The 54776-nt window shown below is 67.4% G+C and carries 54 protein-coding genes, 1 tRNA gene, 1 pseudogene and 1 riboswitch (2 of these 57 cut by a window edge); of the genes and pseudogenes, 28 read left to right on the top strand and 28 right to left on the bottom strand.

The window, feature by feature from the left end; all coding sequences use genetic code 11:
- From cobN to AC3ANX_RS06935, 3 genes are all read right to left on the bottom strand, one after another.
- Positions 1–2495, bottom strand: partial view of a cobaltochelatase subunit CobN gene (gene cobN, locus AC3ANX_RS06945; RefSeq protein ID WP_488336264.1) — the 5' portion only. 748 nt of this gene lie to the left of the window's left edge; the window shows 2495 of its 3243 coding nt (coding positions 1–2495); the start codon lies at positions 2493–2495; the stop codon falls past the left edge of the window.
- Positions 2496–2499: 4 nt separating this feature from the next.
- On the bottom strand, positions 2500–3537 hold the full coding sequence (gene cobW / locus AC3ANX_RS06940) for a cobalamin biosynthesis protein CobW (protein WP_488336263.1): 1038 nt from the start codon (positions 3535–3537) through the stop codon (positions 2500–2502).
- A gap of 178 nt (positions 3538–3715) precedes the next feature.
- A riboswitch (cobalamin riboswitch) is annotated at positions 3716–3932 on the bottom strand.
- Positions 3933–4078: 146 nt separating this feature from the next.
- Positions 4079–4164: transfer RNA gene (locus AC3ANX_RS06935), tRNA-Tyr, on the bottom strand.
- Positions 4165–4363: 199 nt separating this feature from the next.
- Between AC3ANX_RS06935 and rlmB the strand changes: the two genes are divergently transcribed.
- A complete protein-coding gene (gene rlmB, locus AC3ANX_RS06930) occupies positions 4364–5116 on the top strand; it encodes a 23S rRNA (guanosine(2251)-2'-O)-methyltransferase RlmB (RefSeq protein WP_488336262.1) in 753 nt (250 codons plus the stop codon).
- Between the two features lie 292 nt (positions 5117–5408).
- On the opposite strand, the gene dnaA is transcribed toward rlmB, so the two are convergent.
- The 3 genes from dnaA to mutM all read right to left on the bottom strand — a co-directional run bounded on the left by dnaA (position 5409) and on the right by mutM (position 8493).
- The gene (dnaA, locus tag AC3ANX_RS06925; RefSeq protein ID WP_488336901.1) at positions 5409–6845 is read right to left on the bottom strand and encodes a chromosomal replication initiator protein DnaA; all 1437 of its coding nucleotides are present in this window, start codon (positions 6843–6845) and stop codon (positions 5409–5411) included.
- A 453-nt stretch (positions 6846–7298) separates the two neighbouring features.
- The gene (gene rpsT / locus AC3ANX_RS06920) at positions 7299–7562 is read right to left on the bottom strand and encodes a 30S ribosomal protein S20 (RefSeq protein ID WP_488336261.1); all 264 of its coding nucleotides are present in this window, start codon (positions 7560–7562) and stop codon (positions 7299–7301) included.
- 118 nt (positions 7563–7680) lie between these two features.
- Entirely contained in the window at positions 7681–8493 is an 813-nt protein-coding gene (gene mutM, locus AC3ANX_RS06915) for a bifunctional DNA-formamidopyrimidine glycosylase/DNA-(apurinic or apyrimidinic site) lyase (RefSeq protein WP_488336260.1), read from the bottom strand.
- A gap of 116 nt (positions 8494–8609) precedes the next feature.
- Here mutM and AC3ANX_RS06910 point away from each other — a divergent pair, with 116 nt between their 5' ends.
- From AC3ANX_RS06910 to AC3ANX_RS06880, 7 genes and pseudogenes are all read left to right on the top strand, one after another.
- Positions 8610–9341, top strand: a complete 732-nt coding sequence (locus tag AC3ANX_RS06910) for a class I SAM-dependent methyltransferase (RefSeq protein WP_488336259.1) — start codon at positions 8610–8612, stop codon at positions 9339–9341.
- Positions 9342–9486: 145 nt separating this feature from the next.
- Positions 9487–11055, top strand: a complete 1569-nt coding sequence (gene ubiB / locus AC3ANX_RS06905) for a 2-polyprenylphenol 6-hydroxylase (protein ID WP_488336258.1) — start codon at positions 9487–9489, stop codon at positions 11053–11055.
- Between the two features lie 4 nt (positions 11056–11059).
- Positions 11060–12163 carry a hypothetical protein gene (locus AC3ANX_RS06900; RefSeq protein WP_488336257.1) on the top strand — a complete coding sequence of 368 codons (1104 nt, stop codon included), beginning with the start codon at positions 11060–11062 and terminating at the stop codon, positions 12161–12163.
- Positions 12160–13405, top strand: a pseudogene (locus AC3ANX_RS06895) (bifunctional phosphopantothenoylcysteine decarboxylase/phosphopantothenate synthase). The gene AC3ANX_RS06900 and the pseudogene AC3ANX_RS06895 overlap by 4 nt, the downstream one beginning before the upstream one ends.
- 32 nt (positions 13406–13437) lie before the next feature.
- The gene (dut, locus tag AC3ANX_RS06890; protein WP_488336256.1) at positions 13438–13884 is read left to right on the top strand and encodes a dUTP diphosphatase; all 447 of its coding nucleotides are present in this window, start codon (positions 13438–13440) and stop codon (positions 13882–13884) included.
- Positions 13884–14273: a hypothetical protein gene (locus AC3ANX_RS06885; RefSeq protein ID WP_488336255.1), complete on the top strand. Its 390-nt coding sequence runs from the start codon at positions 13884–13886 to the stop codon at positions 14271–14273. Before dut ends, AC3ANX_RS06885 begins: the two co-directional genes overlap by 1 nt.
- On the top strand, positions 14270–15034 hold the full coding sequence (locus tag AC3ANX_RS06880; RefSeq protein WP_488336254.1) for a HesA/MoeB/ThiF family protein: 765 nt from the start codon (positions 14270–14272) through the stop codon (positions 15032–15034). The genes AC3ANX_RS06885 and AC3ANX_RS06880 overlap by 4 nt, the downstream gene beginning before the upstream one ends.
- 61 nt (positions 15035–15095) lie before the next feature.
- On the opposite strand, the gene AC3ANX_RS06875 is transcribed toward AC3ANX_RS06880, so the two are convergent.
- A complete protein-coding gene (locus tag AC3ANX_RS06875; protein ID WP_488336253.1) occupies positions 15096–15281 on the bottom strand; it encodes a hypothetical protein in 186 nt (61 codons plus the stop codon).
- A gap of 166 nt (positions 15282–15447) precedes the next feature.
- Here AC3ANX_RS06875 and wecB point away from each other — a divergent pair, with 166 nt between their 5' ends.
- From wecB to AC3ANX_RS06830, 9 genes are all read left to right on the top strand, one after another.
- On the top strand, positions 15448–16584 hold the full coding sequence (gene wecB / locus AC3ANX_RS06870) for a non-hydrolyzing UDP-N-acetylglucosamine 2-epimerase (RefSeq protein ID WP_488336252.1): 1137 nt from the start codon (positions 15448–15450) through the stop codon (positions 16582–16584).
- Positions 16568–17866, top strand: coding sequence for a UDP-N-acetyl-D-mannosamine dehydrogenase (wecC, locus tag AC3ANX_RS06865; protein WP_488336251.1), 1299 nt, complete (start codon positions 16568–16570; stop codon positions 17864–17866). The genes wecB and wecC overlap by 17 nt, the downstream gene beginning before the upstream one ends.
- A gap of 575 nt (positions 17867–18441) precedes the next feature.
- Entirely contained in the window at positions 18442–19860 is a 1419-nt protein-coding gene (locus tag AC3ANX_RS06860; RefSeq protein ID WP_488336250.1) for a sugar transferase, read from the top strand.
- 74 nt (positions 19861–19934) lie between these two features.
- Positions 19935–20177 (top strand): acyl carrier protein, encoded by a 243-nt coding sequence (locus AC3ANX_RS06855; protein ID WP_488336249.1) that lies wholly within the window; start codon positions 19935–19937, stop codon positions 20175–20177.
- Positions 20178–20187: 10 nt separating this feature from the next.
- A complete protein-coding gene (locus AC3ANX_RS06850) occupies positions 20188–22083 on the top strand; it encodes an HAD-IIIC family phosphatase (protein WP_488336248.1) in 1896 nt (631 codons plus the stop codon).
- 743 nt (positions 22084–22826) lie between these two features.
- Positions 22827–23900 (top strand): glycosyltransferase family 2 protein, encoded by a 1074-nt coding sequence (locus AC3ANX_RS06845; RefSeq protein ID WP_488336247.1) that lies wholly within the window; start codon positions 22827–22829, stop codon positions 23898–23900.
- A gap of 156 nt (positions 23901–24056) precedes the next feature.
- Entirely contained in the window at positions 24057–25100 is a 1044-nt protein-coding gene (gene hppD / locus AC3ANX_RS06840) for a 4-hydroxyphenylpyruvate dioxygenase (RefSeq protein WP_488336900.1), read from the top strand.
- A gap of 115 nt (positions 25101–25215) precedes the next feature.
- Positions 25216–26499, top strand: coding sequence for a homogentisate 1,2-dioxygenase (gene hmgA / locus AC3ANX_RS06835; RefSeq protein WP_488336246.1), 1284 nt, complete (start codon positions 25216–25218; stop codon positions 26497–26499).
- A gap of 31 nt (positions 26500–26530) precedes the next feature.
- The gene (locus tag AC3ANX_RS06830; protein ID WP_488336245.1) at positions 26531–26992 is read left to right on the top strand and encodes a MarR family winged helix-turn-helix transcriptional regulator; all 462 of its coding nucleotides are present in this window, start codon (positions 26531–26533) and stop codon (positions 26990–26992) included.
- 29 nt (positions 26993–27021) lie between these two features.
- Here AC3ANX_RS06830 and AC3ANX_RS06825 read toward each other — a convergent pair whose 3' ends face one another.
- Together AC3ANX_RS06825 and ykgO are read right to left on the bottom strand one after the other, a co-directional pair.
- Entirely contained in the window at positions 27022–27627 is a 606-nt protein-coding gene (locus AC3ANX_RS06825; RefSeq protein ID WP_488336244.1) for an HAD-IA family hydrolase, read from the bottom strand.
- Positions 27628–27638: 11 nt separating this feature from the next.
- Positions 27639–27764, bottom strand: coding sequence for a type B 50S ribosomal protein L36 (gene ykgO / locus AC3ANX_RS06820; protein WP_069205031.1), 126 nt, complete (start codon positions 27762–27764; stop codon positions 27639–27641).
- Positions 27765–27970: 206 nt separating this feature from the next.
- Here ykgO and AC3ANX_RS06815 point away from each other — a divergent pair, with 206 nt between their 5' ends.
- On the top strand, positions 27971–28594 hold the full coding sequence (locus tag AC3ANX_RS06815; RefSeq protein ID WP_488336243.1) for a DUF4136 domain-containing protein: 624 nt from the start codon (positions 27971–27973) through the stop codon (positions 28592–28594).
- Complete coding sequence (locus AC3ANX_RS06810; protein ID WP_488336242.1) at positions 28591–29709, top strand: M14 family metallopeptidase; 1119 nt, start codon at positions 28591–28593, stop codon at positions 29707–29709. Before AC3ANX_RS06815 ends, AC3ANX_RS06810 begins: the two co-directional genes overlap by 4 nt.
- A gap of 3 nt (positions 29710–29712) precedes the next feature.
- Here the strand turns inward: AC3ANX_RS06810 and AC3ANX_RS06805 are convergent, their stop codons facing one another.
- Positions 29713–30651, bottom strand: a complete 939-nt coding sequence (locus AC3ANX_RS06805; RefSeq protein WP_488336241.1) for a class I SAM-dependent methyltransferase — start codon at positions 30649–30651, stop codon at positions 29713–29715.
- 205 nt (positions 30652–30856) lie between these two features.
- Between AC3ANX_RS06805 and AC3ANX_RS06800 the strand changes: the two genes are divergently transcribed.
- From AC3ANX_RS06800 to AC3ANX_RS06790, 3 genes are read left to right on the top strand one after another with little or no spacing between them, the layout of a single operon-like run.
- A complete protein-coding gene (locus tag AC3ANX_RS06800; RefSeq protein ID WP_488336240.1) occupies positions 30857–32407 on the top strand; it encodes an MBOAT family O-acyltransferase in 1551 nt (516 codons plus the stop codon).
- An 11-nt stretch (positions 32408–32418) separates the two neighbouring features.
- On the top strand, positions 32419–33510 hold the full coding sequence (locus AC3ANX_RS06795; RefSeq protein ID WP_488336239.1) for a hypothetical protein: 1092 nt from the start codon (positions 32419–32421) through the stop codon (positions 33508–33510).
- A 2-nt stretch (positions 33511–33512) separates the two neighbouring features.
- A complete protein-coding gene (locus AC3ANX_RS06790; RefSeq protein WP_488336238.1) occupies positions 33513–33914 on the top strand; it encodes a VOC family protein in 402 nt (133 codons plus the stop codon).
- A 21-nt stretch (positions 33915–33935) separates the two neighbouring features.
- Here the strand turns inward: AC3ANX_RS06790 and AC3ANX_RS06785 are convergent, their stop codons facing one another.
- Both AC3ANX_RS06785 and AC3ANX_RS06780 read right to left on the bottom strand, forming a co-directional pair.
- Positions 33936–34073 carry a hypothetical protein gene (locus tag AC3ANX_RS06785; protein WP_488336237.1) on the bottom strand — a complete coding sequence of 46 codons (138 nt, stop codon included), beginning with the start codon at positions 34071–34073 and terminating at the stop codon, positions 33936–33938.
- Between the two features lie 187 nt (positions 34074–34260).
- Positions 34261–34482, bottom strand: coding sequence for a hypothetical protein (locus AC3ANX_RS06780; RefSeq protein ID WP_488336236.1), 222 nt, complete (start codon positions 34480–34482; stop codon positions 34261–34263).
- A 253-nt stretch (positions 34483–34735) separates the two neighbouring features.
- Here AC3ANX_RS06780 and AC3ANX_RS06775 point away from each other — a divergent pair, with 253 nt between their 5' ends.
- The 4 genes from AC3ANX_RS06775 to AC3ANX_RS06760 all read left to right on the top strand — a co-directional run bounded on the left by AC3ANX_RS06775 (position 34736) and on the right by AC3ANX_RS06760 (position 38612).
- Positions 34736–35521, top strand: a complete 786-nt coding sequence (locus AC3ANX_RS06775) for a sulfite exporter TauE/SafE family protein (RefSeq protein WP_488336235.1) — start codon at positions 34736–34738, stop codon at positions 35519–35521.
- A gap of 55 nt (positions 35522–35576) precedes the next feature.
- Positions 35577–36794, top strand: coding sequence for an MFS transporter (locus tag AC3ANX_RS06770; RefSeq protein WP_488336234.1), 1218 nt, complete (start codon positions 35577–35579; stop codon positions 36792–36794).
- Between the two features lie 97 nt (positions 36795–36891).
- Complete coding sequence (locus AC3ANX_RS06765; RefSeq protein WP_488336233.1) at positions 36892–37833, top strand: glycosyltransferase family 2 protein; 942 nt, start codon at positions 36892–36894, stop codon at positions 37831–37833.
- The gene (locus AC3ANX_RS06760; protein ID WP_488336232.1) at positions 37830–38612 is read left to right on the top strand and encodes a glycosyltransferase family A protein; all 783 of its coding nucleotides are present in this window, start codon (positions 37830–37832) and stop codon (positions 38610–38612) included. Before AC3ANX_RS06765 ends, AC3ANX_RS06760 begins: the two co-directional genes overlap by 4 nt.
- Before the next feature lie 9 nt (positions 38613–38621).
- On the opposite strand, the gene guaA is transcribed toward AC3ANX_RS06760, so the two are convergent.
- Positions 38622–40178 carry a glutamine-hydrolyzing GMP synthase gene (gene guaA / locus AC3ANX_RS06755; RefSeq protein WP_488336231.1) on the bottom strand — a complete coding sequence of 519 codons (1557 nt, stop codon included), beginning with the start codon at positions 40176–40178 and terminating at the stop codon, positions 38622–38624.
- A 146-nt stretch (positions 40179–40324) separates the two neighbouring features.
- Between guaA and AC3ANX_RS06750 the strand changes: the two genes are divergently transcribed.
- Positions 40325–40639 carry a hypothetical protein gene (locus AC3ANX_RS06750; protein WP_488336230.1) on the top strand — a complete coding sequence of 105 codons (315 nt, stop codon included), beginning with the start codon at positions 40325–40327 and terminating at the stop codon, positions 40637–40639.
- A 37-nt stretch (positions 40640–40676) separates the two neighbouring features.
- On the opposite strand, the gene AC3ANX_RS06745 is transcribed toward AC3ANX_RS06750, so the two are convergent.
- The 7 genes from AC3ANX_RS06745 to AC3ANX_RS06715 all read right to left on the bottom strand — a co-directional run bounded on the left by AC3ANX_RS06745 (position 40677) and on the right by AC3ANX_RS06715 (position 48000).
- The gene (locus AC3ANX_RS06745) at positions 40677–42821 is read right to left on the bottom strand and encodes a prolyl oligopeptidase family serine peptidase (protein WP_488336229.1); all 2145 of its coding nucleotides are present in this window, start codon (positions 42819–42821) and stop codon (positions 40677–40679) included.
- Positions 42822–43023: 202 nt separating this feature from the next.
- Entirely contained in the window at positions 43024–43443 is a 420-nt protein-coding gene (rplQ, locus tag AC3ANX_RS06740; protein ID WP_488336228.1) for a 50S ribosomal protein L17, read from the bottom strand.
- 239 nt (positions 43444–43682) lie between these two features.
- Positions 43683–44747 carry a DNA-directed RNA polymerase subunit alpha gene (locus AC3ANX_RS06735; RefSeq protein ID WP_488336227.1) on the bottom strand — a complete coding sequence of 355 codons (1065 nt, stop codon included), beginning with the start codon at positions 44745–44747 and terminating at the stop codon, positions 43683–43685.
- Between the two features lie 97 nt (positions 44748–44844).
- Entirely contained in the window at positions 44845–45234 is a 390-nt protein-coding gene (rpsK, locus tag AC3ANX_RS06730) for a 30S ribosomal protein S11 (RefSeq protein WP_034161671.1), read from the bottom strand.
- Between the two features lie 107 nt (positions 45235–45341).
- Complete coding sequence (gene rpsM / locus AC3ANX_RS06725) at positions 45342–45710, bottom strand: 30S ribosomal protein S13 (protein WP_488336226.1); 369 nt, start codon at positions 45708–45710, stop codon at positions 45342–45344.
- Between the two features lie 225 nt (positions 45711–45935).
- Positions 45936–47339 (bottom strand): sensor histidine kinase, encoded by a 1404-nt coding sequence (locus AC3ANX_RS06720; protein WP_488336225.1) that lies wholly within the window; start codon positions 47337–47339, stop codon positions 45936–45938.
- Positions 47308–48000, bottom strand: coding sequence for a winged helix-turn-helix domain-containing protein (locus tag AC3ANX_RS06715; RefSeq protein WP_488336224.1), 693 nt, complete (start codon positions 47998–48000; stop codon positions 47308–47310). Before AC3ANX_RS06715 ends, AC3ANX_RS06720 begins: the two co-directional genes overlap by 32 nt.
- 290 nt (positions 48001–48290) lie before the next feature.
- On the opposite strand from AC3ANX_RS06715, the gene AC3ANX_RS06710 reads away from it, so the two are divergent.
- Positions 48291–49349 carry a CAP domain-containing protein gene (locus AC3ANX_RS06710; protein WP_488336223.1) on the top strand — a complete coding sequence of 353 codons (1059 nt, stop codon included), beginning with the start codon at positions 48291–48293 and terminating at the stop codon, positions 49347–49349.
- Positions 49350–49352: 3 nt separating this feature from the next.
- Here AC3ANX_RS06710 and AC3ANX_RS06705 read toward each other — a convergent pair whose 3' ends face one another.
- The 8 genes from AC3ANX_RS06705 to rplF form a co-directional block, all read right to left on the bottom strand.
- On the bottom strand, positions 49353–50000 hold the full coding sequence (locus AC3ANX_RS06705) for an adenylate kinase (protein ID WP_488336222.1): 648 nt from the start codon (positions 49998–50000) through the stop codon (positions 49353–49355).
- A 32-nt stretch (positions 50001–50032) separates the two neighbouring features.
- Positions 50033–51397: a preprotein translocase subunit SecY gene (gene secY / locus AC3ANX_RS06700; RefSeq protein ID WP_488336221.1), complete on the bottom strand. Its 1365-nt coding sequence runs from the start codon at positions 51395–51397 to the stop codon at positions 50033–50035.
- 171 nt (positions 51398–51568) lie between these two features.
- A complete protein-coding gene (gene rplO, locus AC3ANX_RS06695) occupies positions 51569–52120 on the bottom strand; it encodes a 50S ribosomal protein L15 (protein ID WP_488336220.1) in 552 nt (183 codons plus the stop codon).
- A 72-nt stretch (positions 52121–52192) separates the two neighbouring features.
- Positions 52193–53296 (bottom strand): acyltransferase family protein, encoded by a 1104-nt coding sequence (locus tag AC3ANX_RS06690; protein WP_488336219.1) that lies wholly within the window; start codon positions 53294–53296, stop codon positions 52193–52195.
- An 80-nt stretch (positions 53297–53376) separates the two neighbouring features.
- A complete protein-coding gene (rpmD, locus tag AC3ANX_RS06685; RefSeq protein ID WP_488336218.1) occupies positions 53377–53556 on the bottom strand; it encodes a 50S ribosomal protein L30 in 180 nt (59 codons plus the stop codon).
- Positions 53557–53561: 5 nt separating this feature from the next.
- Complete coding sequence (gene rpsE / locus AC3ANX_RS06680; RefSeq protein ID WP_488336217.1) at positions 53562–54302, bottom strand: 30S ribosomal protein S5; 741 nt, start codon at positions 54300–54302, stop codon at positions 53562–53564.
- Positions 54303–54304: 2 nt separating this feature from the next.
- Positions 54305–54664, bottom strand: coding sequence for a 50S ribosomal protein L18 (rplR, locus tag AC3ANX_RS06675; RefSeq protein WP_488336216.1), 360 nt, complete (start codon positions 54662–54664; stop codon positions 54305–54307).
- Positions 54664–54776, bottom strand: the final stretch of a protein-coding gene (rplF, locus tag AC3ANX_RS06670; RefSeq protein WP_242150051.1) for a 50S ribosomal protein L6. Its footprint extends 421 nt past the window's final position; only the last 113 of its 534 coding nucleotides appear in the window; its start codon lies beyond the right edge, outside the window; its stop codon occupies positions 54664–54666. Before rplF ends, rplR begins: the two co-directional genes overlap by 1 nt.

Genomic DNA, 54776 nt, shown 5'->3' with positions numbered 1-54776 from the left:
AACATCGCGCACAGCGTCGGGAAGGCGTCGCGAAACAGCCCGGACACGCGCAACGTCACGTCGATGCGCGGGCGATCGAAGCGGGCGAGCGGCAGGATCTCGATGCCCGTCACCCGGTCCGACTGCATGTCCCACACCGGCTCGACGCCGAGCAGGTGGAGCGCCATCGCGAACGTCTCGCCTGCCGTGCGCATCGTCGCGGACGCCCACAGATCGACCACCAGCGCATGGGGGTAATCGCCATGATCCTGCAAGTGGCGGCGGATCAGCTCGTCGGCGAGCAATACGCCCTGCGCATGCGCCGAGCGCGACGGCACCGCGCGCGGATCGGTGGTGTAGAGGTTGCGCCCGGTCGGCAACACGTCCGCGCGGCCCCGCCACGGCGAACCCGACGGCCCGGGCGCGACCCGCCGCCCCTGCAAGGCCGCCAGCAGCCCGGCGCGCTCGCCCGCGCCGTGATTGCCACGCCCGAAGATGTGGAGCCCGTCGCCGAACTGGCTGTCCTTCACGTCGCACACGAACGTGTCGATCCGCGTGATCGCCGCCGCATCCGATAGCGCACGATCGAGGCCGAGCGTCTCCTCCAGCCCGGCCGCGCGTGCCTCGTCGCGGATGTCGGCCTGCAACCGCCCGCGCCGTGCCGGGTCGAGCCCATCGGCGTTGGAGAACTCGTCGAGCAGCGCTTCGAGCCCGCCCAGGCCCGCACCCGCACCGCTGCGCGCGAGTGGCGGCGGCGCGTGGCCGAGCGTGACAGCGCCGATCCGCCGCTTGGCCTGTGCCGCCTCGCCGGGATCGTTGACGATGAACGGATAGACCACCGGCAGCGCGCCCGTCAGCGCCTCGGGCCAGCACGCCTCGGACAGCGCGACCGCCTTGCCCGGCAGCCATTCGAGCGTGCCGTGCGCGCCGACATGGATCAGCGCGTCTATGCCCCGCGCGCGCAGCCACAGATAGAAAGCGACGTAAGCGTGGCGCGGACAGGCGGAGAGATCGTGATAGTCGCCTGCGCGCGTGGTGGTGTCGCCGCGCTCGGGCTGCAACGCGACGATCGCGCCACCGCGCTCCACCACGGCGAAGTGGAACGCGCCGTCATGCACCGCCGGATCGTCCTCGATCGCGCCCCAGCGTGCGGCGAGATCGTCGCGCAACACGTCGGGCAGGTGCAGCAGCGCCGCGCGATACGCCGCCACCGGCCATGCGAGTCGCGCGGTGCCGAGCGCGTCGGCAAGCCCCTCCCCACGCACGACCGCATAGCCCGCCTGCGCCAAATCGGCGAGGATCGCCTCGGCCGAGGCCAGCGCGTCGAGCCCGACCGCATGCGCCATCTGATACGCCTTGCCCGGATAGGTCGAGACCACCACCGCCAGCCGCTGCGCTGCGACCGGCGTGTGCGCGAGCCGCGTCCACGCCGCGACTCGATCGGCGATCGCGGCGATGCGGGCTGGCTCGGCGCGATGCTCACGCCGGGCGAACTGGAGATCGGCGTCGGGCGCGGACTCGGCCTTGAAGCTCGCCACGCCTGCGAACAGCCGTCCGTCGACCTCGGGCAGGACGACGTGCATCGCGAGATCGGCCGGCGACAGCCCGCGCGCGGCTTCAGCCCACGCCGCCCGATCCGAGGTGGCGAGCGCGACCTGGAACACCAGCACGCCCGCGACGTCGAGCGGGGTGGCATCCTCCTCGCCGCGCGCGGAGAAGGCGGTGGCGTTGACGATCGCGGCGGGGCTGAGCGCCGCCGCCCAGCGCCGCAGCCAGCCGCGCGCGCTCTCCGCCTTGAGCGACGGCGCGAACAGCCCGATCACGTCGAACCCGCGCGCGTCAAAGGCGGCATAAAGCGCCTCGATCGGGTGCAGATCGGCGGCCGTCAGATACGACCGGTAGAACACCAGCAGGATCACCGGCCGCGGCGCCCCCAGCAGGAACGCCGCCGGGCACGTCACGCCCTCCTCCGGCCGCCACGCGCCGACTTCGGCGATCGCTCCTGCCCCCGCGACAGGCGCGACATCGAACCCCGCCGCGCGCGCGAGGTCTGCCAGCGCCGCCTGCGCCGCCACCGCGCCGCCGGTATCGCACAGTTCGGCAAGCCGGCGCAGCGTCTCCACCGGCAGCGTCGACACCGCGTCGAGCCGCGTATCGGCGCGCCCGTCCGCCGGCAGCACCGCCAGAGCGATGCCCCGCGCGCGCGCCAGTGCGCCGAGCTGCTGCAACCCATAGGTCCAGTAGCTTTGCCCGCCGATCAGCCGCACCAACACGCCCTTCGCCCCCGACAGCGTGCGATCGAGGTAAGTATCGACCGACAGCGGGTGCGTCAGCCGGGCGAGGTTGGCGAGCCGCAGCCCCGGCAGCGTCGCGCGCCCACGTCGCCACCCGGCCGCGAACGCGCCGAGATCGCTGTCGGAAAAGGACAGCATCACGAGATCGGCCGGGCTCTGCGCGAGATCCTGCGGCGTGGCCGTCTCGTCCAGCCCGTGAGTCTCGCGAAAGACGACGTGCATGGCGTCAGCCCGCCAGCGCCGCCGTGATCTTGGGTAGGTCGATCCGCCCCTGTTCGGCGATCACCACCAGCCGCGTCGCGCGCGGCTCGCCCACGCGCCACGGCCGGTCGTATTGCGTGCGCACCCGCGCGCCGACCGCCTGGACGAGCAGCCGCATCGGCTTGCCCGCCACGCTGGCATAGCCCTTCACGCGCAGGATGGCGTGCGCGTTCGCCAGCGCCTCGACGCGCGCGGCGAGATCCTCGGGCGCGGCGATCTCGCCCAGTTCAATCACGACGCTGTCGAAATCGTCATGCTCGTGATCGTCCTCGCCGTCGTGGTGCGAGGGGCGTGCGGCGATATCGTCCTCGGCCGCCGCGTTGAGGCCGAGGATCACCGCCGGATCGATCACGCCCTCGATCAGTTCGACCACCGGCAGCGGGCGCGGCGCTTCGGCGGCGATGACCGCGCGCGCCGCCGCCACGCCGTCCGCGCCGGCGAGATCGGCCTTGGTCAGCAGCACCATGTCGGCGCAGGCGAGCTGATCCTCGAACACCTCGGACAGCGGCGTCTCGTGATCGACGCTCGGATCGGCGGCGCGCTGCGCGTCGAGTGCCGCCACATCGGGCGCGAACCGACCGGCGGCGACCGCCTCGGCGTCCGCAAGCGCGATCACCCCGTCGACCGTGATGCGCGAGCGGATCGCCGGCCAGTCGAACGCCTTGAGCAGCGGCTTGGGCAGCGCGAGCCCCGACGTTTCGATCAGGATATGGTCGGGCCGGGGGTCGAGCGCGAGCAAAGTCTCGACCGTGGGGATGAAATCGTCCGCGACGGTGCAGCAGATGCAGCCGTTGGCGAGTTCGATCACGTTCTCGGCCGGGCAATCGGGGATCGCGCAGCCCTTGAGGATATCGCCATCGACGCCGAGTGTGCCGAATTCGTTGACGATCACCGCGAGCCGCCGTCCGCCCGCGCTCCGGATCAGGTGGCTTATCAGCGTGGTCTTGCCCGCCCCCAGAAAGCCGGTGACGATGGTGACGGGTATCTTGAGCAGGTCGGACACGGTTTCTTCCCCTTCGCGCCACAGCGACGACAGGCGGGGGCCGACAGTTCGGCTCGGCACGCGACGACGGGCGGGCGCGGGAGGGCGCTCGTTGCCGCGAACCGATGCAGCCCCAGCCGCACGGTTTCGTCGCTCAGACGGAGAATTACCGTGCCGTGACCATCCCCTGGACCAAGGCAAGAGCGACCAGACGTCGGCAGGTCTCCTGGCTCGCGGGTCGAAGCTCGATGCGCGCCTTCCCAGGCGCGGCGGCCCAGTGGATGCCCGTCGTGCGACGGGCGTTGCGCATCTCGCTCACCGCTTACAGTTGCAGGGACAGCCGCGGCATTGGGGGCGAACCCCCGCACCGCATTCCCATTGAAGCCCCTCGCGGGGCACCGGCGCGATCAGCGAAGGCCGGTCGAACCGGCCTTCGCTGCACGGCTTAGCCCGAAAACACGCGGCTGCCAATTCGCTTCGAAAAGCGGCGATGATCGATGATGTCGGGGTGCGCGAGACGGCGATCAGCCGGCGCGGAGCCGCCGGTGGTTCGGCGGGAGGATGGTGGACAGGGCTGGATTCGAACCAGCGTACGCTTGCACGGGCAGATTTACAGTCTGCTGCCTTTAACCACTCGGCCACCTGTCCAGTTGGGCCGCCAAAAAGCGAGGCGTGCCAATGCCGATCCGAAGCCCTGCTGTCAACGCCCAAGCGCGCGGAAAAACGGCGGAGACTTGCATGCGGGCACCGCGACGCATACCGGACGGCGTGTATTCCGGCTCCGGCCCCTTCCGAGTGGACCCAATATGATCGTCTCCCCCCTCTCCCCCATGCGGGCGCAACGCTGATGGCGCGGCGCGGACATCGCCCCTCGCAGGCGCCCGCCGGCCGCCCGCGCTTCTGGGGCCGCCATGCGGTTACGGCGGCGCTCGCCAATCCCGACCGCGTCGTGCGCAAGATCTGGGCGACGCGCGAGGCGATCGCCAGCCTCGACATCCCGCCGGTGATCCCGATCGTCTATGCCGAGGTCACCGATCTCGCGCGGCTGGTGCCGTCGGACGCGCCGCACCAGGGGCTGGTGGCGGAGGTCGATCCGCTCGAGGACATGTGGCTCGCCGATCTGCTCGAACAGGGCGCGGACGATCGCCGCCCGCTGCTGGTGCTCGATCAGGTGACCGATCCGCACAACGTCGGCGCGATCCTGCGCTCGGCCGCCGCGTTCGACGCGCTCGGCATCGTCACGCCCGATCGCAACGCGCCGCCCGAATCGGGCACGATCGCGCGCGCGGCCTCGGGCGCGCTGGAGCTGGTGCCGTGGGTGCGCGTGGTGAACCTCGCCCGCGCGCTCGACGAGATCGCCGAGGCCGGCTTCTGGCGCGTGGGGCTGGCGGGCGAAGCGACGCAGACGCTCGATCAGGCGATGGGCTTGCAGCGCGTGGCGCTGGTGCTCGGCGCGGAGGGCGAAGGCATGCGGCAGAACACCGCCTCGCATTGCGACGAACTCGGCCGCCTGCCGATCTCGCCGCGGATGGAGAGCCTCAACGTCTCCAACGCCGCCGCGATCGCGCTCTATGCGGCGACGACGCGGGTTATGCCGTGAATTAGGATGCGGAGGGGCCGGCCCCCTCCCCGTTCGTGCCGAGCGCAGTCGAGGCACCTGCGCAGGTGCCTCGACTTCGCTCGGCACGAACGGTGAGGTTCGCGCAGAGGTAACCGGCCAGCGCTCGGCACGAACGGTTCGGGTTGGGCACGAAGGCCTGCGGGCACCGAGCCCAGCGCCGTTCCCCGGCCAAGGCGGGGGTGCAGTTACGCAGCCGTGGCAAACTGGCGCTGCGCTCCTCTACAAGAGTCTTGCCGACTGAACCCGGCCTTCGCCGGGGATTAGCAGGCGCTCAGTTCTCCAGCGTGTGCAGCAGCGTGCGTACGGCGGTGTCGATCTCGCGATCCTTGTCGCGCAGTTCCTCGATACGGCGCACCGCATGGATCACGGTCGAATGATCGCGGCCGCCGAACTTGCGGCCGATCTCGGGCAGCGAGCGCGTCGTCAGCCGCTTGGCGAGGTACATGGCGATCTGGCGCGGGCGCGCGATCACCACCGCGCGCCGCGCGGAGACGAGATCGACCGGCTTGAGGTCGAAATGCGCCGACACCGCCTTCTGGATCTCGTCGATCGTCACGCGGCGTTCGGCACCGCGCAGCACTTCGCCGAGCGTCGACACCGCGAACTCGAGATCGATCGCATCGCCGGTGAGCTGCGAATAGGCGACGACGCGGTTGAGCGCGCCTTCCAGATCGCGGATGCTCGCGGTGATGCGGTTGGCGAGCAGGTCGAACACTTCGGCCGGCACGGTCACGCCGGGCATGTCGGCGAGTTTGCGCGTCAGCACCGCGCGGCGCAGCGCCAGATCGGGCGACTTGATATCGGCGACGAGGCCGCACGACAGCCGCGAGGTGATCCGCGCCTCAACCCCGTCGAGATCCTGCGGGCAGCGATCCGCGCTGATGACGAGCCGCTTGCCCGCGCCCATCACCTCGTTGATCGTGTGGAAGAACTCTTCCTGCGTCGAATCCTTGCCGGCGATGAACTGGAGGTCGTCGATCAGCAGCAGATCGGCCGAACGCAGCCGCGCCTTGAAGCTGTGCGTGTCGCGCGCACGCAGCGCCTGGACGAACTCGAACATGAATCGCTCGGCCGACATCAGGATCACGCGTGCGCCCGGCACCGCCTCGAGATAGGCCGCGCCGATCGCGTGCATCAGGTGCGACTTGCCCTGTCCGGTGCCGCCGTGAAGGAACAACGGGCTGAAGCGCGGCACGCCCGGCTCGGCCAAAGCGCGGGCGGCGTTGAAGGCGACACGGTTCGAGGCATCAACCACGAAGCGATCGAAGGTGAAGCGCTGGTCGAGCGGCGGGCGCTCTGCCGTCGCCACCGCTGCCGCCGGGGTGGCGACGGCGGCCGGAAGCGCGCGGAGAACCGGCACTTCGGCTACCGTCGCCGAATCGGCACGCAGCGTCTGCAGCTGCGGCGTCGCCGAACGGGTCTCGATGGATACGCTGCGCACGCCCGGAATCTGCGCACGGAATTCCTGCAACAGCCGGTCGGCATAATGATTGCTGACCCAGTTCGCCATGAACGCCGAGGGCAGCGCGAGCCGCACCGCGTCCACGCCGTTCTCGTCGTCCTCGATCAGCTCGATCGGCTTGAGCCATTTGTCGAACAGCCGGACGCCAGCCGATTCGCGCAGATGCGACCGAACGACCATCCAGGCGCGCGCGATCTCGCCCTGCTCGCCCCGATCGTCCGCGCGTAACGCTGCCCTGGCCCCCATTCCGTTCACGCAAAACCTTTCTTTCGGCCACGACCGCGCAGCGACCGCAAATCAGACAAACGCTCCCTCAAACGGAATCACATCCCGTTCGTCCGGCGACGCTCTCAATTGGAGTGCGCGAACGATCGTCCGCGCTTCGAGGGGTGATTATGAAGATCGGGATGATTCGATCAATGGCCGCAGCCGTCAGATTTCTGAAATAATCCCATTGACTCGAAATTGGCCAAGGTTTCCCGTCAAAAATCTTATAAGTGGCTGCAATCGCGATATTTATCGTGCAGACCGTTACGCAGGCGTCGCGCGAATCGCGGAGAATCCTAGCTTTGTGCGATAGGCCCGCGAACGGCCATATCGGTGGTGCCAGAGGGGGTCGGGTAGCGATCTCGCGCAGACGCAAGAAAAGCCCGCCCGGGCGTTCCCGGGCGGGCTATTTCGTCCCCGATCTCGAAAAAATCAGGCGAGCGCAGCGAGGCGCTTCGTCAGTCGCGAGAATTTGCGCGACGCGGTGTTCTTGTGGAGCACGCCCTTGGCGACGCCCCGCGCGAGTTCGGGCTGCACGGCCAACATCGCAGCGGTGGCTGCGGTCTTGTCGCCCGCTGCCAGAGCGGCTTCCGCCTTCTTCACGAAGGTGCGGATGCGACCGACACGGTTGCCGTTCACAATGGCGCGGTTCGCGTTGCGCCGGATTCGCTTTTTCGCCTGTGGCGTATTGGCCATGAAGCCCTCTGGGTCTGAAATCGGTGACGCGCCGGGATCAGTCCCCGCGCTGGAAGGCAGGCCCCTTAGACAGTCCCCCGGATTCGGTCAAGAGTTTAGCTGTCGAACCGTCGCCACCTCACGTCTGGCAACGCGGGCACCAGAAGGTCGATCGGCCCCCGTCGGCATAGCGTTCCACCACGCCGCCGCACGCGCACGGCTCGCCTTCGCGGCCATAGACCGCGAATTGCTTGGAGAAATAGCCGAGTTCGCCATCGGGGCGGGCATAGTCGCGCAAGGTCGAGCCCCCCGCCTCGATCGCGGCGAGCAGCACCACGCGAATCGCCTCGACCAGCCGCTTGAGCCTGGCGCGCGAAAGCGTGCCCGCCGCGCGTTTCGGGCTGATCCGCGCGAGGAACAAAGCCTCGCACACATAGATGTTGCCCAAGCCAGCGACGATCCGCTGGTCGAGCAGCATCGCCTTGATCGGCGCGACTCGCCCGGCGAGCGCGGTGGCGAGATAGGTGGCGGTGAGGTCCGCCCCGAGCGGCTCCGGCCCCAGCCCCAGGAACGGCGGATAGGCGGCGAGCCCTTCGGTCGCCACCAGATCGACCGAGCCGAACCGCCGCGCATCGTTCAGAGCGAGCCGCCGCCCCGCTTCGGTTTCGAGAATGAGGTGGTCATGCGGCAGAAGCTCGCCCGGATCGACTCGCCATCGCCCCGACATGCCGAGGTGGAAGACCATGGTGTCCCCGCGATCGGTGTCGATCAGCCCGTATTTGGCGCGCCGCCCGAGCGCCGTCACCCGCGCGCCGGTGAGGCGCTGGCGCAGATCGGGCGGGAACGGACGGCGCAGATCGGCGCGGCGCGTCTCGACCAGCGTCAGCCGCTGCCCCTCCAGCACCGGCGTCAGCCCGCGCACGGTCGTCTCGACTTCGGGAAGCTCTGGCATGCGCAGTTCGACTCCGCCGTTCGTCCCGAGCGAAGTCGATGGTCGAACGGATGTGGGTGTGGCCGAACAGCTAGGTTGCGTTTGCCCGCGCCACAAGGCGTCGCTAGAGCGGGGGCATGAGCGACACAGTATCCTTCGGCTACCAAGACATTCCCGCCAACGAGAAGACCGCCCGGGTGGGCGGCGTCTTCTCCAACGTGGCGGCAAAATACGATCTGATGAACGATGCCATGTCGGGCGGCATGCATCGCATCTGGAAGGACCGTTTCGTGCGCCGCGTGAAGCCGCGTGGCGGTGAGGCGATCCTCGACATGGCGGGCGGCACCGGCGACATCGCGTTCCGCATGGAGCCTTCGGGCGCGTCGATCACCGTCGCCGACATCAATGCGGAGATGCTCAAGGTCGGCATGGAACGCGCCGCCAAGCGCGGGATCGACGGTCTGGTGTGGACCGAGGCCAATGCCGAGACGCTGCAATTCCCCGATCGCTTCTTCGACGCCTATACGATCGCGTTCGGCATTCGCAACGTGACCGACATTCCCGCCGCTCTCCGCGAGGCGCACCGCGTGCTGCGGCGCGGCGGGCGGTTCTTCTGCCTCGAATTCTCGACCACGCTGTGGCCGGGCTTTGCCGAGGTGTACGATGCCTATTCGCACAAGATCGTGCCGCCGCTCGGCAAGCTGCTCGCGAACGATGCCGACAGCTACCGCTATCTGATCGAATCGATTCGCCGCTTCCCCGACATGCCGACCTTCGAAGGCATGATCCGTGACGCGGGTTTCGTGCAGACCAAGGTCGAGCCGATGCTGGGCGGGCTCGTGGCGATCCACAGCGGCTGGAAGATTTGAGCGTGGCGACGGTGAATCCCTCTCCCTGTGGGGGAGGGTGGCCGAGCGTAGCGAGGTCGGGTGAGGGTCAGCGTGGGCTCGTGGTCGCCCTCACCCTTCCGGCGCTTCGCGCCTCCCTCCCTCTCCCGATGGGAGAGGGAGTGCGATGACCGCCCCCGCCGTCCACCTCTGGCGGCTCCTCAAATGGGGCCGTATCCTCGCACGCCACGGCGCGCTTCAGGGCATCGAGCGCGATCCCAACACGCCGACGCCGGTCAAGCGGCTGGTGCGGCTGGCGCGGTTGGGCGCACGCGTGCCGGCGGTGCCGCGCTATGCCGATGCGTTGCAGGCGATCGGCCCCGCCGCGATCAAGCTCGGCCAGACGCTGGCGACCCGCCCCGACATCGTCGGTGACGAGGCCGCGAACGATCTGCTGCGCTTGCAGGACGCGCTGCCGCCGCTGCCGTTCGAGACGATCCACGCGGCGATGGCCAAGGCGTTCCAGCGCGACCCCGCGACGTTGTTCGCCTCGATCGACCCGGTGCCGGTCGGCGCCGCCTCGATCGCGCAGGTCCACCGCGCGGTCACGACCGACGGGCGGCAGGTCGCGGTCAAGGTGCTACGCCCCGGTGTCGAGGACGATTTCACCCGCGCCATCGACACCTATGAATGGGCGGCGGCGCAGGTGGAAGCCCTAAGTAGCAAAGAGGGGGGCGGCGAACTCGCCCGGCTGCGCCCGCGCCTCGTCATCGCCACCTTCAAGCGCTGGACCGCGCGCGAGCTCGATTTCCGGCGCGAGGCGGCCTCCGCCTCCGAACTTGCCGATGCGATGACGGCGGAACCCGATTTCGTCGTGCCCAAGATCGACTGGCAGCGCACCACCGGCAAGGTGCTGACGCTCGAATGGATCGACGGCATCAAGCTCTCCAACCGCGCCGCGCTGGTCGCGGCGGGTTATGATCTGCCCAGACTGGCCGACACGCTGGTCCACGCCTTTCTGCGCCAGGCGATCGCGGAAGGGTTCTTCCACGCCGACATGCACCAGGGCAATCTGTTCGCGCTGCCCGGCGCCAACGGGCAAGGGCAGATCGCGGCGATCGACTTCGGCATCATGGGCCGGATCGACCGGCGCGCGCGGGTATGGCTGGCGGAGATCCTCTACGGGCTCATCACCGGCAACTACAAACGCGTGGCGGAGATCCATTTCGAGGCGGGCTATGTGCCGGCGCACCACAATGTCGCGGAGTTCGCGACGGCGTTGCGCGCGGTCGGCGAGCCGATGCGGGGCCTTGCGGTCAAGGACATGTCGATCGGCATGATGCTCGACAGCCTGTTCAACATCACGCGCGATTTCGACATGCGCACCCAGCCGCACCTGCTGCTGCTGCAAAAGACGATGGTGATGGTCGAGGGCGTCGCCACCAGCCTCAACCCCGACATCAACCTGTGGGACACCGCCGCGCCGTTCGTGCGCGAGTGGATCCGGACCGAACTCGGCCCGGAGGCGGCGGTGGCGGATCGGCTCATCACCGATCTGCGCACGCTCGCGCGCATCCCCGAGCTGGTGCGCAATATCGAACGGCACTTCCCCTCGCCCGGCGGCGCCCCGCCCGAGCCGCCGATGCGGCCGATCGCGGTGCTGGGGTCGAGCCGGCGCAGCGCGATGCGCTACGTACTGGTCGCGGTGGTGAGCGCGGGCGTGAGCTTCGCCGCCGCGTGGCTGGCGCTGCACTGATCCGGTGGCGCGCACGGCCGCCCCGCTGTGGCTCGCCCGCCCCAGCCGCTTCGCGCGCGCCACGCGCACGCAGGCGCGGCTTGCGCTCGCGGGCCTCGCGCTGCTGATCGCGGCGAGCTTCCTCGCGCTGACGCTGCCCGTCCCCGCCGATGCTCCGGTCCATCCGGGGCAGACCGACCTCAACCTCTACCAGTCTATCGTCGAGGGCGTGCGCGCCGGCGGCGACTATTACAGCGTCACCGCGCGATCGCTGCGTTCGGGCGATTATCCGCTCAAGCCGTTCGTCACCTTCCGCCTGCCGACGCTGGCGGTGATCGAGGCGGCGGTGTCGCACGGCACGATGCTGGTGTTGCTCGACCTGCTCGCGCTCGGCACGTTCGCGGCGTGGTGGCTGCGGCTGCGCGCGGCGTTCACGCGGCGGCCGCCGCTGGTGGCGGCGCTGGTGCTGCTGGCCGGCGGGATGGCGGCGTTCGTCCAGGGTGATCTCGCCGCGTTTCACGAAATCTGGGGCGGCTTGCTGATCGCGCTGTCGCTGGCGCTGCGCCGGCCGGGGCGCTGGGTCGAGGCGGCGGCGTTCGGGATGATGGCGATGCTGATCCGCGAGACCGCCGCGCTCTACGTCGCGATCATGGCGGTGCTGGCGTTCGCGCAAGGGCAGCGGCGCGAGGGTGCAGGCTGGGTGGCGACGCTCGGCGTGCTGGCGGTGGTGGTGGCGCTGCATGCGCATGCGGTGGCGCAGGTGGTGCATGTCACCGACCCCGCCTCGCCCGGCTGGAGCGGGATGATGGGCTTTGGTTTCTTTGCCAAGGCGATGGCGGAGTCGACCGCGCTCACGCTGCTGCCGCTGGTGCTGGCGCCGCCGCTGGGCGCGCTGGCGCTGGCGGGCTGGGCGGCGTGGGACAGCGCGCTTGGCCTGCGCACCTTCGCCACGCTCGCCGCCTATGCGGTGCTGATCGCGCTGTTCGCGCGCGCCGACACCTTCTATTGGGGGCTGATGATCGCGCCCATGCTCCTCATCGGCCTCGCCTTCGCGCCCGATGGGGTACGCGACCTCGTGCGCGCATCGGCCGGGGGGCGGCGCATCACCGTCACGCGGGTGGTGCGGTGAAGATCCTGCTCGTCATCGGCGGCGGCATCGCCGCGTACAAGGCGTGCGAGCTGATCCGGCTGTGCCGCAAGGCGGGCATTTCGGTGCGCTGCGTGCCGACCGCCGCCGCGCAGCAGTTCGTCACGCCGATGACGCTGGCGGCGCTGTCCGAGAACCAGGTGTTCACCTCGCTGTGGGATCTCAAGGACGAGGCCGAGATGGGGCATATCCAATTGAGCCGCGAGGCCGATCTGATCGTCGTCGCGCCCGCCACCGCCGATCTGATGGCGAAAATGGCGGCGGGGATGGCCGACGATCTCGCGACGACGGTGCTGCTCGCCACCGACAAGCCGGTGCTGGTCGCGCCCGCCATGAACGTGCGGATGTGGCAGCACCCCGCCACCCGCCGCAACGTCGCAACTCTGCGTGGCGACGGGCTGACGGTGCTGGAGCCCGACGAAGGGCCGATGGCCTGCGGCGAGTTCGGCGCGGGGCGGCTGCCCGAGCCGGCAGCGATTTTGATGGCGATCCAGCAGGCGCTGGCGTGACGGCGCAGAATCCGTCGCCCCGGCGCAGGTCGGGGCCGCTGCGTAACTTGGCGCGCGACCCGAACAACACACAGCGGCCCCGGCGCGCGTGACGCACATCCTCATAACCGCCGGGCCGACGCATGAGCCGATCGACCCGGTGCGCTACATCGCCAACCGCTCCTCGGGCAAACAGGGCTTCGCGATCGCCGCCGCGCTGGCCGCACTCGGCGCGCGCGTGACGCTGGTGGCAGGGCCGGTGACGCTCCCCACCCCGCCGGGCGTCGACCGGATCGATGTGGAGACCGCGCGCGAGATGGCGGCGGCGGTCGAGGCGGCGCTCCCCGCCGATGCCGCCGTGCTGGTCGCCGCGGTCGCCGACTGGCGAGTCGAGGCGAGCGGGCAGAAGATCAAGAAAGGCGCGGGCACGCCGACGCTGCGGCTGGTCGAGAACCCCGACATCCTCGCCGGGCTCGCCGCCAATCCGCGCCGCCCGCGCCTGCTGATCGGTTTCGCCGCCGAGACCGAGCGGGTGATCGAACACGCCACCGCCAAACGCGCACGCAAGACCGTGGACTGGATCGTCGCCAACGACGTGTCGGGCGACGTGATGGGCGGAAGTGACAACACCGTCCACCTCATCACCGCGACCGGCGTGGAAAGCTGGGCGCGCATGTCGAAGGATGCGGTCGCGCGCGCGCTCGCCGAACGGATCCTCGCCACGCTCGGCGATTAGACAAATGCCCGTGGCTTGCTAAGATACGCGCCATGCAGCCGCCGGTCGCCATCAGCATCAAGCGCCTCGATCATGGCGAGGGACTCCCCCTGCCCGGCTATGCGACCGCCGGCGCGGCGGGGATGGACGTGGTGGCGGCGGAAACGCTGACGCTCGCGCCCGGCGCGCGCGCGGCGGTGGCGACCGGCTTTGCGATGGCGATCCCGCCGGGGTTCGAGGTGCAGGTGCGCCCGCGCTCCGGCCTCGCGCTCAAACACGGTATCACCTGTCTCAACACGCCCGGCACGATCGACAGCGATTATCGTGGCGAGGTAAAGGTGATCCTCGCCAATCTCGGCGACGCGCCGTTCGAGATCGCGCGCGGCGACCGTATCGCCCAGCTCGTCCCTGCGGCCGTCCAGCGCGCGGTGCTGGACGAGGTCGATGAACTTGACGAGACGGTGCGCGGGGTTGGTGGTTTCGGATCGACGGGGTCGTGATGGTTGCTCTCGCCTTGCTGCTGGCGGCGTTCGTGCAGGCCGCCGATGCGCCGCCGTTGCCGACCGACTGGTCCGCGCTGGCGCCGCTGCCCTATGTCGCCCCGCCCGCGATCACCGCGCCGCTCGACAAGTTCGTCGCGGACGAGATCACCGCCGGGCGCTGCGCAGTGCCGAAACCGGCGGACGGCCACTACGTCGTCAAGGTCGATGTCGCGGCGCTGGTCGATGGCGACGGTGCGATCCGCCGCGCTGTGCCGCGTGCGATCGATTGCCCGACGGTCGAGCAATATAGCGCCGGGCTCGTCACCAGCTTCGCGCGCGCCAACCTTCAGGCGCGTGCGGGCATGATGTGGTATCGCACGACGCTCGTCTATGATTGGCGTGGATGACGCTGAGCGACGCTGAGCTTGAGCGTTATGCCCGTCATATCGTGCTGCGCGAGGTCGGCGGCGCGGGTCAGGCGCGGCTGCGCGCCGCCTCGGTCGCGGTGGTGGGTGCCGGCGGCATCGGCTCGCCCGCTATCCAGTATCTCGCCGCCGCAGGTATCGGCACGCTGATCCTGATCGACGACGACCGGGTCGATCTCTCCAACCTGCAACGCCAGACCCTCTTCGGCGGCGACGATGTCGGCGCGCCCAAGGTCGCGGCAGCGGCGGCGGCGGTGGCGCGGCTCAACCCGCACGTCCACGTCGAGCAGCGCAGCGCCCGGCTTGATGCCGGCAACGCCGCCACGCTGATCGCGGGCGCGGAGGTGGTGCTCGACGGCACCGACAGCTTCGTGACGCGGCTGGCGGTGGCGGACGCGGCGCTCGCCGCGCGCGTGCCGCTGGTGTCGGCGGCGGTCGCGCAGTTCGAGGGGCAGCTCGGCGTGTTTCGCGGGTGGGAGGCGGACAAGCCCTGCTACCGCTGCTTCGTCGGGCAGGATCCCGACCGGCCCGAGACGAGTTGCGCGGAGGCCGGCGTGCTCGGCGCGATGGCAGGGGTGATGGGAAGCCTCGCCGCGCTGGAGGTGCTGCGCGCGATCACCGGTTTTGGGGACGACAGCGCGGGCAAGCTGCTGCTGGTCGATGCGCTCGCCTTTCGCTTCCGCACGATCGCGCTGCCGAAGGATCCGGGGTGTCCGGGGTGTGGGAGGCATCCCCTACCCTGATCTACTCTCCGTTCGTCCCGAGCGAAGGCGAGGGATATGACCGGCACGCAAACACCGCGCTTTACTTCCCCGCCGTCTGCCGCTCCGGCCGCACCTCGCCGACCATGTGCCAGCCGTGGTAATCGCGCATCATCGGCTCGCGGCAGCCTTTGCAGACGCTGCGGAACGTGTCGCCGTCATGCCAGACGCTATGGCGATCGCGCCGGTGCTTGCCGAACGCGCAGGAGATGCGTTGCAACAGGTTCATGCCGTGCCAATCCTTGCCGACCAGCCCGTCGCCCCCGCTGCACGGCCTGATGATGAGTCGCTACGCTGGCAACAGATACGCCCGTCGCGGCCGGATTCGTCATGAAAACTTCGTCACGCGCGGTCAGTTAGCCGGACCTTAACACCAGTTTGGGCAGGGATACGTCATGCACACCGCGCCTCGCACCGTCCTCGTCATTTTCGGCACCCGGCCGGAGGCGATCAAACTGTTCCCCGTCGTCGCCGCGCTGAAGGGGGTGCCCGGCCTCAGCGTGCGCACTTGCGTCACCGCGCAGCATCGCGGGCTGCTCGATCAGGTGCTGGAGATCGCCGGACTGACCCCGGATATCGACCTCGACCTGATGGAGCCGGGCCAGTCGCTCGATCGGCTGACGGCGCGGTTGCTCACCGGCCTTGGCGACGTGATGGACACCAAGAAGCCCGACCGCGTGATCGTGCAGGGCGATACCGCCACCGCAATGGTCGGCGCGCTCGCCGCCTATTATCGCAAGGTGCCGGTCAGCCATGTCGAGGCGGGCCTGCGCTCGGGCGACATCTACCAGCCCTGGCCCGAGGAGGTGAACCGCCGCATCGTCGCGCCGATCGCCGATCAGCATTTCGCGCCGACCGAGACCGCGGCGGACGCCCTGCGCCGCGAGAACATCGCAGCCGCCACGATCCACGTCACCGGCAACACCGTGATCGACGCGCTTCACGCGACCCGCGCCAAGCTGGCGGCGGACCCGTCGCTCGCCGCCGGGCTGGACGATATCGCCGCGCGCTTCGCCGGCAAGCGGCTGATCCTCGTCACCACCCACCGGCGCGAGAATTTCGGCGGCGGGATGGAGAGCATCGCGCGCGCGATCGGCCGCATCGCCGACCGCCCGGACACCGCCGTGCTGTTCCCGGTCCACCCCAATCCCAACGTCGTTTCAGTGATGGACGCGATGCTCGGCGACCGGCCGAACGTCGCCCGCATCGAGCCGCTCGATTACCCGCATTTCATCCGCGCGCTGTCGATGTGTGAGATCGCGCTAACCGATTCGGGCGGCGTGCAGGAGGAAGCCCCCGCGCTCGCCAAGCCGGTTCTCGTCATGCGCGAGACGACCGAACGCCCCGAGGGTGTCAAAGCCGGCACCGCCAAGCTGATCGGGACGGATTCCGACCGCATCGTTTCCGAAATATCAACCCTCCTGGACGACAAGGGCGCGTACACGGCCATGGCCCGCGCCCACAATCCGTTCGGCGACGGCCATGCGTCCGCAAGGATAGCAAGGATCGTCGCTGATGGTTTCGGATGCTGAACTCAAGGTCGTCGTCGTCGGCCTCGGCTATATCGGTCTGCCCACCGCTGCGGTGATCGCACGCACCGGCGCCAAGGTGCTCGGCATCGACGTGTCCGAACATGTCGTCGAGACGGTCAATTCGGGCAAGGTGCATATCGAGGAGGTCGATCTCGACGGCCTCGTTTCTGGCGTGGTCGCGCGTGGAAACCTGCGCGCCGCAACGCTGATCGAACCCGCCGACGTGTTCGTGATCGCGGTGCCGACCCCGTTCGCGGACGATCACGCCCCCAACATCGGCTACGTGCTGCGCGCCGCCACCACCATCGCGGCGGTGCTCAAGGCGGGCGACGTGGTGATCCTCGAATCGACCTCGCCGGTCGGCACCACCGAGAAGGTGCGCGATCTGCTCGCGCAGCTCCGCCCCGACCTCAAGGTGCCTGGCAAGACCGGGGAAGCGGCCGATATCGCCATCGCCTATTGCCCGGAGCGCGTGTTGCCGGGCCGCATCCTGGTCGAGCTGATCGACAACGACCGCGTGATCGGCGGCATCACGCCGCGCTGCGCGCGGAAAGCGCTCAGCTTCTATCGCCGGTTCGTGCGTGGGGCGTGCGTCACCACCACCAGCCGCGCGGCGGAGATGACCAAGCTGACCGAGAACGCGTTCCGCGACGTCAATATCGCCTTTGCCAATGAACTCAGCCGCCTTGCCGACACGATGGAGGTCGATGTGTGGGAGGTGATCCGCCTCGCCAACCGCCATCCGCGCGTCAACATCCTGTCGCCCGGCCCCGGCGTCGGCGGGCATTGCATCGCGGTCGATCCGTGGTTCCTCGTCCATGCCGACCCCGCCAATTCGCCGCTGATCCGCACCGCACGCGAAGTGAACGACGCCAAGATCGACTATGTCGTCGCTCGCGCCGCCGCGATGATCGAGGCGCAGCCCGGCGCGCGCGTCGCCTGCCTCGGCCTCGCCTTCAAGGCCAATATCGACGATTTCCGCGAGAGCCCCGCGCTGAAAGTCTCGGCCGACCTCGCGCGACGGTTCGGCAGCCGCATCGCCGTGGTCGAGCCCTATACCACCGCGCTCCCCGCAGCGTTCATCGGCACCGGCGCGAAGCTGATCGATATCGATTCGGCAATCGAAAGCTGCGGCATCATGATCGTGCTGGTCGATCACGACGTGTTCAAATCGGTCCCGCTCGACGAGCGTGCCGACAAGCAGGTGTACGACACGCGCGGCATCTGGCCCGATCAGCCCGCGCCCAAGGGAAAGCCGGAACTGCTGCGCCTCGCCGGCTGAGGGCGCACGCGACACCCGCTACACGCGCGACCGGTCCCGGTGCGGCACAGATGGCCGCGCCGGTGCCGCTCTACGCCGCATCGCCCCCGTCACGAATATTGCGCTTTCCGGCCCTGATGTGCCATCTGCGCGCAACATTCCGTTCTCGCGAAGGTTGAGGGGGGAACCTGGCCGATCGGGCCGAAGGGGAAAATGCGATGGAGAGTCCGGCACGCGATACGTGCGGGCGTATCGGCCGTCACGCGTGCGCGCCGCCGCCGTCATGGCGCGGCGCGTCGGACACGCCGGGCGGGCCCCGCGCGCCAGTGAAACGCGCCGGTGTGTGCGGGCATCTGCCGACAGGCTCCACCAACCCGCCTGAAGCCCTGGTTCAGGCGCGATCCTGTCGTTCCGCATCCTGTCGAGCGACATTGCGACGGAAGCGGATCATTCTCCCGGTGCGGCGCGGACCACGACGTGCGACGGGATAACCGCCCGTAATTTTATGCTGCAATGCAAAATCCGCTTTATAAGCCGGACCGATTACTCTACTTTTATGGGCGCGCTACCTTTGACTCACAGCGTAGGATGCGATCATGAACTTCGAACTCGGACGGTCCGACTGGTCGCAAGGTTCGGGGCATTCTGATTCCATGACGTCCCCCGGCAAGACATCCTGGCGCCCCCGCGCCTCTGCGCTGCGGATTCGCGCGTTCAGCAGCCTGGTGCTGCTCGACTTCGCGTGCATCATCGCCGCGTTCCTTGCCGCTGCCGTGTTGCACGGGCATTTCGGGCGCGACAAAGGGTGGCTGGTGCTGCTGGCGGTGTTGCTGCCGATGTACCTCATCACCGCGCTCAACGCGCAAGCCTATGCCTCGGCCAATCTCCAGGACCCGTTCCGTGCGATCGCCAAGGGCGTGCAGGCGCTGGTCGTCGCGATCAGCGCGGTGATCTTCGTCGCGTTCTGCATCCGCGCCTCCGAAGGGTTCCCGCGCCTGCTCGTCACGGTCGGCGCGATCCTCGCCATCCTGGCGATGATGGCGGCGCGCTACGTGTTCGTGAAGCACATGGTGTCGATCATCGGCGGCAACCCGTTCAGCGTGATCCTGATCTGCGAGGGCGATCAACCGGTGCCGCCGGGCAATTTCTCGGTGGTGATCGCGCCCGAGGCGTTCTTCGACCCCGAACAGCATGATCCGGTGATGTACGACCGGCTCGCCAAATCGCTCGAAAGCGCGGACCGGGTGGTGGTGGCGTGCAGCCCCGAGCGGCGCACCGCCTGGGCGCACGCGCTGAAAGGCGCCAACATCCAGAGCGAGATCGTCGCGCCCGAACTGCGCGATCTCGCGCCCCTCGGCATGGGCAACCACGGCAGCGAGCCGACCATCGTCATCGCCAACGGTCCGCTCGGGCTGTTCGACCGCGTGATGAAGCGCGGGTTCGATTTCGCGATGGCGGCGGGCGCCCTGCTCGCGCTGCTGCCGATCCTCGCGGTGATCGCGATCGCGGTGAAGCTCGACAGCCCCGGCCCGGTGTTCTTCAAGCAGACCCGGATCGGCCGCGGCAACCAGATGTTCAAGATGCTGAAGTTCCGCAGCATGCGCGTGCTCGAGACCGACGCCGCCGGGCACCGTTCGGTGTCGCGCGACGACGATCGCGTGACGCGTGTCGGCAAGTTCATCCGCCGCACCTCGATGGACGAACTGCCGCAGCTTCTGAACGTGCTGAAGGGCGACATGAGCATCGTCGGCCCCCGCCCGCACGCGCTCGGCAGCCGCGCCGCCGACAAATTGTTCTGGGAAGTCGATACGCGCTACTGGCATCGCCACGCCGCCAAGCCGGGGCTGACGGGTCTTGCGCAGGTGCGCGGCTATCGCGGCGAGACCGTGTATGAGTCGGATCTGCGTAACCGCTTGCAGGCGGATCTCGAATATCTCGACACCTGGTCGATCTGGCGCGACCTGCTCATCATCGCGATGACCTTCCGCGTGCTGCTCCACCGCAACGCGTTCTGAACCGCCCCGCCGCCCGTTGCCTCGCGGCGCGAACTGCGCCAGAGCGGCGAGCGAGCTTGCAACGGGAAGACCAGATGAACCGCGAAGAGATCACCGGCGTCGTCACCGAAATCATGTGCGACGTGTTCGACCTCGACGACCTCGACTATGCCGACAGCCTCTCCGCCGACGATATCGAGGAGTGGGACAGCCTGAGCCACATCCGCTTCATCGTCGCGGTCGAAAAGCGCTTCGGCTTCCGTTTCTCCAGTGCCGAGATCGAGGGCTTCTCGAAGGTCGGCGATCTGGTCGACAGCATCGCCACCCACGTCGCCTGAGCGCGGGCGCATGAGCGATCCGTTCGCGCTGCCCTGGCTGCTGCCCGCACCCGAGGATTTCCGCGCACGCCTCAAGGCGATCCGCAGCGCCGAGCGGATCGATCCAGTCGCGCTGCGTGCGCTCGTCCAGGGGGCGCTCGACGCGACCCAGCTCGAACAGGCGAGCCGCGTCGTCACCGCGCGCGCCGACGATCTGTCGGGCGCCGGACTGCGCCCGCTGCGGCTGGCGATCGTCGCCACACATACCGCCAAAGGGATCGCCTACGCCCTCCCCGCCGCGGCTTTACGCCACGGGCTGCTGCTGAGCGTCGAGCTTGCCGATTACGGGCAGGCCGCGCAGCACCTGCTCGATCCCGCCTCCACGCTTGCAGCGAGCCGGCCCGACGCGATCCTGCTCGCGCTCGATCCCGCCGCGCTCGGCCTCGCCCGCCCCTGCCTCGATCCCGCCGAGGCGGAAGCGATCGTCGCACAGGCGATGGACTATGTCGGCGCTTTGCGTGCCGGCGGACGCGATCATGCCGGTGCGCCGATGATCGTGCAGACGCTCGTGCCGTCGGTCGAGAGCCTGTTCGGCAGCTTCGACGGGCAACTCGCCGGATCGGTGCGCTGGCTGATCGACAGCTTCAACACGCGGCTCCGCGCCAGCGTGGCCGGCAGCGGCGACCTGCTGCTCGACACCGCCTTCCTCGCCGCCACGGTCGGCTATGCGCAATGGCATGACGCGCGGCTGTGGCACGACGCCAAGCTGCCCTTCGCGCTCGATGCGGTGCCGCTGTACGCCGACCGGCTCGGCAGCCTTCTCGCCGCGTTCCGGGGGCTGGCGCGCAAATGCCTGGTGCTCGATCTCGACAATACGCTGTGGGGCGGCATCATCGGCGACGACGGGATCGACGGCATCCTGCTCGGGCAAGGCTCGGGCACCGGCGAGGCGCATCTCGCGGTGCAGGCGTTCGCGCTCGATCTGCGCGCGCGCGGCGTGGTGCTGGCGGTGTGTTCGAAGAACGAGGATGCCGCCGCCCGCCTGCCCTTTGCCGGGCCCAATGGCGGACACAGCGAGATGCTGCTCAAGGAAGAGCATATCGCGGTGTTCCTCGCCAACTGGACCGACAAGGCGTCGAACCTGCGCCAGATCGCGGCGACGCTCAACATCGGCACCGATGCACTCGTGTTCCTCGACGACAATCCCGCCGAGCGTGCGCAGATCCGTCAGGAACTGCCCGAGGTGGCGGTGCCCGAAGTCGGCAGCAACCCGGCCGATTTCGTGCGCATCCTGGGGCAAGCCGGCTATTTCGAAGCGGTGTCGTTCGGCGACGAGGATCGCGGCCGCGCCGCCATGTACAGCGCCAATGCCGAACGCGCGGCCGCGCTGACCGGGGTGAGCAACCTCGCCGACTATCACGCCTCGCTCGAGATGGTCTGCACGATCCGCCCCTTCGACGAGGCCGGCCGCGCCCGCATCGCGCAGCTCGCCAACAAATCGAACCAGTTCAACCTGACGACGCGCCGCTACACCGAGGCCGAGATCGCCGCGCTCGCCACCGATCCGACGCGCTTCACCATGCAGGTGCGCCTCGCCGACCGGTTCGGCGACAACGGCATGATCTCGGTGCTGGTGTTCGCGCGAGGGGCTGAGGAGTGGGTGTGCGAGACGTGGCTGATGAGCTGCCGCGTGCTTGGCCGGCGGGTGGAGGAAGCGGTGCTCGCCCACGTAGCCGAGGCGGCGCGCGCGGCGGGCGCGGTGCGGCTGGTGGGGCGCTATATCCCGACCTCAAAGAACGCGATGGTGAAGGGGCATTTCGAAAAGCTCGGCTTCACCAAGACCGGCGAGCGCGCGGACGGGGGTAGCGATTGGGTGCTGGAGCTTGCCGGCTATGTCGCGCCGGTGTTGCCGATGCAATTCACTTGATCAAGGTTTAGGCACTCTTTCGAGCCCGCTGCACATAGACTAAAAGGCTTGCGCTCCGAATAAGCTTGGTACGAACGGCTTGGCTGGCAGATTGCGCCTACTTGCGAAAGTGCGGCAGCCGAGTAGCGTGCGTAAGCGGAGAGGATCACATGAGAACGTCTTTAGTTGTGGCGGCGGCGCTCACGTTGGTCGCATGGCCGTCGTCGCGGATAAACGCCCGGCAAAGCCATCGGCGTTTTGATGTTTTTAGCATCTTGGCGACAACGGGTGGGTATTACCTTAGAACGGTTTCTTCAAAGGGTGACCGGATCGCCGCCGTGTGCCAGTCCATCGCTGAAGGTGGGCCGCAGTTTACCGTAGAAGTACACCCTGCGAGACGTATGGCTATAAACGCCGGAGTGCAGCCGACCCTGACTTTACTCGAAGAATGGGCATACCCGCTTCGTTTGCGAGGTGATGGCGCTTTCGTCTGGACTGCGCCTGACGCTTCAGCCTTTGCGCTATTCCTGCAACGAGTGAAAAGTATGGGATGGAGCGACAGATTTGTATCTCGTGAGCTCGACGTTGACTTTCTAAGCCATGGGTCGGACGATCCTGGGACAATCGCAGCGTTCGAGCACCTCTGCCGTCTGCCCGGTCGTCCGCCAAACGCTTACTAGCCGGGGGTTTAGGATGTTGCCTTCCCTTAGCGGCTCTCACCCCCGTAACCGCTTCTTAGCACCCCCCGCCCGATAAGCACGCGCATGCCGACGCCCTCTCCTGCCCCGACGATCAGCGTGCTGATGGCACTTTACAATGGTGCGGCGTTGGTCGGGGAGACGATCGCCACGCTTCAGGCGCAGACGTTCGGCGATTTCGAGCTGATCGTGGTGGACGATTGCTCGACCGACGATGGCGTCGCCGTGCTGAAGGCGATTGGCGATCCGCGCATCCGCATCATCGAATCGCCGGTCAATCAGGGCGTCGTGCGCGCGCGCAATACCGCGTTTGCGCACGCGCGCGGGCGGTATGTCGCCGCGCTCGACCATGACGATCTGTGCCACCCGGAGCGGTTCGCGCGGCAGGTCGCCTATCTCGATGCGCACCCCGATACGGTGCTGCTCGGCACCGCCGCCAACATCCTCGAGGACGGTGCGATCGTGCCGCCGACGCTTGCGGCCGCGACCACGCCGAGCGTCATCGAGTGGCTGCTCAAGATCGAGAATCCGTTGGTCTGGTCGTCGGTGATGATGCGCGCGGACGCGGCGCGCCGGCTCGACATCTTCATGCGGCCCGAGCTGATCTGCGCGGAGGATTACGACCTCTACCACCGCATCGCGCGGTTCGGCACGATCGCGCGGCTCGACGCGGAGTTGATGACCTACCGCCGCACGCATGGCAGCCTGTCGCAGCGCCGTGTCGAGGAGTTGCGCGCCTGTTCGGTGTCGGTGCTGGCCGATGCGCACCGCGACCATCTCGGCGAGGAGGCGGAGGACGTCGCGGCGTTGCTCGTCCACTATGTGATGGGGCAGCAGCCGGTGCCCGACCGCGCGACGTTGAAGCGGCTCGGCGATGCGCTGGTGCGGTTGCAGGCGCATTTCATCGAGACGCGCCGCCCCGATGCCGCCAGCCGCAAGCTGCTCCGCTGGGAGACCGCGCGGCGCTGGGCGCGAGTCGGACGGACGGGTTTGCGCACCGGCGCGCTCGGACTGATCGCGACGGCGAGCGTGCGGCCGGAGCATCTCGGGCTGGGCTATGCGGGGTTGGACGAGCTGATCCTGTCACGGATCGTCGGCGGCGCGCGCAACGTGGTGCGGCAGGCGCGACGCTCGGCCTAAGCCTCCCGCGTCATCCCAGCGTAAGCTGGAATCTCCCAGCGGCGGCCGCACCGCCCGCCCAAAGAGACCCCAGCTTGCGCTGGGGTGACGATTGAGCTCGGCAGACCGATATAGTTGCATTTGACACCATATCGCCGGCGACGTATCTTCGTGCGCATGGAACAGGATGCCAATCAAAACCCGCTCGGCCTCAACGGCTTCGAGTTCGTCGAGTTCACCTCGCCCGATCCGGCGGGCATGGGGAAGCTGTTCGAACAGCTCGGCTTCACGGCCACCCATCGCCACCCGAGCAAGAACATCACCCGCTACAAGCAGGGCCGGATCAACCTGATGATCAACCGCGACGAGGCGGGCCGCGTCGCCGCCTTCCGTGGCGAGCATGGCCCCTCGGCGAGCGCGATGGCGTTTCGCGTCGCCGATCCCGCCAAGGCGATGGAGTGGGCGCTCGCCAACGGCGCCAAGCCTACGGAAGAAGACGATACCGTCATCCAGGGCATCGGCGGATCGTACCTGTACTTCATCAAGGACGGCATTGATCTCTACGCCGACTGGGCTGAGTTGCCCGGCTGGCGCGAAAAGGAAGCGGCGAACAGCGTCGGGCTCGACCTGCTCGATCACCTCACCCACAACGTCCGGCGTGGCCAAATGCGGGTGTGGAGCGAGTTCTACCGCACGCTGTTCGGCTTCGAGGAACAGAAGTTCTTCGACATCAAGGGGCAGGCTACGGGTCTGTTCAGCCAAGCGATGATCGCGCCCGACAAGGCGATCCGCATTCCGCTCAACGAGAGCCAGGACGACAAGAGCCAGATCGAGGAGTTCATCCGCGAATATAATGGCGAAGGCATCCAGCATCTCGCGCTGACCACCGGCGATATCTTCGCGACGGTCGAGGCGCTGCGGGCGCGCGGCGTGCGGTTGCAGGATACGATCGAGACCTATTACGAACTGGTCGACAAGCGCGTGCCGGGTCACGGCGAGGATCTCGCGCGGCTCAAGCAGAACCGCATCCTGATCGACGGCGATGTCGAGACGGAGGGGCTGCTGCTCCAGATCTTCACCGAGAACATGTTCGGGCCGATCTTCTTCGAGATCATCCAGCGCAAGGGCAATCAGGGCTTCGGCAACGGCAACTTCCAGGCGCTGTACGAGTCGATCGAGCTGGATCAGATCCGGCGCGGCGTGGTGACGGTGGATGCGTAAAGCATCCACCTGATGCCGGCGCGAATGCGTCGGAGCGCGCCCGGCCGGCGCGGCAAGGCCAGCCGATAGGGCTCGGCTTTGCCGAGTCCGACGGGCAGCGTGAGAGGAAGGACGCATGAGCGAATACCACACCGGCTTCGGCAACCATTTCGCCACCGAGGCGGTGCCCGGCGCGCTGCCGGTCGGGCGCAACTCGCCGCAGCGGCCTGCGTTCGGTCTGTATGCGGAACAACTCTCGGGAACCGCCTTCACCGCGCCCCGCCATGAGAACCGGCGGAGCTGGCTCTACCGGCTGCGCCCTTCCGCCGAGCATCCGCCTTATGTGCGCTACCAAGGCGCGCCGCGCTTCGCTCCCGGCACCAGCGCCGAACCACTCGCCCCCAATCGCCTCCGCTGGTCGCCAACCCCCGCCCCGACCGAGCCGACCGACCTGATCGACGGCATCACCACGATGCTCGCCAACCGCGATCCCGCCGATCTGGAGGGCGTCGCGGTGCACCTCTACGCCGCCAATCGCGACATGACCGACCGCGCCTTCGTCGATGCCGATGGTGAGTTGCTGTTCCTGCCGCAATCGGGCCGGCTCACGCTGCTGACCGAACTCGGCCGGATCGACGTCGCGCCCGGCGAGATCACGCTCGTGCCGCGCGGCGTGCGGTTCCGCGCTTTGCTGCCCGATGGCGCGGCGAGCGGCTATATCGCCGAGAACCACGGTGCGCTGTTCCGCCTGCCCGATCTCGGCCCGATCGGCGCCAACGGGCTCGCCAATCCGCGCGATTTCGAGACGCCGGTCGCGTGGTTCGAGGATGTCGATAGGCCGTTCGAACTGGTGCAGAAATCGCTCGGCAGCTTGTGGACGACGACCCTCGACCACAGCCCGCTCGACGTGGTGGCGTGGCACGGCAACCTCGCGCCCTGGCGGTACGATCTCGCGCGGTTCAACACGATCGGCAGCGTCAGCTTCGACCATCCCGACCCCTCGATCTTCACGTTGCTCACCTCGCCTTCAGATGTGGCCGGGCGCGCGAATGCCGACCTCGTCATCTTCCCGCCACGCTGGATGGTGGCGGAGGATACGTTCCGCCCGCCGTGGTTCCACCGCAACGTCATGTCCGAGGCGATGGGGCTCATCACCGGTGCCTATGATGCCAAGGCCGAGGGCTTCGCGCCGGGCGGGCTGTCGCTCCACAACCTCATGGCCGGGCACGGCCCCGACGTGGCGAGTTGGCGCGCCGCCAGCGAGGCCGCCCTCGCCCCGCGGAAAATTGAGGGCACGATGGCGTTCATGGTCGAAAGTTGCTGGCCGTATCGCCCGACCGCGTTCGCGCTGGAGCATGCCCAGCCCGATTACGACGCGGCATGGGCCGGCTTCCCCAAGGCGCGGCTGCCCGGCGCTTGAACCGGACGCGCGCGGGCCATAGGCTGGCGCGATGACCGAGCCTGCGCTGAAACTCGACGCATTCCTGCCGTTCCGCCTGTCGTTCACCTCGAATCTGGTGAGCGACCGGATCGCGCGCGCCTATCAGGCGCTGTTCGGGCTGACGATCCCCGAATGGCGACTCGTCGCGGTGATCGCGGAAAGCGACGGCATCACCCAGCAGGCGATCGGCGGCAAGACGCGGATGGACAAGGTGACGGTCAGCCGCGCCGCGATCGCATTGGTCGAACGCGGGCTGGTCGAGCGCGTGCCCAACGCCGGCGATCGCCGCTCGCACCTGCTGCGGCTGACCGCCTCCGGCCAGGTATTGTACGAGCAGGTCGCGCCCAAGGCACTGGAGCTGGAACGGCGGATCTTCGGTGACTTTGATGCCGAGCGGGTGGCAGCGTTCGTGGCGATGCTGCGCGAGATCGACGCGATCGCGCTGGCGGTCGAAGCAGACGAGGCGAAGTAACGCGCCTCCGCCCGGCGCACAGGGTGCGGTTACAGCAGGCCCAGCCGGACCAGATCGGTTCGCAAGGCTTCCGCATCGGTGAACAGCACGCCGTGGATGCCGACCGCGTCGGCGGCTGCGACATTGTCGGCACGGTCGTCGATGAACACCGCGTCTGCGGCGGCGATGCCGAAGCGATCGAGCGCGAGGTGGTAGATCGCGGGATCGGGCTTGGTCAGCAGTTCGTCGCCCGAGACGACGATGTCGCGGAAGCGATCGAACACTGCCGCTTCCCGGTCGCGGAATGGCGGCCAGAATTCGCCCGAGAAATTGGTGATCGCATAAAGCGGCACGCCGCGCGCATCGAGATCCCCGACAAGCGCGCGCATGCCCGGCAGCATATCGCCGAGCTGCTCGATGAAGCGCGGGCCCCAGGCGGCGATCAGATCGGCATGCTGCGGATACGACGCGCTCAGCTCCGCCGAAGTCTCGGCGAAGGGGCGTCCCGCATCATGCTGGAAATGCCACTCCTTGGTCGCGACATCGCGCAGGAACGCATCGAGCGCCCGATCGTCAAGGATCAGGCGCTCGTAGAGGAACCGGGGGTTCCAATCGAACAGGACATTGCCGACGTCGAAGATAACGACAGACGGCACTCCCGTCGCAATCAGCCCTGACGGGCCTTGAAGCGGCGGTTGGTCTTGTTGATGATGTACGTGCGGCCACGACGGCGGATCACGCGGTTGTCGCGATGCCGGTCCTTGAGCGACTTCAGGGAATTGCGGATCTTCATGATCGATTCGCTTCTTGGTAAAGGGGTTCGTGAAAAGAGGCGCTCGCCTATAGTCGCGCATGGCCCAAGTCAAGGTCGCGGGCCTTTGAAAAATCTCCGCCTGCCGACATAATGCCGACACATCCCTCGCGCCCAAGCGGGATACGATCGACCGGCGCGAGCGTTCCACCACGGTAGCGAGCGCGCGAAAACAAGGAAGCACGAAGATGAAGGCGTTGTTTGCAGTGGCGATGGCATTCCCCGCGCTGGCGCTGGCCGGATGCGCGACGACGACGGGCGGGCCGGTGCAGGTGACGCGCTTCCACCTCGGTGCGCCGATGGTGACGGGCACGCTCGCGGTCGAGCCGGCACCGGGCGGATCGCCCGCCAGCCTCGAGTTCAAGACCTATGCCGCAGCGGTGCAGACCGAGCTGATGCGCTACGGTTATGGCGCGCCGGCGGCGAACGACGTGGGCCAGTTCCTCGCCGTGGTCGGCTTCACGCGCACCACCGAAGCGGATGGCCCGGCGCAGCGCTCGGGCGTCTCGCTTGGCCTTGGCGGCGGCGGCTTCACTGGTGGCGGGCGGCGCGGCGGCGGCGGCGGCGTGGGCCTCGGCGGGGGCATCTCGTTCCCGATCGGCAAGCCCAAGCAGCGCTACGTCATCCTCACCGAACTGTCGGTGCAGATCAAACGCCGCAGCGACGGCAGCGTGATCTGGGAAGGCCGCGCGCGCACCGCTGCGCCCGAGACGGCCGCCGCCGCACAGGCCGACATGGCCGCGCACAAGCTGGCGAGCGCCTTGTTCAAGGACTATCCGGGCGTGTCCGGGCGCACTATCACGGTGCGATGAGCATCAGCATCAACGCCGCGTTCGACAGCGGCAACATCCGTGTCGTCGGGATCGACGGCGATGTCGTCACGCTGGAAATCGTCACCGACGCGCAGAGCGATTTCTACCAGTGGTTCCACTTCCGGGTGGCGGGCGCGAAAGGTCGCGCCCTCACCTACCGGATCGTCAACGCCGCCGGCTCGGCCTATCCGCCGGGCTGGCCGGGCTACAGCGTGCGGATGAGCACCGACCGCGAGACGTGGCGGCTCGCTCCCACGCGCTACGAGGGCGGCGCGCTGGAGTTCGGCTCGACCGGCGAGGACGATCTCGTCTGGTTCGCCTATTTCGCGCCCTATACGATGGACCGCCACGACGCGCTGATCGCGCGCATGGCGGCAGAGCCTGGCGTGACGCACCGCGAGCTCGGCCAGACGCTCGACGGGCGCGCGATGGATTGCCTCACCGTCGGCGACGGCCCCAAGCCGGTGTGGCTCTACGCGCGCCAGCATCCCGGCGAGACGATGGCGGAATGGTGGATGGAGGGTGCGCTCGAACGGCTCACCGATACCGCCGATCCGGTGGCGCAAGCGCTGCGCGCAAAGGCGACCTTCCACCTCGTCCCCAACATGAACCCCGACGGCAGTTTCCGCGGGCATCTGCGCACCAATGCGGCGGGGGTGAACCTCAACCGCGAATGGCACGCGCCGACCCCGGAAAAGAGCCCCGAGGTGCTGTGCGTGCTGCGTGCGATGGATGCGACCGGCGTCGCCTTCGCGATGGACGTGCACGGCGACGAATCGATTCCGGCCAATTTCATCGCCGGGTTCGAGGGCATCCCCAACTGGACCGATGCACAAGGCGCGAAGTTCTACGATTTCCAGAAGCGCCTGTCCGCGCACACGCCCGATTTCCAGATGGAGCTGGGCTATGGCAAGTCCGCGCCCGGCAAGGCCAACCTTACCATGTCGACCAACCAGATCGCCAACCGCTTCGGCGCGGTGGCGATGACGCTGGAGATGCCGTTCAAGGACCATGACGCCAATGCCGACGCCGAATTCGGCTGGTCCCCCGAGCGATGCAAGCGCCTCGCGCATGCCAGCCTATACGTGCTGGCGGAGATGATCGACGGGCTTTGAGCCCTAAGCCGGGCGGCGCGCCAACACCGAGCAGTTGATCGACAGCTTGTGCTTCTCCGCCCGGGCGAGCGTGGTGCCCGACATCGGGAAGGCGGCGGCGTGGATCACCTCCAGCCCCGCCTCGCGCACCAGCGCCTGCGCATGGTCGAGCCCTTCGAACAGGAAGATGTGGTCGGGCGCGGGGCTGTTGGCGGGGACGTTGATCCACGCGAGGCCACCCGGCGCGAGCCAGCGCGCGACCGATCGTAGCGCTTCGAGCGGCTGTTCGAGATGTTCGAGGATCTCACTCATCACGATGCTGTCGAACGCATCGCCTTCCCCCGGCGCGCCGACGGTGAACACGTCCTGCACCATCAGATCGACCGGCGCGGTTACGCCCAGCCGCGCGAGCGCGTCGCGGGTCTTGTCGATGCTGGTCGGGCTGACGTCCCAGCCGGCGATCTTCGACAGGCGACCCGAGGCGGCGGCGAAGTAGAGCAGCAGGCCATGCCCCGGGCCGACCTCGAGATGCTTGGCACCCTCGGGCAGTCGCGGCAGAACCTCGTTCACGAAATAGGCGAACGTCTCGGCATGGTTCGACCACAATACGTCGGACAGCAGCAGCCCGTTCATGTAGCGATCCATGAACGGCCCGTTCGAGTAACATTCGGCGACGGCATCCTCGAACCGGCTAAGCCGGTAGGTCTCGTTGCGGCGGAAGTGGACTTCCTCGGGCAGCATGATCTCCTCGCAGAAGAAGCGGTAATCCGCCGCCAGCGTGGCAAGCCCGCCCTCGCCGTCCGCCAGCTTCAGGATCGCGTCGCCGAGCCGCTCGGCGACCGCCTGCACAGCCTCGCTGCGCCCGGCGAAGCTCTTCTCAAGAAAGCGGGTGTGTTCGGGCCAGATCGCGACGACGCTGTCGAAGATCCGCATGGCGGACGACTGCACGATTTCATCGATCATCGAATTGTCTCCCGCCACACGCTTGGCGCGGACTATAGGGGCAGCGGGACCCCAAGCAAGCAGACGCAGCATGACAAATGCGTAAGGTTCGACCGCGCCAGTCTAATCCCGCTGGACATTCGCGCTGCGCCGCCGCACGGGTTGGGCGGGGGCCTGCACAGGGCGGGTAGCGACATCACCGGCGACAAGGCGAGCGAAGCACGCGATGCTGTTCAACTCGGCAGAATTTCTGTTGCTGTTCTTGCCGGCGGCGCTGTTGCTCTACCATCTGGTGTTCGCGCGGTCGCAGCGCACCCGCCAGCCTTTCCTGATCGCGGCGACGTTGGTGTTTTATGCGATCGGTGGGAAAAAGTTTCTGCTGTTGCTGCTGCTGTCTGTGGTGGCGAACTTTCTCGCCGCGCGCATCATCAGCCGCGCCGCGCCTGAAAGCCCGACCCGCCGCGCGGCGCTCGTGCTCGGCATCGCGTTCAACCTCTCCCTGCTGTTCTACTTCAAATATGCCAGCGCCGCGATCATCGGCGCGAACGGGCTGTTCGGGCTCGACATGGCGGTCAAGCATATCGCGCTGCCGCTCGGCATCTCGTTCTTCACCTTCCAGCAGGTCGGCTTCCTGATCGATCTCGCACGTGGCCGCTTCGTGATGAAAAGCGCGCTCGATTACGCCTCGTTCGTGCTGTTCTTCCCGCAACTGCTCGCCGGGCCGATCGTCCGCTATGAGGAACTGGTGCCGCAGTTGCGCCGGCCCGCGCCGGGCGCGGCGTCGTCGCATGTGCTGATCGGCATCACCATCTTCGCGATCGGGCTGTTCAAGAAGACCGCGATCGCCGATTCGCTCGCGACGCTGGCGACGCCGGTGTTCGACCATGCCGCCACCGGCACCGCGCCCGGCTTCGCCGCCGGCTGGATCGCCGCCTTCGCCTATACCGCGCAGATCTATTTCGATTTCGCCGGCTATTCGGACATGGCGATCGGCGCGGCGCGTACCTTCGGCATCGTGCTGCCGCTCAACTTCCACTCGCCGCTGCGTGCCGGCAGCATCATCGAGCTGTGGCGGCGCTGGCATGTTACACTCAGCCGCTGGGCTCAGAGCTATATCTTCCAGCCGCTGTCGATCCCGCTCGCGCGCTTCTCGGCGGATCATGCGCAGGGCCGGACCGCCTCGTTCCTGCTGTCGATCGCGCTGCCGACGATGCTGTCGATGATCGTCATCGGCGTGTGGCACGGTGCCGGCTGGACCTTCATCCTGTTCGGCGTGATGCAGGGCATCTACATGGCGGTGAACGAATATTGGCGGATGCTGCGCCGCAAGGCGCGCAAGGCCCGTAAAGGTCCGCCGCCGGCCTGGACGGTGATGCTGTCGCAAGCGGCGATGCTGATCGCCTTCGTGGTGGCGGAGGTGATGTTCCGCTCGCCCACGGTGGCGGCGGCGGGGACGATGTATGCGGGGATGATCGGGCTGGGCGGTGGCGGCGGTCTGGCCGGCGTCGCGGCGGCGTGGCCGGGCGGCATCGGGGGGGGCATCGCGATCGTGCTGCTCACCTATGTCGTGGTGTATGCCGCGCCCAATACGCAGGAGATCATGAGCCGATACGAGCCGGTGTTCGATTGGGCGAAGTGGCGCAAGATCGACGCGCCGCGCATCGCCGTCACCTGGCGGCTGAGCCCCGCGTGGGTGGTCGCCTCCGCCGCGCTGCTGTTCGTCGGGTTCGTGTGCATGATGCGCGGCACCACCAACTTCATCTACTTCAACTTCTGACGGTGGCCGGCATGCAGGCGAGCAACGGCATGGACGAGACGCTGGCGGCGCAACCGCCTGCGCGCGGGCTGCTGGTGCTGTTCGTGCTCGCGTTCTTGGGCGTCTGCGTCGCGGCGACCGCGCTGCCGCACGACCGCTACATCCGCTACCAGCAGCTTACCAATTCGTGGCAGCCGGGCACCTGGATCTACGAGCGGCTGCATTACGACCATACGCCGATCGACATCGCCATCATCGGTGCATCGCGTACCGAAATCGGCATCAGCGCTCCGCAGGTCGAGCGGATCCTCACGGCGCGGCTCGGCCAGCCGGTTCATGTCGTCAATCTGTCGCTGCCACTCGACGGACGCGACCTCCATTACGAGCTGACCCGCGAGTTGATCGCCACGCATCCCGAGGTGAAGCTGATCCTCTATTCGATGATCGAGCACAGCTCGCGCACCGGACACCGCATGTTCCGCTATGTCGCGGACACCGGCGACGTGGTGCGCGCGCCGCTGATCCTCAATCCCGAATATTTCGGCAACCTCGTGTTCCTGCCGTTTCGTCAGGTCAGCATGTTCCTCCAGACGCAGGCGCCCGCGCTTTTCGGGGTGCGCCGCACGTTCGATCCGAAGCTGTACTGGGGCACCGATCACGACACGACCACCAGCCACCCCTCGATGGCGGGCAAGTGGGTCGACCGCGATACGGTGCACCCGGCCGACACACTGGCGGTGCAGGCCGCGGGCAAGATCGCGGTGCGCACGCCGGTGTTCCTCGGCCAGCGCTACCGCGACTACGAATATGTGATCGAGCGCCATTACACCCGTAAATCCGCCGAACTGGCGAAGCGGCACGGCGTTGCGGTCGGCTTCGTCTATCTGCCGATCTACGGGCATCACTTCGCGATCACCGATCTGCCCTTCTACCGCGCGCACGGCTTCATCATGAGCGGCGACCTCCTCGCCGACGATCACCGCAACTATTCGGACTATGCGCACTTCAACCAGATCGGCACCGGCCGCATGTCGCGCTGGATCGCCAAGCGGCTGGCCGCGCTGGAGCAGGCCGGAGAGCTGCACTTCCTGCCCCCCGCCCCACCCCCGACCAAGGCGAACTGACCATGTTCGAAGCCTATACGCTCCACCATGTCGGCATCATCGCGCCCGATCTTGAGGATGCGGAGGCGTTCATGGGCAAAATGGGGCTGGTCGAAAGCTACCGCGGCCGGGTCGATCTGTGGGGCTGCTGGTGCATCTTCACGCGGGCGGCGGCGGGCGCGGTGATCGAGCTGGTCGTGCCCGACGAGGGCAGCGTGCTGGCGAAGTTCAACAAGGGTGCGGGCGGCGTCCACCATTTCGCCTATCAGGTGGAGGATCTTCGCGCGACGATGGCATGGTGCGCGGAACGGGGCCTGCGCATGCTCGAACCCGAACCGGTCAAGGGCGCGGGCGATTTCCTGTGCAACTTCGTCAACCCGGTCGACACGCGCGGTGTTCAGATCGAGTTCGTCCAGCCGTTGTGAGCCGGTGCGGGCGCCTGTTGGTTACAGAACGAAGAAGCTGATGATCCCGGCCCAGATCACCAGACTGAAAGCACCACCGAGCACGACACCGCCGATGATTTCAGCGCCCTTCAGTTCGTCGGGTGCGAACTTGCTTCGCGATTGCTCCACGCGACCCATTGTTCTCTCCTAATCACGCCGCCGCGAGCGCTTCGGCTCATCGACGGACCGACGTATCGCTGAATTCGTTAAAAACCTTAAAACACCAGAATGGTGTCTTTGTCCGTTCATCAACGATCAATGTTGGCGCAGGTTCCGCGTGAGGGGAAAGGATGTTGCGTGCCGACCGGCGTGCGGCAGCTCAGGATCAGTGCGCGTCGCGTGCGATCTTGCGCGATGCATCGATCGTCAGACCGGCGATCACCAGCGGTTCGAGCGACCAGCCGTCACACTCGGGATCGCCACAGCGACATTCACTCGCGGCCCAATGAGTCCGTCCGATACGAACGGTGTCTCCGAAAATGGCAAAGTTGTCGATCGACATCGATCGAAGATGAGCAGCCAGCGACTCGCGAATGATTTCTCCCATTGGGAGATTGTCTCTCTTTCGATGGTGCGGCGCAATAACCTAGCTACGCCGGATCGGTTGGTTTTCCGGCAAGACGAACGGCTGCCGGGTTATTACGAATATTGGTCAACCCCGCATGATCCCCTAGCGGTGCCGGTCGCGCCGCAAACCCACGCGCGGGCGCCGACAAGCTTCTGTTTGTTGCGGCACCGGGGCGTGCGGTGCATGGCGCGTCCGATTGCTTTCAAAGGCTTCGCTTGCAAAAGGCTGCTGCATGATTCTTGCCGGTATCAACCCGCTCTATTCGGTGGCCGGTTTCGCGGTGGGGATGCTCGTGGGGCTGACCGGCGTCGGCGGCGGCTCGCTGATGACGCCGTTGCTGGTGCTGCTGTTCAACTTCCACCCGGTGACGGCGGTGGGCACCGATCTGCTCTACGCCTCCGCCACCAAGTCGGTCGGCACCGGCGTCCACGGCTTCAACCGCACGGTGGAGTGGCGCGTGGTGCGCCTGCTCGCGCTCGGCAGCATTCCCGCGACGGTCCTGACGCTGATCGCGCTCGGCTATGCGGACAAGCATGATGCGCACACGGTCGAGGTCGTCACGGTCGTGCTGGGCGTCACGCTCATCATCACCGCCATCGCGATGCTGTTCCGCACGCTGATCGTCACCGCGATCGCGCCGGTGATGGAGGCGTTGAGCCAGCGCCGTATCGGACTGCTGACGGTCGCGCTCGGCGTGTTGCTGGGCGTGCTCGTGTCGCTCACCTCGGTCGGCGCGGGCGCGATCGGGATGACCGCGCTGCTCGCCCTCTATCCGCAACTGCCGACCAACCGGCTGGTCGGCTCGGACATCGCGCACGCGGTGCCGCTCACGCTGATCGCGGGCGCCGGCCACTGGGCAATGGGCGCGGTCGATTTCGGGCTGCTCGGCAGCCTGTTGATCGGGTCTGTGCCGGGCATCATTATCGGCAGCCTCGTGTCCGCGCGCGTGTCCGACGGCGTGCTGCGCACGATCCTCGCCATCACACTGATGGTGGTCGGCACCAAGCTGCTGTTCTAAAAGCGCGCCTGCCGTGCTAGCCGCCCCCGCTTGGCGGCGGAGAGTCGGAACAAACATGCGGTTCGAACATCGCGCGGTGCCGATCGTGCTGGCCGCCGTGCTGATCGACACGATCGGCTTCGGCATCGTCATGCCGGTGCTGCCCGCGCTGATCGTGCAGTTGAAGGGCGGCAGCCTGTCCGATGCGGCACGCACCGGCGGCGCGCTGCTGATCGCGTTCGCCGCCGCGCAGTTCTTCGCGGGGCCGATCTTCGGCAATCTCGGTGACAGGTTCGGACGTAGGCCGGTGCTGCTCGCGGCGATGGTGGCCTTTGCGATCGATTATGCGCTGATGGCGTTCGCGCCGACGATCGGCTGGTTGTTCCTCGGCCGGATCATCGCCGGCGTGGCGGGTGCGATCTACGGCCCCGCCAATGCCGTGCTCGCCGACGTGACGCCGGTGGAGAAACGCGGCGAGACCTTCGGGCTGATGGGCGCGGCGTTCGGCGCGGGCTTCATCATCGGCCCCGCGATCGGCGGGCTGCTGGCGGGCTTCGGCCCGCGCGCGCCGTTCCTCGTCGCCGGCGGGCTGGCGGTGGCGAATGCGGCGTGGATGGCGGTCGCCATGCCGGAGACGCTCAAGCCCGCCGATCGCCGGGCGTTCGACTGGCGGCGCGCCAATGCGTTCGGCGCGTTCGGGCCGCTGTTCCACGCCGGCGGCGCTGCGCCGCTGCTGATCGTCGCGTTCTGCTGGCAGCTCGGGCAGATGGTCTATCCCGCCACCTGGGCGTTCTGGTGCGAGATCCGCTTCGGCTGGAGCGCGCACTGGACCGGCCTGTCGCTCGCCGCATCGGGCGTGACGATGGCGCTGACGCAGGTGTTCGTCACCGGCCGCGCGATCCGCCGCTTCGGGGAGGCGCGCACCGTGATGATCGGCATGGCCGTCGCGATCGTCACCTTCGCCGCGCTCAACCTGGTGACCGCCGGGTGGATGGTGTTCGCGCTGATCGCGTTCGGGTCGCTGAGCGGGCTCGTCTTCCCCGGCATCAACGCTTTGCTGTCGCGCAGCGTCGATTCGGCCAATCAGGGCGCGCTGCAAGGCGGCATGGCGAGCGTGGGCAGCGTGGCGGAGGTGCTCGGCCCGCTGGCAATGACGCAGACGCTCGCGGTGGGGGCGGAACACGGGATTCCCGGCGCGGCGTTCGCGCTGGCGGCGCTGCTGGCGTTGGTGTCGTTCGCCGTGCTGTGGCTGGGCATCGTGCGGCGCGGCGGGCGCGTACCAAACGCGCCCTGAAGGCTGCGTTCGCATCTTGAGGCTGCCCGCGCGTCAAGCGGGGATCGCCCGCGGCGCAGCTTCGTTGTGCGCGGTGACGAAGACGATGGGGGCGCAGATGACGGACCAGCGGATCGCCCTGGTGGCGACCATGCGCAACGAGGGGCCGTACCTCCTCGAATGGCTCGCCTATCATCGCGCGATCGGCTTTACCGAGGTGATCGTCTGCACCAACGATTGCGTGGACGGATCGCCCGATCTGCTCGACCGGCTGGAAGGGCGCGGGCTGGTGCGGCACCTGCGCTGCACCCCTGCCCCGGACGACAAGGCGCAACTGTTCGCCTACCAACAGGCGCAGGCGCTGCTGGCGGACGATTGGCCCGAGGTGGTGATGGTGCTCGACGCCGACGAGTTCCTCAACGTGCATGTCGGTGCGGGCATGGTCGCCGATCTGCTCGGCGCGGTGCCGGCGGCGACCGCATTCCTCATCAACTGGCGGATCTTCGGTGCCGCCGGCCACCGGCACTGGTCGCCCGAGCCGGTGCTGGAGCGCTTCACGCGTGCCGCCGTCCGCGACAATGGCGTCAACTGGTCGTTCAAGACGCTGTTCCGCCACCCGCAAGCCTATCACTGTCCGCTGCTCCCGCACGGCCCCGGCTTCGCGCGCGAGGAGTGCGTGGCGACGTTGCGACCGGTCGACGGCGCGGGCGCGCCGCTGCCGGAGCAATACGCTCGCTCGGAGACGTTCCTGCAAAGCGAAGCTGGCACGGTCTCGTGGGCGCTCGCCCAGATCAACCATTACAACACCCGCACCTGGGAAGATTATCTCGCCAAGCACGCGCGCGGCGGCGGACTGGGGCCGGAGCGGTGGCCGCGCGACGAGAATTGGGCGATCTTCAACCGCAACGAGGAGGAGGATCTGAGCATTCAGCGCCATCTGCCGGCGGTGCGTGCCACGCTCGCCGAATGGCTTGCCGACGTTGCCATCGCGCAGGCGCACAGCCGCTGCGTCGACCTGTACGGCGCGCATGTCGCGCAGCTTGCGCGGGCGGCGGCATGACCGAGCCGTTCACCTTCGGCATTCCCCTGATCGCGCGCGACGCGTGCGATGACTGGCCGCTGGTCGAGCATCTGCTCGACCTGACATTACGTTCGGTCCTGGCGCAGCGCGATGGCGATTTCCGCGTGTTCCTCGCCGCGCACGACACACCCGCGCCGTGGCGGCAGGTGGCGGCGGACCCGCGCTTCGTCCGCCTCGCCGCCGACTGGTCGGTCGCCGAGCCGACCGCCGCCAACGACGACGGCGGCCGCAAGAAGTGGCTCGTCAAGCAGGCCGTGCGCGAGCGCGGTGGCGGCCTGTTGATGTTCCTCGATGCCGACGATTGGGTGTCGCGCGATCTGGTGGCGGCAGCGCGCGCGACGATCGCGCCCGGTGCGGTCGGCGGGATCGTGCCCGACGGCGTGGCGCTCGACTATGCGAGCTTGCGCGCCGCCCCCTTCCCGCTCGGCGACGGCTTCGGCTTTGACGAACTGTGCGGCTCCAGCACGATTGGGCGGGTCGTGCCCGGCGACGCGACGCCGTGGCGGCACGATCCCCACCTTGCGCTCGGCTCGCATCACGAATGGACCGAAAGCGCGGCGCGGCTCGGCGTTGCGCTCGCGCGCCTGCCGGTGAGCGGCCTCTACATAATGGGCACCGGGCAGAACCATTCCGAACGCCAGGGCCCGTTCGCATCGTGGCGCCGCGATGTGACCGAAGCGGTGCGACGCGACGGCGCGCCGCTCGACGAGGCGCTTGCCGCTATGTTCGGGCAAGACCTCGCCGCGCTACGCCGATAGCGCGGCCGTTCATTCCCACTCGATCGTGCCGGGCGGCTTGCTCGTATAGTCGTAGGTCACGCGGTTCACGCCGCGTACCTCGTTGACGATCCGCGTCGAGACACGCGCGAGGAAGCCGCCGGGGAATTCGAACGCCTGCGCGGTCATGCCGTCGGTGGAGGTGACGGCGCGCAGCGCCAGCACGCTGTCGTAGGTGCGCCCGTCGCCCATCACGCCGACGCTGCGCACCGGCAGCAGCACCGCGAACGCTTGCCAGATCGCATCGTACAAGCCGGCGTTGCGAATCTCCTCAAGGTAGATCGCATCGGCCTTGCGCAGGATGTCGCAGCGTTCCTTAGTGACTTCGCCGGGGATGCGGATCGCAAGGCCCGGCCCCGGGAACGGATGCCGTCCGACGAACGCCTCGGGAAGGCCCAGTTCGCGGCCCAGCGCGCGCACCTCGTCCTTGAACAGCTCACGCAGCGGCTCGACAAGCTGCATGTTCATGCGCTCGGGCAGGCCGCCGACATTGTGGTGGCTCTTGATCGTGACCGAAGGGCCGCCGGTGAAGCTGACGCTCTCGATCACGTCGGGATAGAGCGTGCCTTGCGCTAGGAAATCCGCGCCGCCGACCTTCTTGGCCTCGGCCTCGAACAGATCGATGAACGCCGCGCCGATGAACTTGCGCTTCTTCTCGGGGTCGGTGACGCCAGCCAGCCCCTCCAGGAACGTCGCCTCGGCATTCACGTGCACGAGCGGGATGTTGTACGAATTGCGGAACAGGCTGACGACCTGATCGGCCTCACCCGATCGCATCAGGCCGTGGTCGACGAACACGCAGGTGAGCTGCTCGCCGATTGCCTCGTGGATCAGCACCGCCGCCACCGCCGAATCGACCCCGCCCGACAGGCCGCAGATCACCCGGCCGCTGCCGACCTGCTTGCGGATCTCGGCGATCTTGGCGGCGCGGAACTCGGCCATCGTCCAGTCGCCCGACAGGCCGCAGACGTGGCGGACGAAATTGGCGAGGAACTTGGCGCCATCGGGCGTATGGACCACCTCGGGGTGGAACTGGGTCGCGTAATAGCGGCGCGCATCGTCGGCCACCACCGCATAGGGCGAGCCGGGCGACACCGCGACCGGGCGGAAGCCGGGCGCGAGATCGATCACCTTGTCGCCGTGGCTCATCCAGACCTGATGGCGCTCCTCGCGTTGCCAAAGCCCGTCGAACAGCACGCATTCGTCCTGGATGGTGATGAACGCCTGCCCGAACTCGCCCGATTCGCCGAGCACGACCTCGCCGCCGAGCTGCTGCATCATCACCTGCTGGCCGTAGCAGATGCCGAGCACCGGCACGCCGCTGTCGAAGATCACCGGCGGCACGCGTGGGCTGTTCTCGTCGAGCACCGAGGCCGGGCTGCCCGACAGGATCACGCCCTTGGGGCTCATCCGCGCGAACGCTTCGGCGGCGGTCGTGAAGGGGGCAATCTCGCTATAGACCCCCGCCTCACGCACGCGCCGCGCGATGAGCTGGGTCACCTGGCTGCCAAAGTCGATGATGAGGATCGAATCGGTGGGATGTGTCATGCGGCCCGATACCGGCTCGCACCCGATCGCGCCACCCCGCGCGTGGGCCTGCGCACACTGTAACAAAAAACCGTTTCACAAAACGGACGCATATATGTCATCATTCTGTAACATCGCGATCAAGCGGTGAATGGAAGGATGTTGTCATGGCAAAACTGATTGCTCTCGCTTTGCTTGTCGCCGCGCCGCTGTCGGCACCGGCAGTGGCCGCCCCCGCCGCGCCCGGCTCGGTCGCGACGCTCGAAGCCGTTACCCGCGTGAACCCCGCAGATGGTGGTGCCGCGATCGAACTCGCGCAGGCCTATCTGCGCGCCGACCGACCCGGTGAAGCCGCCACGACGTACCGACGCGCACTCGCGCTCGACAATGTGATGCTGGAAACGCCGACCGGCGACTCGGTCTGGTCGCACCAGGTTGCGCGCCAGGCGCTCTCGACCGCGACGGTGCTGTCCGCGCGGTGATATCGGCAGGGGCGCTGCGGCGCCCCCTGCTCGTCGCTTACTCGACCGGCTTGATGGCAAGCCCGGTCCACTTCGCCGCGAACGCCCAATTGTCGGCGGTTTCGGCGATCACCTTGTCGGTCGGCTTGCCGCTGCCGTGGCCGGCGCGGGTCTCGATACGAATCAGATGCGGCTTGGGGCCGATATCCGCCGCCTGCAACGCCGCCGCATATTTGAAGCTGTGCCCCGGCACGACGCGATCGTCGGTATCGGCGGTCTCGACCATGATCGCCGGATAGTCGCGCCCGCCCTTGACGTTGTGGTACGGCGAATAGGCGTACAGCGCGCGAAAGTCGGCTTCCTTCGCGGGATAGCCGTAATCGTCGACCCAATAGCGCCCGGCGGTGAACCGGTCGAAGCGCAGCATGTCCATCACGCCCACCGCCGGCAACGCCGCCGCGAACAGATCGGGCCGCTGGTTGGTGACAGCGCCGACGAGCAACCCGCCGTTGGAGCCGCCCTGGATCGCGAGCCCGTCCGGGGACGTGATGCCCTGGCTTTTTAGATACTCGCCGGCCGCGATGAAATCGTCGAACACGTTCTGCTTGTTGGCGAGCCGCCCGCCGTCGTGCCACGCCTTGCCATATTCGCCGCCGCCGCGAATGTTCGCCACCGCGAGCACCCCGCCCTGCTCCAGCCACGCGATCCGCGTCGCCGAGAAGGCGGGCGTCACCGAAATGTTGAACCCGCCGTAACCGTACAGCAAGGTCGGCGCAGGCCCGGTCACGTCCTTGCGGCGCACGACGAACATCGGCACCTTGGTGCCGTCCTTCGAGGCGTAGAAGCGCTGCTCGACCCCATAAGCGGCGGGATCAAACGCGACCTTGGGTTGTGCCCAGACGGTCGACTGGTTGGTCTTCACGTCGTAGCGGTAGATCGTCGTCGGCGTGGCGAAGCTGGTGAAGGCGTAGAAGGTCTCGCTGTCATCCTGCGCGCCGCTTCCCCCCGTCACCGCGCCGATGCCGGGCAGCGCCACCTTGCCCTCGGGCGTGCCGTCGAGCGCGTAACGGCGCACCTCGGATTTCACATCGACCAGATAGTCGGCGATCAGCTTGCCGCCATGGATCGCCGCGCTTTCGAGCACCGCGCCGTTCTTGTCCTCGGGCACGACCTCATGGATCGGCGGCACGGCCGAGCGCGCATCGAGGTTGGTCGAGACGATCCGCAGCCGTGGCGCGTCCTTGTTGGTCGACCAGTAGAAGTTCGCGCCTTCGTTGCCGACCAGGGTCCACTCGTTCTCCAGCCCCTTGAAGATCGTGCGCGGGGTCGGGTGCGCCGCGGCGAGATCGATGACGGTGATCTCGTAACGGTTGTCGGTGCCCTCGGTGGTGGTGATGACCAGCCACTTGCCGTCCTCGGTAAGCTGCGCACCGTGGCCGCGCTTGGGATGATCGGGCGTTTCGTAGATCAGACGGTCGGCCGATTGCGGCTGGCCGAGCGTGTGGAAATAGATCTTCTGGTTCTCGTTGAGCGCCTGAAACTTCTCGCCCGACGGTGGTTCCGGGAAGCGCGAGTAATAGAAGCCGGAGCCGTCCTTCGCCCAGGAAAGGCCGGAGAATTTCACCCACTCGATCGTGTCGGGCAGCAGCTTGCCGGTCGCGATATCGAGCACCTTGATCGTACGCCAGTCGGTGCCGCCGTCCTGCACGGTGTAGAGCACTTTCCCGCCATCCTCGGAGGGCACCCACTCGCCGAGCGCGGTGGCGCCGTCCTTCGACCAGCCGTTGGGGTCGATCAACACGCGGCCTTCGCCGTTCAGGCTATCGCGTACGTACAGCACCGCCTGGTTCTGCAAGCCGGCGTTGCGCGAATAGAAGTAGCGCGTACCCTTCTTCACCGGCAGCCCGAAGCGTTCGTAATCGAGCAACTGCTGGAGCCGCGTCGCGAGGATCTCGCGGCCCGGCAGCGTCGCGAGATAGGCGTTGGTGGTCGCGGTCTGCGCATCGACCCACGCCTGCACCTTGGCATCGGTGCGCACGTCGTTCTCGAGCCAGCGGTACGGATCGGCGACGTGCACGCCGAACTGCTCATCGACCTGATCGACGCGGGGGGTGGCGGGATAGGTCATGGCGGGAGCCTTGCTGGTCTGGGCGGGGAGCGGGCTGGAGATAACGAGCGCAATCAGCGGAAGGGCGCGGCGCATCAACAACTCCCGAAGTGAAAAAGGAGCCGCACCGTATCCGGTGCGACTCCTTTTTCAATCTCATTCCAGACCGTTCGTGTCGAGCACAGCCGAAACTCGAACGGTGAAGCATGAGGCCGCGACGCGGCAAAGCCGCGTCGTCGGTCGAAGCTACGCTTCGCCGGCCGTACGAGGACGGAAGGCGTGCGCAGCTTCGCTGCGCTTACGCGTCCTCGTAATCATCCTCGTTCATCACCGGGCCCGAATCCTGGCCCTTGGCCGAGACGTCGCGATCGACGAACTCGATGATCGCCATCGGCGATGCGTCCGAAGCGCGGATGCCGGCCTTGATGATGCGGGTGTAACCGCCGTTGCGAGCCGAATAGCGATCGGCCAGCACATCGAACAGCTTCACCAGCATCGCATCGTCGAGCAGACGCGCATGCGCGAGACGACGGTTCGAAAGACCGCCCTTCTTGGCGAGCGTGACGAGCTTCTCGACGTAGGGGCGCAGTTCCTTCGCCTTGGCGACGGTGGTGGTGATCTGCTCGTGCTTGATGAGCGCTGCCGACATGTTGCGGAACAGCGCGATGCGGTGAGCCGAGGTCCGCTGAAGTTTACGACCGCCAACACGATGACGCATGGTTCAATCCTTTCGTTCGTTAAGGGGCCGTGTCACGGAACCCCAGACCTGGTGGGGACGGGAGAGCCCACCGAAAAACCCGTCACCCCAGCGAAAGCTGGGGTCTTTATGAGTAGGGCACCCGACCCTTAGGGAGCTACGCCGCGGCAAAGCCGCGTCGTCGGACGGGTTCGACTTGCGCCGACCCGCCGGCCGGGCTTTCGCCGTCTCCGGGGCAGCTTGCGCTGCCCCGGTGCGGCTCAGCCCATAATCTCCTGCTCGAGCTTCTTGGCCATCTCTTCGATGTTCTCCGGCGGCCAGCCGGGGATCTCCATGCCGAGACGGAGACCCATCGACGACAGCACTTCCTTGATCTCGTTGAGCGACTTGCGGCCGAAGTTCGGCGTGCGCAGCATCTCGGCCTCGGTCTTCTGAACCAGATCGCCGATGTAGATGATGTTGTCGTTCTTGAGGCAGTTGGCCGAACGCACCGACAGTTCGAGCTCGTCGACCTTCTTGAGCAGGTAACGGTTGATCTGCTGCGTGTCGCCGGCGACTTCGCTCGTGGCCGCAGGTGCAGCGACACCGATCGGAGCCGAGCGCGTCATCGCCGAATCGTCGAAGTGGACGAACAGCGCGAGCTGGTCCTGAAGGATACGACCGGCATAGCCGACAGCGTCCTCAGGCGTGACGGTGCCGTCGGTCTCGACGTTGAGCGTCAGCTTGTCGTAGTCGAGTTCCTGCCCAACGCGGGTGTTCTCGACCTTGTACGACACCTGCCGCACCGGCGAATACAGCGCGTCGACCGGGATCAGGCCGATCGGCGCATCGGCCGGACGGTTGGCGACCGCCGCGACATAGCCCTTACCGACATCGGCGGTGAGTTCCATGTTGAGCGTCGCGCCGTCGTCGAGATGGCACAGCACCAGCTTGGGGTTCATCACCTCGATGTCGCCCGAAACCGCGATGTCGCCCGCCGTGACGGTGGCCGGGCCGGTCGCCGAGAGCTGGAGGCGCTTCGGCCCCTCGCCCTGCATGCGCAGCGCGATCTGCTTCACGTTGAGGACAATGTCGGTCACATCCTCGCGCACGCCGGCGAGCGAGGAGAATTCATGCAGGACGTTCTCGATCTTGATCGAGGTGACGGCGGCACCCTGGAGCGACGACAGCAACACGCGGCGCAGCGCGTTGCCGAGCGTCAGGCCGAAACCCCGCTCGAGCGGCTCGGCGACGAAGGTCGCCTTGCGCTTGGGATCGCCGCCCGGCTTCACTTCGAGGCCGTTGGGCTTCTTCAATTCCTGCCAGTTCTTAGCATTGACGGACACGGGCTTCCCCTTGGTTTTGGGCGGGAGCGGGAGGGCAACTCCGGCCTTGGGCGAATCGTCCGCGACTGGCAGCGAACCGCGCGCGGACGAGACGAATTCAGACGCGGCGGCGCTTCGAGGGGCGAACGCCGTTGTGCGGGATCGACGTCACGTCACGGATCGAGGTGATCTGGAAGCCGACCGCTTGAAGCGCGCGCAGAGCCGATTCACGGCCCGAACCCGGGCCCTTCACTTCGACTTCGAGCGTGCGCACGCCGTGCTCGGCGGCCTTCTTGCCGGCGTCTTCCGCTGCGACCTGCGCCGCATACGGGGTCGACTTGCGGCTGCCCTTGAAGCCCATCATGCCCGCCGACGACCACGAGATCGCGTTGCCCTGGGCATCGGTGATCGTGATCATGGTGTTGTTGAAGCTGGCGTTCACATGCGCCACGCCCGAGGTGATGTTCTTCCGCTCGCGGCGCTTGATGCGCTGAGGTTCGCGTGCCATTTCTTTGTTCCTATATCCCGAAATACTGAGACCGGGAGGCTGCGGACGTTAGCGCCCGGCGCGCCTCCGGCGGAGAAGAGGTTAAAAACAGTCCCCCGGACTGATTTTTACTTCTTCTTGCCCGCGATCGGCTTCGCCTTGCCCTTGCGGGTGCGCGCGTTGGTGTGCGTGCGCTGGCCGCGGACCGGCAGGCCCTTGCGGTGACGCAGGCCGCGATAGCAGGCCAGATCCATCAGACGCTTGATGTTCATCGCGGTCTGACGGCGAAGATCACCCTCGACCGTGTGGTCGGCGTCGATCGTCTCGCGGATCTGGAGCACTTCGGCGTCGGTCAGGTCCTGAACGCGGCGTGCCGGCTCGATGCCCAGCTTGGCAGTGATTTCCTTCGCCTTGGTATCGCCGATACCGTGGATATAGGTGAGCGCGATCACCACGCGCTTGTTGGTCGGGATGTTGACGCCCGCGATACGTGCCATGAAACTCTTTCTCCTGCTCCACAGGGCCTGCATGGCTGCATGCCCCATCTCAACGCGTTGCCGTTTTCCGAAACGCACGACAGCGGCGCGCGCACGAAGCGCCGCCGGTAGCCGGTGGGTCGGAATAGCGGGCAGGTAAGGAGTCGCACACCCGCTGTCAAGCGAGTCGCACCCACGCCTGGCGGGCCACCGATAAAGCCTTACGCGCACGAAGGTTCCGCCGCATCAGGCGACCGGCACGACGATCGCGGCGAGCAGACCCGGCGCATTGTCGCCAAGGTCGAGCCGCCCGCCGTGCAGCCGCGCGACCGCCTCGACCAGCGCCATGCCGAGCCCGGCCCCCGGCGTGGTGCGCGCGCCATCGAGCCGCCCGAAGCGCCGCAGCGCCAGCGCGCGGTCGGCCTGCGCGATACCGGGGCCACGATCCTCGACCTGGACGCGCAACTCGCGGTCGTCGCGCGCCAGCCGCAGCGTCACCGCCCCGCCCGCGCCCGCATGGCGCAGCGCATTGTCGATCAGGTTGGTGATTGCCTGCGTCATCAGTTCGCGGTGCAGGATCACCCGTTCGCCCGCAGGCTCGCCTTCCGCTTCGATCCTCGTGGTGAAGGTCATGCCGGCATCCTCGACCACCGGGGCGTACAGCTCGGCGATCTCCTCCACCAGCGCGGCCGGGTCGACGCTGGCGAAGCGGTCGCGCGAGACGGATTCGGCGCGGCTGATCTCGATCAGCGTCGTCAGCATCCGCATCACCAGATCGGTCTCGACCAGCAGCCCGCCCATCGCCGCTTCGCGCTGCTCGGGATCGGCCTGGAGCACCGCCGCCTCCGCCTTGCTGCGCAGCCGCGCGAGCGGCGAGCGCAGATCGTGCGCGAACCCGTCAGTAACCACGCGCAACTCGGTCATCAGCCGTTCGAGCTTGTCGAGCATCGCGTTGAGCCGCGAGGCCAGCCGGTCGAACGCATCCTGCCCGCCCGCCACGCCGCGCACGCGCCGGGTGAGATCGCCCGCCGCCACCCCTTCGATCACATCCGCGACCTCGTTGAGCCGTCGGCCGACGTAGCGCGTCACCACCAGACCGACGACGAGGCCGAGCGCGAGCGACAGCAAGGTCGCGGCCACCATCGCCTGCTCGATACCACGCTGTTCCTGCTCCCAGTCGTCGAGCAGCCGCCCGCTGATGAGGAAGTTCGCGCCGATCTGCCGCACCGAATAGCCCGCCTCGCGTTCCGACCACGGCCGGTCGCCGCCGATCGTGCCGATGCGGAAGCTGGTCGGCTCGGGCGCGCCGACCAGCGCGATGTCCTGCGGCCCCACGCCGACACGCCGCCTGCCGCCCTGATCGACGATGGCGAGGATCAGCGACAGGTCGCCGGGCGCGCGCGCCTCCGCGATCGCGCGGGCGAGCGCCTGCTCGCCTCCCGACCGCCAGACCGAGACGAGCGCGTCGGATTGCTCGATCGTGTCGCGACGCAGCGCATCGACCGCATCGTCATGGATCTGCCGCCACACGAACGCGACCAGCACAAGGTTCGACACCAGCGCCAGCCCGATCGCCAGCAGCGCGATGCGCGCGGTGACGGTCAGGCGGAACGGGCGCTTAGCCGTCGGCAGAGAGTCGGTATCCGGCACCGCGCACGGTATGCAGGATCGGCGCGCGGAAGCCATCCTCGATCTTGCGCCGCAACCGCCCGATATGCACGTCGACCACGTTCGAGCCCGGATCGAAATGGTAGTTCCAGATCTTTTCGAGCATCATCGTGCGCGTCACCACCTGTCCGGCGTGCCGGGCGAGATATTCGAGCAGGTTGAACTCGCGCGCGCCGAGCGGGATCGCCCGCCCCTCGCGCGTGACGGTGCGCGCGAGCAGGTCGATCTCGAGATCGCCGACGCTGAGCTTGGTCACCTGGTTCTTCACCACCGCGAGATCGACCCGGCGCAGCAGCGCCTCGATCCGCGCGAACAGTTCCGCGAAGGAGAACGGCTTGCACAGATAATCGTCCGCGCCCGCCTTCAGCCCGTCGATCCGGTCATCCACGGTCGCGAGCGCCGACAGCATCAGCGCGGGCGTGCGGATACCCGCCGCGCGGATCGCGCCGATCATGGCGAGGCCATCGAGCCCGGGCAGCATGCGATCGGCGATGATGAGATCGAAAATGCCTTCGCTGGCAAGGAACAGCCCGTCGCGCCCATCGGCCGCGGTCTCGATCGAGAAACCCGCTTCGCCCAGTCCCTTGGCGAGGTAGGCGGCGGTGCCGGCATCATCTTCGACAATCAGGATCTTACGGGTCATGGACTCGGGCATTCCGGGCGGGACCTTTAGCCTAGAATGAAATGAGGCCGGCGGAAAGCAAGCCTTCCGCCGGCCAACGGCGCCCCCGGGAGTGCGGACGCCGATCTCGACATTTTCGCGGCCGTACGCTGCGGCCATGACGCTGTTCTAGGCGGGTCGGTTTGGCGTGCCGATGAAGCGTGGATGAAGAAGATGTCATCGACCGCCTCCGTAGCATTGCGAGTGCGGCCGAGCCCGCGCGCCGCTCACCTACAATGAGGTATTCGCCCGATAATCGAGACGCCACGCCGATGAAGAAACTCGCTCCTTTCGCAGTGCTTCTGCTCACCACCGCCTGCGGCGGCAGCGACTCAGGCGGCAGCACGATCACCCCGGTCGTCACCGCGCCTGCGCAAACGATCACGTCGGACACGACGACCGCTTCGCCAACCCCGACGCCGACGCCCACGCCAGCGGCGACGCCCGCCGTGGCGACCGGTCCCGACAACGTCTCCACTGCCGCCGCGCTCTATGCGACCCAGCCGAGCGCGACCAACTGCCTGCCCGGCCAGCTCAAGCCGAGCGTCACCGCGCACATGCTCGAACTGATCAACAATCTGCGCGCGCTGCACCACCTGCCGCCGGTCGGCTATTCGACCGACGACGAACAATCCGCGCAACAGGCATCGCTGATGATGGCCGCCAACAAGGCGATGAGCCACACCCCGCCGACGACGTGGAAATGCTATACCGACGCCGGTGCGGCTGCCGCCGCAGCGAGCAACCTTTCGGGCTTCACGCAGGGCGCCGCGTTGCCGCCGCAGTCGGACGACGCGATCCTGGCGGGCTGGATGGCGGAGACCGACAACGTCGTCGCGAACAACGTCGGCCACCGCCGCTGGCTGCTCAACCCGTTCGCGACCACCTTCAGCTACGGCCGCACGATCGTCAGCGGCGGAACCGGCTCGATCCTCGACTATGCCGCCCTCAAGGTGTTCAACACCACCGGCACCGCCCCGGCAGGCGGCACCCTGCCCGAGTTCGTCGCCTATCCCTATGGCGATTACCCGGCGCGCTATTTCAAGACCAACGCGCTGCTGTCGTTCAGCGCGATCGCCTATACCAAGACGCGCTACGCCAACGCTTCGGTGACGTACACCAACGCGACGGTGCAGGTCGCGGTGCACGATGGCGCGCCCCTGACCGTGTCGAACATCAGCTCCGACAATGTCGGCATGGGCCTGCCCAACAACATCCAGTTCAACGTGGCCGGGCTCACCACCGGCGTCACCTACGACGTGACGATCGCCAACGTGAACCTGAACGGCACGCCTAAGACCTACACCTACAGCTTCCGGATCGTACCGTAAGCCTCAGCGGTCGAGAATAGCGGAGATCTGTGTGCTGACCTGCTCGATGTCCGCCATGCCGTCGACCCGCGTGACGAGCCCGCGCGCTTCGTAGAACGGCAGGATCGGCAGCGTCTTGGCGCGATACTCGGCCATGCGGGTGCGCACGGTCTCCTCGTTATCGTCGGGGCGGCGCTTGAACTCGGTCGAGCCGCACACATCGCACACGCCGGAAACGGCGGGCTGCTTGAAGTGATCGTGATAGCCCGCGCCGCACTTGGCGCAGGTGTAGCGGCCGACGATCCGCTCGACCAGCGCATCCTCGTTCACTTCGAGTTCGATCACCGTGTCGAGCTTGCGATCGTGCTTGGCGAGGATCGCATCGAGCGATTCCGCCTGCGCAGCGGTGCGCGGATAGCCATCGAAGATCGTGCCCTGATCCGCCGAAAGCGACCCGAGCTTGTCGTCGATCAGCGCCGAGACGATCTCGTCCGACACCAACGCACCCGAGTCCATGACCGCCGCCACCTTGGCGCCAAGCGGGGTATCGGCCTTGCGCGCGGCGCGCAGCATGTCGCCGGTCGAGAGCTGGACCATGCCCCGCGTCGTTTCGAGACGGCTCGCCTGCGTGCCCTTGCCCGCACCCGGCGGCCCCAGCAGAATGATGTTCAAGTCCCCATTCCCCTCATCCGGTCAGCCGCGCCTCAACGCAGCCGACCGCCCTTCAGCTTCGATTTCTTGATTAGATCGCCATATTGATGCGCGAGCAAGTGGCTCTGGATCTGAGTCACCGTATCCATCGTCACGTTGACGACGATCAGCAGGCTGGTGCCGCCGAGATAGAACGGGATCTGGAGCATCGACACCAGCTCCTCCGGCAGCAGGCAGATGATCGCCAGATAGCCGGCACCGAGCACGGTGATGCGGGTCAGCACGTAATCGAAATAGATCTCGGTATTCTTGCCCGGACGGATGCCGGGGATGAAGCCGCCATAGCGCTTGAGATTGTCCGCCGTCTCCTCGGGGTTGAACACCACCGCGGTGTAGAAGAACGAGAAGAAGATGATGCCCGCGCCGTACAGCAGCATGTACACGGGCGAGCCGTGCTGGAGATACTGGTTTAGCGTCAGGATCACGTCACTCCACCAACTGTTGCCCTCGACGCGCTTGCCGGCGAACTGCATGATCGTCAGCGGCATCAGCAGCAGCGACGAGGCGAAGATCGGCGGGATCACGCCGGCGGTGTTGATCTTGAGCGGCAGATGACTGCGATCGGCCTGCATGCCACGCTGCGTCTGCCGCTTGGGATATTGGATCAAGATGCGACGCTGGGCCCGTTCCATGAAGCAGATGAACAGCACCAGCGCGACCACCGCGACGACGATGCCGACGATGCGGAACCCGTCGAGGTTGCCCGAACGGCCGCCCTCGAACAGGTTGTACAGCGTCGTCGGCAGGTTCGCGACGATGCCGGCCATGATGATGAGCGACATGCCGTTGCCGATGCCGCGGCTGGTGATCTGCTCGCCGATCCACATCAGGAACATGGTGCCGCCGATCAGCGAGATCACCGCCGCGATGCGGAACATCAGGCCCGGGTCGACCACCGCCTGCACGCCCTGATTGGCGCCGAGCGTCTCAAGACCCACCGCGATGAAATAGCCCTGCACCGCCGTCAGACCGACCGTGCCGTAGCGGGTATATTGGTTGAGCCGCTTGCGCCCGCTCTCGCCTTCCTTCTTGATCGCGGCGAGCGTCGGCGACAGCGACGTGGCGAGCTGGATCACGATCGAGGCGGTGATGTAGGGCATCACGCCGAGCGCGGTCAGGCTCATGCGCTTGAGCGAGCCGCCCGAGAAAGCGTTGAAGAAGTCGAGCACGCCGCCGCTCGTCGATTGCGAGAGCTGGCTGAGCGCCGTCGGGTCAATGCCGGGCAGCGGCACGTAGCTGAGCAGCCGGAACACGATCAGCGCGCCGATCGTGAACCAAAGGCGCTTCTTGAGATCGGTCGCCTGTGCGAATTTCGACAGGCTCAGGCCTGAGGCCATCTGGTCGGCTGCGGATGCCATGCTGGAAGTCGTCCCGAATCAAACGGTCTAGGAAACAAAAACGGCGGAAAGCGTTTAACCGCCCCGCCGCTCATATAGTCATGCGTTTGGGGTTGCCTAGCGCCATTGTCGTCGCGGAGTTGGCCGCGACGCCCTCGCCCCGTCGCGTTTGTGCGCGACGGGGCGGTCAGATCACGCGTTGGCGGCGATCTTGGCGGCCTTGTCGGCCTTGCGCTCGCGATACTTGACGCCCTTCTTGGCGGCGGCCTTCTCGGCGGCGGGAACGACCTCGATCACCGACACCGAACCACCGGCCTTCTCGACCGCCTCGATTGCGCCCTTCGACGCGCCGGCGACGGTAAAGCTGAGCTTGGCCGTCAGCTCGCCCTTGCCGAGCAGGCGCACGCCATGCTTGCCGCCACGGGCCAGGTTTGCCGCCTTGAGCGCGGCGTGGTCGAGCGCCGCACCGGCCTCGATCTTGCCCGCGTCGACCGCCTTCTGAATTGCGCCCAGGTTCACCTCGGCGTAGTCCTTGGCGAAGATGTTGTTGAAGCCGCGCTTCGGCAGACGCATGTGAAGCGGCATCTGACCGCCTTCGAAGCCGGCGATGCTGACGCCCTCGCGGCTTTTCTGGCCCTTCTGGCCGCGCCCACCGGTCTTGCCCTTGCCCGAGCCGATACCGCGGCCGACGCGGATCTTGGACTTACGGGCGCCGTCGTTGTCGCGAAGTTCGTTCAATTTCATGGGATGCACTCGCTTTCGCTTCTGTCGCGCGTGAATGGAAGCGGCGGCGCATAGCGATGCGTGCGAGCTTTGTCACCCCTGAATCTGCGGGGCCTCCCCCCGCTCGACCGGCCCCGCCTGCGCGATCGTCTCGACCACGGCATCCTCGGCAATATCCACGATCGGACGACGGTGGTCGATCAGCCGCCGCAGCACCGCCGTCGCCGGCCGCTCGAACACGAAATGTAGCGCCAACGCGAGCGGGATCGCAACGCCGAGGCTTACCAGCAACGCGACCGTCAAGGCCGCTCCCGCAGGCACATGCGCGCTTACCCGGTCCGAAAACGCCGTCGCAAAGGGATGGCTGAGGTAGAGCGCGTAACTCGCCGCGCCTAGCAGCAGCACCGCCCGGCTGCGCGTGTAAATCCCTGCCTGCTCAAGCGCCACCGCACCGGCGACGATCACCCCCGACGCAAGCCCAAGCCAGGGACTATGGATGCGTAGTCCGATCTGCGGCGCGCACAGCAGCACCAACGCGCCGACCAGCAGGGCTGCACCGGCAAGCGGCGGCCGAACGAGCACACCACGCACCACCGCATAGGCGAGCATCATGCCGATGGCGAACGCGAGCATAATCGGCGCGGTGTAGAAGCTTAGCCACGCCACGCGCGGCGCGAGCAGCCAACCCGCCGCAACCAGCGCCACCACCGCCGCGCTCGCCACCCCGACCACGCGCGAGGTCCGCCCGCCACCGACCGCGATCGCGGCGGCGAACAGCGCGTAGAACATCATTTCGTAATTGAGTGTCCAGCCGAGAAAATAGAGCGGCTCCATCACCCCGCTCGGCTGGCGGAACGGGACGAACGCCAGCGACTGAAGGAAGTGCGCGAGCGTCGGTGGCGTGGCCTGCATCAGCGGGTAGCCGGTCACGATCGCCACAACGAAGAGCAGAATCGTGAATGCCCAATACAGCGGCACGACACGGATGATGCGATTGAGCAGGAAGCCGGCGGGCGACAGCGGGCGGCGCGCGAAGGTGTACACCATCACGAACCCCGAAATGACGAAGAACAGGTCCACGCCGGCATGGCCGAACCGGAACAGCCCGCCAAGACCGAGATGCGCGATACCGCCGACATGGACGAGGACGACGAGCAGCGCGGCGAGCGCGCGCAATGCCTGGACGTTATTCAGCATAAGAGCGGCCGATCTCCCCGATCGGCCGCTCCCTTAACGCAGATCTATGATCTGATCCACCCGAAACGGATGGGACGGGCTTACGCCTCGATGATCTTCACCATGTGCGCGACCTTGCGGATCATGCCCCGAACCTCGGGGGTATCCTCCAGCTCGCGAACGCGGTGCATCTTGTTGAGGCCGAGACCGATCAGCGTCGCGCGCTGGTCCTTCTCGCGGCGGATCGGCGAACCGGTCTGCGTGATCTTGATGGTTGCCATGTCTGTTACTCCGTCACGGCCGCGGCGTCAGCCTCGGCGGTCTGCGAGCCGCCACGGCCCAGCAGATCGGCGATCTTCTTGCCGCGACGCTGCGCAACCGCCTTCGGGCTGGTCTGCGACGTCAGCGCTTCGAAGGTCGCGCGGATCATGTTGTACGGGTTGGACGTGCCGACCGACTTCGTCACCACGTCGGCAACGCCGAGCGATTCGAAGACGGCGCGCATCGGGCCGCCCGCGATGATGCCGGTGCCCTGCGGCGCCGAACGCAGCGTGACGAGACCGGCACCGAAGTGGCCGTTGCCGTCGTGATGCAGCGTGCGGCCTTCCTTCAGCGGAACGCGGACCATCGCCTTCTTGGCTGCGGCCGTCGCCTTGGAGATCGCTTCCGGCACTTCGCGCGCCTTGCCATGACCGAAGCCGACCCGGCCCTTGCCGTCGCCGACGACGACCAGCGCCGCGAAGCCGAAGCGCTTGCCGCCCTTCACCGTCTTGGACACGCGGTTGATATGGACGAGCTTCTCGATCAGCTCCTCGCCGCCATCGTCCGCACCGCCGGGGCCGCCACGGCCACGGTTGTCACGGCCGCCACGGTTGTCGCGGCCACCACGGTTGTTGCCGCCGCCCGGAGGACCACCGCGACCACGGCCGCCACGCGGACCACGGTTGTTGGGGTTCGCCGGGGCCTCGGCGGTGCCGGCCTCGGCCGGAGCGCCTTCCTGCGACTGGATTTCGTTGGTGTCGGCCATTCTTAAAACTCCAATCCGGCTTCACGCGCGGCAGTCGCCAACGCCTTGACGCGACCGTGGAACAGGAAGCCGCCGCGATCGAACACGACCTGCGTCACGCCGGCGGCCTTCGCCGCTTCCGCGATGCGGGTGCCGACGGCGGTCGCCGCGTCGATGTTGGCGCCGGACGTACCACGCACGTCCTTCTCAAGCGTGGAGGCCGAGGCGACGGTGCGGCCAGCCGCATCGTCGATCACCTGCGCGTAGATGTGCTTGCCCGAACGGTGCACCGAAAGGCGCGGACGGCCCGAACCCCGCGCACGCAGCGCGGAGCGGTTGCGGCGACGCCGCTTCTCGAAGAGAGACATACCCTTGGTCGACATTACTTCTTCTTCCCTTCCTTGCGGAAGATGAACTCGCCGTCGTACTTGATGCCCTTGCCCTTGTACGGCTCGGGCTTGCGCCAGCGACGGACCTCTGCGGCGAGCTGACCGA

Source organism: Sphingomonas sp. BRN-1R (genome assembly GCF_057748035.1).
The sequence above is the reverse complement of the archived record's forward strand: the minus strand, read 5'-3'. Positions and strand labels throughout refer to the sequence as shown.

What these genes read in the sequence shown, in the direction of transcription:
- rplO (WP_488336220.1), bottom strand. Translation starts at nt 52,120, where the DNA reads ATGAAATTGAACGAACTTCGCGACAACGACGGCGCCCGTAAGTCCAAG.
- rpsM (WP_488336226.1), bottom strand. Translation starts at nt 45,710, where the DNA reads ATGGCACGTATCGCGGGCGTCAACATCCCGACCAACAAGCGCGTGGTG.
- AC3ANX_RS06715 (WP_488336224.1), bottom strand. Translation starts at nt 48,000, where the DNA reads ATGACCCGTAAGATCCTGATTGTCGAAGATGATGCCGGCACCGCCGCC.
- AC3ANX_RS06750 (WP_488336230.1), top strand. Translation starts at nt 40,325, where the DNA reads ATGGCAAAACTGATTGCTCTCGCTTTGCTTGTCGCCGCGCCGCTGTCG.
- wecC (WP_488336251.1), top strand. Translation starts at nt 16,568, where the DNA reads ATGGTTTCGGATGCTGAACTCAAGGTCGTCGTCGTCGGCCTCGGCTAT.
- mutM (WP_488336260.1), bottom strand. Translation starts at nt 8,493, where the DNA reads ATGCCAGAGCTTCCCGAAGTCGAGACGACCGTGCGCGGGCTGACGCCG.
- AC3ANX_RS06860 (WP_488336250.1), top strand. Translation starts at nt 18,442, where the DNA reads ATGAACTTCGAACTCGGACGGTCCGACTGGTCGCAAGGTTCGGGGCAT.
- AC3ANX_RS06815 (WP_488336243.1), top strand. Translation starts at nt 27,971, where the DNA reads ATGAAGGCGTTGTTTGCAGTGGCGATGGCATTCCCCGCGCTGGCGCTG.
- AC3ANX_RS06800 (WP_488336240.1), top strand. Translation starts at nt 30,857, where the DNA reads ATGCTGTTCAACTCGGCAGAATTTCTGTTGCTGTTCTTGCCGGCGGCG.
- ykgO (WP_069205031.1), bottom strand. Translation starts at nt 27,764, where the DNA reads ATGAAGATCCGCAATTCCCTGAAGTCGCTCAAGGACCGGCATCGCGAC.
- AC3ANX_RS06885 (WP_488336255.1), top strand. Translation starts at nt 13,884, where the DNA reads ATGGTTGCTCTCGCCTTGCTGCTGGCGGCGTTCGTGCAGGCCGCCGAT.
- AC3ANX_RS06845 (WP_488336247.1), top strand. Translation starts at nt 22,827, where the DNA reads ATGCCGACGCCCTCTCCTGCCCCGACGATCAGCGTGCTGATGGCACTT.
- ubiB (WP_488336258.1), top strand. Translation starts at nt 9,487, where the DNA reads ATGACCGCCCCCGCCGTCCACCTCTGGCGGCTCCTCAAATGGGGCCGT.
- dut (WP_488336256.1), top strand. Translation starts at nt 13,438, where the DNA reads ATGCAGCCGCCGGTCGCCATCAGCATCAAGCGCCTCGATCATGGCGAG.
- rpsT (WP_488336261.1), bottom strand. Translation starts at nt 7,562, where the DNA reads ATGGCCAATACGCCACAGGCGAAAAAGCGAATCCGGCGCAACGCGAAC.
- rplR (WP_488336216.1), bottom strand. Translation starts at nt 54,664, where the DNA reads ATGTCGACCAAGGGTATGTCTCTCTTCGAGAAGCGGCGTCGCCGCAAC.
- AC3ANX_RS06710 (WP_488336223.1), top strand. Translation starts at nt 48,291, where the DNA reads ATGAAGAAACTCGCTCCTTTCGCAGTGCTTCTGCTCACCACCGCCTGC.
- AC3ANX_RS06765 (WP_488336233.1), top strand. Translation starts at nt 36,892, where the DNA reads ATGACGGACCAGCGGATCGCCCTGGTGGCGACCATGCGCAACGAGGGG.
- AC3ANX_RS06780 (WP_488336236.1), bottom strand. Translation starts at nt 34,482, where the DNA reads ATGGGAGAAATCATTCGCGAGTCGCTGGCTGCTCATCTTCGATCGATG.
- AC3ANX_RS06875 (WP_488336253.1), bottom strand. Translation starts at nt 15,281, where the DNA reads ATGAACCTGTTGCAACGCATCTCCTGCGCGTTCGGCAAGCACCGGCGC.
- rplQ (WP_488336228.1), bottom strand. Translation starts at nt 43,443, where the DNA reads ATGCGTCATCGTGTTGGCGGTCGTAAACTTCAGCGGACCTCGGCTCAC.
- AC3ANX_RS06775 (WP_488336235.1), top strand. Translation starts at nt 34,736, where the DNA reads ATGATTCTTGCCGGTATCAACCCGCTCTATTCGGTGGCCGGTTTCGCG.
- AC3ANX_RS06830 (WP_488336245.1), top strand. Translation starts at nt 26,531, where the DNA reads ATGACCGAGCCTGCGCTGAAACTCGACGCATTCCTGCCGTTCCGCCTG.
- wecB (WP_488336252.1), top strand. Translation starts at nt 15,448, where the DNA reads ATGCACACCGCGCCTCGCACCGTCCTCGTCATTTTCGGCACCCGGCCG.
- hppD (WP_488336900.1), top strand. Translation starts at nt 24,057, where the DNA reads ATGGAACAGGATGCCAATCAAAACCCGCTCGGCCTCAACGGCTTCGAG.
- AC3ANX_RS06855 (WP_488336249.1), top strand. Translation starts at nt 19,935, where the DNA reads ATGAACCGCGAAGAGATCACCGGCGTCGTCACCGAAATCATGTGCGAC.
- AC3ANX_RS06910 (WP_488336259.1), top strand. Translation starts at nt 8,610, where the DNA reads ATGAGCGACACAGTATCCTTCGGCTACCAAGACATTCCCGCCAACGAG.
- AC3ANX_RS06805 (WP_488336241.1), bottom strand. Translation starts at nt 30,651, where the DNA reads ATGATCGATGAAATCGTGCAGTCGTCCGCCATGCGGATCTTCGACAGC.
- AC3ANX_RS06770 (WP_488336234.1), top strand. Translation starts at nt 35,577, where the DNA reads ATGCGGTTCGAACATCGCGCGGTGCCGATCGTGCTGGCCGCCGTGCTG.
- rpsK (WP_034161671.1), bottom strand. Translation starts at nt 45,234, where the DNA reads ATGGCACGCGAACCTCAGCGCATCAAGCGCCGCGAGCGGAAGAACATC.
- rlmB (WP_488336262.1), top strand. Translation starts at nt 4,364, where the DNA reads ATGGCGCGGCGCGGACATCGCCCCTCGCAGGCGCCCGCCGGCCGCCCG.
- AC3ANX_RS06790 (WP_488336238.1), top strand. Translation starts at nt 33,513, where the DNA reads ATGTTCGAAGCCTATACGCTCCACCATGTCGGCATCATCGCGCCCGAT.
- AC3ANX_RS06785 (WP_488336237.1), bottom strand. Translation starts at nt 34,073, where the DNA reads ATGGGTCGCGTGGAGCAATCGCGAAGCAAGTTCGCACCCGACGAACTG.
- AC3ANX_RS06810 (WP_488336242.1), top strand. Translation starts at nt 28,591, where the DNA reads ATGAGCATCAGCATCAACGCCGCGTTCGACAGCGGCAACATCCGTGTC.
- rpmD (WP_488336218.1), bottom strand. Translation starts at nt 53,556, where the DNA reads ATGGCAACCATCAAGATCACGCAGACCGGTTCGCCGATCCGCCGCGAG.
- AC3ANX_RS06850 (WP_488336248.1), top strand. Translation starts at nt 20,188, where the DNA reads ATGAGCGATCCGTTCGCGCTGCCCTGGCTGCTGCCCGCACCCGAGGAT.
- AC3ANX_RS06690 (WP_488336219.1), bottom strand. Translation starts at nt 53,296, where the DNA reads ATGCTGAATAACGTCCAGGCATTGCGCGCGCTCGCCGCGCTGCTCGTC.
- AC3ANX_RS06760 (WP_488336232.1), top strand. Translation starts at nt 37,830, where the DNA reads ATGACCGAGCCGTTCACCTTCGGCATTCCCCTGATCGCGCGCGACGCG.
- rpsE (WP_488336217.1), bottom strand. Translation starts at nt 54,302, where the DNA reads ATGGCCGACACCAACGAAATCCAGTCGCAGGAAGGCGCTCCGGCCGAG.
- hmgA (WP_488336246.1), top strand. Translation starts at nt 25,216, where the DNA reads ATGAGCGAATACCACACCGGCTTCGGCAACCATTTCGCCACCGAGGCG.
- AC3ANX_RS06880 (WP_488336254.1), top strand. Translation starts at nt 14,270, where the DNA reads ATGACGCTGAGCGACGCTGAGCTTGAGCGTTATGCCCGTCATATCGTG.
- AC3ANX_RS06795 (WP_488336239.1), top strand. Translation starts at nt 32,419, where the DNA reads ATGCAGGCGAGCAACGGCATGGACGAGACGCTGGCGGCGCAACCGCCT.
- AC3ANX_RS06745 (WP_488336229.1), bottom strand. Translation starts at nt 42,821, where the DNA reads ATGCGCCGCGCCCTTCCGCTGATTGCGCTCGTTATCTCCAGCCCGCTC.
- dnaA (WP_488336901.1), bottom strand. Translation starts at nt 6,845, where the DNA reads ATGGGGGCCAGGGCAGCGTTACGCGCGGACGATCGGGGCGAGCAGGGC.
- guaA (WP_488336231.1), bottom strand. Translation starts at nt 40,178, where the DNA reads ATGACACATCCCACCGATTCGATCCTCATCATCGACTTTGGCAGCCAG.
- secY (WP_488336221.1), bottom strand. Translation starts at nt 51,397, where the DNA reads ATGGCATCCGCAGCCGACCAGATGGCCTCAGGCCTGAGCCTGTCGAAA.